The organism is Synechococcus sp. BS56D (genome assembly GCF_004332405.1).
GTDB lineage: Bacteria > Cyanobacteriota > Cyanobacteriia > PCC-6307 > Cyanobiaceae > Synechococcus_C.
This window is the reverse complement of the sequence record NZ_PHQU01000001.1, coordinates 215,257-265,990: the sequence shown is the minus strand read 5'-3', so window position 1 is coordinate 265,990 and position 50,734 is coordinate 215,257. Positions and strand designations below refer to the sequence as shown.

The following is a 50,734-nucleotide window of genomic DNA, read 5'->3' as shown; positions in this document are numbered from 1 at the left end:
GGTGGAGGACTACACGGGACACGGCGTTGGCCGCAATCTCCACGAAGAACCGTCCGTGTTCAATTTCCGCACCGATGAGTTGCCCAACGTGACCCTGCGGCCGGGGATGACGCTTGCGGTGGAGCCGATTCTCAATGCAGGCAGCAAGCGCTGTCGAACCTTGAAAGACCGTTGGACCGTCGTCACCCAGGACGGCAGCCTCTCCGCGCAGTGGGAGCACACGATCGTGGTCACGTCCGATGGCTGCGAGATCCTCACCGATCGGGGGGATTGCTGATCAGCCTGTTGTAAGCGGCCCGCCCCAGTTCGCTCAGGGGCATCAGTAGATAAGTCAGGGGGTTTGGGGTCACGATCACCAGAGGCAGTCCGAGCCCGGCCTGCAGGATCACTTGTCCCGCCACCCAATCGGCTGACATCACGCCAATGGGATTCAGTTCGGACCGGAACGGTCCTAGTACGAGCTTGCGTAGGCGCAAGGTTGGGATTGGGCTGCGCTGATGCTCACTCCAGCGGAGGCTCACCAGTTGTCCGAGCAGACGCTTGCTCAGTTCATAGGCGGGGCTTAAGGCGGGCTGGATCTCCGCCTCCGAGGTGTTCACCCAAACCTCCCGTGGCTCGGAGCCGGGAGGCAGCTCCGCGGCGATCCGCTCGTAGTGCTCCAGCAGTCGCCAGCTGCTCATGGCGTTCACCTCCAGGGCGCGATTGAGGGTGAGGCTGCGCTGGTCAGCCCCTGGATTGATCCCGTGGTTGAGCACCAGCAGATCCAGTTGGGCCAGAACAGGTGCGAGCTCCTGCTCGCGGCCGCAGTGCCACTGCACCCAGCTTTGACTTGCCGTGTTTGCGCTTGCCGCATCGCAGGGGGGCTCTCGGTGCGTCAGGCCCACCACGTGCGCGCCTTGGGCCTGAAATCGACGGCTCAGGGCCTGGCCCAGGGCTCCCTGGGCACCGGTGATGCCGATCCGGCGACCCTGCCAACGCTTGTGGTCGACGGCGGATGGGTGGGAGCTGCTCTGGGCCATTGCTCCAGCTTGGGGCATGCTTTGGGGGACTGGCGGGATTCGTGCCTACACCATCCCTCGATGCTCAGATGGCTTTGTTCGCTCCCTACTGCGGCGGTCGCAGTCGAGAGCAAGACCTGCTGCGGGTTCTGGCCTATTGGTCGGGGGGGGAGGTCCGCGGTGTGCGGAGTCTCATGGAGGCCTCTCCTCACCGGTTCGATCTGCGCTGGCAACCGGTCCGGGCACCGCTGGAAAGCACCGCTTGCATACTCAACATCGAGGCGGAGCCGCCGCTCGCCTACCGCTTCTCCGTTCCCGCCCATCAGCTGATGGTCTGGTTGATGGAAAGCGGTGATCGTTCTGATCGGCTGGAGCTCCCCGACCGCTTCTGGCAGTGGTTGCTGCTGGAAGCGGGAGCCGAAGACCTCTAAATTGCAACACCAAGAGCGCGCCGGGTCGGGTCATGGGCAACACCTTGCTGATCGGATCCTGTGAACCTTTCAGCGGGAAGTCCGCCTTAGTGCTGGGTTTAGCTAGAGCCCTCGCGAGTGGTGGCCGCCAGGTGCGGTTCGGCAAACCGCTGGCCACCAGCCTCGAGTGGAGTCCCTCCGCAGGGCCGCTCCCCGATCCGCTCATCGATGACGATGTGCGCTTCGTCGGCAGCACCCTTGGGCTTGGTGATGGTCAGCTGATCCCCTCATTGCATCTGCTGTCGCCGGTCACGGCGGATGCACGCCTCGCCCAGGGCCAGCTCGCCGCCGGTGATGGTTTCATTCAGCTGCGGAACGAGCTCTCTCAGCATCAGGACGGGGTCACCTTGCTGGAGGCAGCAGGCAGTCTTCACGAAGGCCTGCTTTATGGCCTCAGCCTTGTGCAGCTGGCCCAGGGCCTTCAGGCACCGGTGGTGCTCGTGCATCTTTGGCAGGACAGCCGCAGCGTTGATGCTCTGCTCGCGGCCCGTGACCAGCTCGGTGATCGCTTGATGGGCATCGTGCTGAATGCCGTCACCCCTGATGAAGTGGAGGAACTGCAGCGTCATGTGGTGCCCGCCCTCGAGGGGCTTGGCCTGCAGGTCTTTGGCGTGATGCCTCGTTCGCCCCTGCTGCGCAGCGTCACCGTCGGAGAACTTGTGCGTCGTCTCGATGCAAGGGTGATCTGCTGTGAGGAGCGGCTTGAACTCCTGGTGGAGACCCTGAGCATTGGCGCCATGAATGTGAACTCAGCCATGGAGTTCTTCCGTCGACGCCGCAACATGGCCGTGGTGACGGGCGCGGATCGTACCGACATTCAGCTGGCCGCTCTTGAGGCGTCCACCCAGTGTCTGATCTTGACCGGTGCCGGCGAGCCCCTGCCCCAGCTGATCACTCGCGCCGATGAATTGGAGGTGCCTCTCCTGAAGGTGGAGAGCGACACGCTCGCCACCGTTGAAGTGATTGAACAAGCCTTCGGGCATGTCCGTCTGCATGAGGCGGTGAAGGCCACGTATGCCTTCCGGCTCGTGGAGGAGCACTGTCAACTGGATCGCATTTTCTCCGCCCTCGACCAGTCGGCCTGACAATCCTTTTGGCACTGCTAGTTTCAATTTCAAATTGGCGGGATGTCCTTGAGCCGCTCCCTTGACCTTCCTGCCCTCGATCGGGTGGACACCCTGGCCCAAGAACTGGCCCTGCTTCAGGACAAGGGAAAACGGCGGATCGCAATTCTTGGTAGCCGCCATGTGCCAGTGGTGGCCATCCATCTGATCGAACTGATCGCCCGCTCTCTGGCCCAGGAGGGGCACTCCCTGATTACCTCAGGAGCCCAAGGGGTCAACGCAGCGGTCATCCGCGGTGTGCTCGAAGTCGACCCCGCGCGCCTCACGGTGCTCCTGCCCCAGAGCCTCGATCGGCAATCACCGGAGATCCGCGATCAGCTCGAACGGGTGCTGCATCTGATTGAGAAGCCCGAGCATGACGATCTGCCCCTGCCGATGGCCAGCAGTCTCTGCAATCAGGACATCATCAACCGCTGTGACCAGTTGATCTGTCTGGCTTTCCATGACAGCGAAACCCTGCTGAACAGCTGCCGCAGTGCGGAGGACATGGGCAAGGTTGTGAGTCTTCTGTTCTTCGACTGATGTTCAGGGCCGGAAACGGGCGATGACCTGCAGCTGGGTGCCGTCACGCCCCACGACGAGCACCTGGTCGCCGTTTCTGATTGCCTGGTCGAGATCCAAGGAGCTGGCGGCCCAGCTCTGACCATGCCAGCGCACCCGACCTGCGCCGCCCGGGGGGATAGCACTGATCACTTCAGCCAGATCCTCCCGTTGGCGCTCCTGGCCAGGACGTGGATTGCGGCGAGCCGACCAGCGGCTGAGCCAAACGGTGCCGACGACGGTCAGCACCAGGAACAACAGAATCTGCACCAGCAGCGGCAGAGGGGTCAGGGCCGTCAGCAGAGAGAGCAGCAGTGCTGCAAGGGCCGCGACCATCAAGCCGTCGAAGCTGGGTTGGGCCAATTCCAGGCTCAGAAGCCCCCCAGCGATCAGGAGCCAGATCAGTGGAATCCAGAACGGGGGCATCGGCTGGCGGTTTGTGGTTCTGAATCCCCACTCTGCAGTCCCCGGCCTTGATCGGCAGAGTGTTGCCGGCTCGAGGCACTGTCCGTAGGGTCCGGGAAGTGGGTGCTCAAGGGATGGAAGCCTTTCTCGGTCTGCCGGCGCTGGTCTTGATTGCCCTGCTGGGCAGCGGAAGCGTCAAGGTCACGAGCGGAGGCCGTTCTCGTCTGGTGGAGCGCCTTGGCAAATACGACCGTGAACTGCAGCCGGGCTTGTCCTTCGTGCTGCCGGTGGTGGAGAAAGTGGTGAGCCATGAATCGCTGAAGGAACGGGTGCTGGATATCCCCCCTCAGCTCTGCATCACCCGTGACAACGTGTCGATCGAAGTGGATGCCGTGGTGTATTGGCAGCTGCTCGAGCACTCCCGCGCTTATTACGCGGTCGACAATCTTCAGGCGGCGATGGTCAATCTGGTGCTCACCCAGATCCGGGCCGAGATGGGCAAGCTGGATCTCGATCAGACCTTCACCACCCGCAGTGAGGTGAATGAGTTGTTGCTGAAGGAACTGGATGAGGCCACGGACCCCTGGGGTGTGAAGGTGACCCGGGTGGAGATGCGCGACATCAATCCATCACCGGGTGTGAAGCAGGCGATGGAGGCGCAGATGACGGCGGAGCGGGAGAAGCGCGCGGCGATCCTGCGCTCCGAGGGCGAGAAGGAATCTCAGCTGAATGAGGCCCGCGGCCGTGCGGAGGCTTTGGTGCTAGATGCCCGTGCCCAGAAAGAAGCGCTGCTGCTCGATGCAGAAGCCCAGGTGAAGCAGCAGGAACTGCTTGCGAAAGCCAAGGCGGAGGCTGCCCTGGAGCTGGCCCGTGCCCTAGAAGCCAACCCGAAGGCCGCCGAAGCGATGCGGTTGATGTTGGCGAAGGATTGGATGGCGATGGGTGAACAGCTGGCCGAGGCCCCAGCCGGCAGTGTGCTGATGGTGGATCCCCAGTCGCCCGCCTCCTTGCTGGCAGCACTCAAGCAGTTTCAGCAGGGATAGAGAGCGGGCGGTGGTTGGTTGTTTGTGCTACGCACGCTTTAGAAAAAACCGCTAAAAAAGATTTCGAAACTCAGGCGCATCAGGCTGCTGCAAAGCAGTTGATTTTTTATGTTTCTCACCGTCTTTGGTCAGAAGGGAGGGGTCGCCAAAACCTGCACAAGTGTGCATTTATCTGCGGTCTGGGCAAGACGAGGATTCAATGTCTGCCTTGTTGATGCTGATCGCAATCGATCAGCGACGGCCTATGGAGCCAGGGGGTTGCTTGATTTCTCGGTGGTTCCCATCGAGGCGGCGGCCAAGGCGACCCGTGCTGCCGACATCGTTGTGACCGATGGTCAGGCCAGTAGTCAGGATGACGAGTTGAACAGGCTGTCTGAAGGGTCTGACCTGATTGTTCTGCCGACTACCCCACAGGCTCGATCGGTTGAACTCACGATTGAGCTGGCCTCAATGTTGCGAAGCAAGGAGGTTCCAGCTTGTGTGTTGATGGTGAAAGTTGACTCGCGTAAGCAGCGGTATGCCCACGAAGCCAAGGCAATCCTGGTGGATTTTGGTTTGCAAGTTCTCAGTGCTGAAATTCCTCTGCTGGCAGCCTTTGATAAGGCTGAGGTGCAGGGAAGCATCGTGATGGACGCGGTGGATGATCGTGGTCGAGCTGATCGTCGGCGCATGCTCGGTTGGACTGCCTACTGCGCGGCTGCTGCTGAGATTGAATCGATCCATCGGGCTGCCCAGGCCGAAGCCGGTGACTCCGGGCTGGATGGACTTGCGGCCTGATGGCTACCCGTTGAAGCTTCAGGCAGTGGCGAGCAGGGCGCGGAGGCCTTCGACATACAGCGTGCCTGTGCACAGCAAGGCGCTGGCCCAGCAGAGACCACGGAGGGGCGGCACATTGCCGACGTAGGCCCCGATGTAGAGGAGACGAAGGAGCGGCTGAAGCAAGGCCGCTGTGATTGCGGTGTTGGGAAGTACTCCGCTGTGCAGAGCTGCGATCACACAGAGCAGGGCAGCGGGAGCGTGGAGAGTGAAGGCTTCGAAGCTGTTCTGGTGGGCCCAGCTGGCCCGTCGTCCCCAAGTGGGCAGGCGTTCGAACATCGCCCGGGGCGCACCCATGTCGGCCATGGTGAAATCCGCCTGGGAGCGGGCGGCTCCGAGGGGCACGATGCTCAGGACGACAACGGCCCCTGAAAGCAACACCGACCAGGCGTAGGGTGCCGCGGCACTGGCGGTGAACAGGCTGGTCAAAGGCATCGGCGGCCGGTTGCAGTGCCCTTTTCTAAGCTGCGGGCAACCGGATGAATGCCATGGCCAGCACCTTTTCCTTTGATGTGGTCTCGGATTTCGACCGCCAGGAGCTGGTGAACACCCTCGATCAGGTCCGTCGGGATATCGGTACCCGCTACGACCTGAAGGACTCGGGAACGGAGATTGAGCTGGAGGAAACCGAGGTGGTGATCACCACCGCCAGCGATATGACTCTCCAGGCAGTGGAGGATGTGCTGCGAACCAAGGCCACGAAGCGCAATCTTTCCCTCAAGATCTTTGATTTCCAGACGCCGGAGGCCGTGGGTGGTAACCGGGTGAAGCAGGTGGTGAAATTGCGCAAAGGCCTCAGTCAGGAGATTGCTAAGAAACTGAGCAAGATTGTGCGCGATGAGCTCAAGAAGGTGACGGTGGCGATTCAGGGAGAGAGCCTGCGCATCACCGGAAAGAGCAAGGACGACTTGCAACAGGCGATTCAGTTGCTGAAAACGAAGGAGGAGGAGTTGGATGTTCCCCTGCAGTTTGAGAACTATCGCTGAGAGAGCCTGGTTTGAATTCAGTTGAATTGTGTGCCCACCTGCACGGAGAAGCTGTTGTTGACCTTCGGTAGCGTTAATGAGTTGTAGATTGTTTTCCCGGTTAGTGCAGTAAAGAGCTTTTTGCTTCCGTTAGGGAAAATCTTTAAGGTGCCGCTGAAGGTGTTGCTTGGGGAGATGCCATTGAGGTAGGCCCCGTTGAATTGATTGCTTACTAGCAGGTTGAAGTATTGATTCGGTGTCCAGTTCAAACTTGCCCGAGCACTGCCACCCGCCAGGTTGACTCCGCAGGTCGCCGAGGTGTCGCAGTTACTGCCACCCCAGATGCTCTGGAGTGATGGGCCCGCCGAGAGATTAATCGTGGTGGTTTTGGTCTTCACGACATCGATGCCAAGCCCAACGCTGTTCGTCAGGGTGTTGGAACCCACGTCATTGAGTGTGTCGTAATCAAAGACGCTGGCGGCGTAAGCATTCAAGCGGGGATTGAGCTGGCGGGTGTAGCGCAAGTTCGCATCACCCTGATTGGTGTCTGTTGTGTTTGTTGTCTCGCCGTTGTCTCGGGAGATTTCAAGCTGGGCCTGGGCGGAGAAGCTCAGCTCCTCGTTGTTGGTTTTGTAGCGCGTAGCGAGGCTGGCCGTCCCCCCTGCTGAGAAGTCATTGTCGGAATTGCTGCCATTCACACCGAGAGCCAAGCTGCCAGACCAAGGAGATCGTTTTGCGGTCGGTTTCAGGTCTGAGACCTGAATCTCCAGTCGCCCGAGGTTGGGGTGAAGAATCACCTTGACGGTTTCGTTGCTGTCTTCCGTGATCAGTGTTCCCGTCAGCTTGTCGCCGTTCTGAAGCAGCAGGGTCACGCTTTCAGCATGAGCTTCGGCTGTTGCCGCAGTGATCGCTAGGCCTGCTGTCAGCAAGCAATGAAGGAGGCAGGGGCGGCTGTCCAGGCAGATGAAAGACAGGGAACTCTCCGTAAACGGCCGCATCTTTGCATGAGCAGTGCTGCAGTCTGCCTCTCACGCTCAGCTCGCTCCGCTGGCTTCCATGAAGCCGACCTGTGACCTGGTCACAGGTTCAGATTGACCTGCACACCCCCAATCCAGCTTCCGGGAACAGTGCCACTGCCTGAGGGATTGATCAGCCACTGCATCAGTGGTTGCACCTGCACCACCTCAGAGATGTTGATGGAGTAGTTGAGTTCAATCACGCCTTCGTAGGTCAGTCCCGGGTTGAGTGTTGGGCTGAAGCTGTTGCGGGTGATACCCAGTGCAAGCACATCGTCCGGACGATTGGGCAGGACACCTTGAGAGAGCCAGCCCCCTGCGGCGAAGCTCGGCACAGGGTTCTTGGCGGGATCAAGGCCGAGATTGCCAGCCAGCCAGAGGCGGTTATCGATCCCGATCGGCAGGGTGACGGGCCAGGTGATCGTTCCATACACGATTCGGTTCAACCCTTCACCCAGCTCTGTGCCTGCGCTTCCTGGCCAGGCGGTGTTGGAGAGCATTCCGCCCAGCTGCAGCAGCGGTGCTGGCAGCTGTCTTGCCACCGTGGTGCCATCCTTGCCTTCGATCGGCGCCAACAGCTCCTTCCGATGGGCCAGAGGATTGAGACTCCACTCGAGCACCTGGACGCTGCCGCGCACATCAGGCTGCCCGGGATCCACACCGAGGCTGGCGGCAATGGCCGTTTCAGAATCCAGGTTGTAGTAGCCGTAGCGCAGATCCCCTAGGGAGCTGCTGTGGGCAGCCACGGTGATCCCGGGAGCCACGAAAGGGTTGATTGGAATCCCGGGGATCGCCACGTTCAGGGTGTTGTTGAGGGTGGCGTTGGTGTAGTTGTCCAGGGCTGGTGCCGTCAGGAACTGAGGGCCAATCGACATCAGACCCGCCTGGGCACTCCACCAGCCATCTCCTTGATTGCGGCTGACACTCGCCTGGGTGATCCAGGTGCCCACAGGATTCACCACCGTCTGAGGGTTGAAGAAGGAGCCCAGTTCAGTGGCGAGGTCAGGATCGCCGGCGGCGTTGGTGAGCTCCAGGTTCACCTGCCAGTGGTCGATTTCGCGCCAGATGCTTGTTTCTTTGCCCAGGCCACTGCCGATCGTCAGCCCCACGACCGTCTGTTGGAACCAGGTAGCGGCTGATGGGTTCTCACCCCCAAGCAGCCCCCCCATGGGTTCTGTTGTGTAGTCGACGCTGAATTCCACCCATTCAGGAAGCCCAAGCAGCGTCTGGATCGGACCTGCCTGCGCTGGACAGCAGAGATTGAGCAGCCCAATGGAAGAGGTCGCCAGAAGGCGCGTCAGAAGGCGCTGCATGAGTGGGGGACGATGGGCAGCGCCAGGATCTCAGCTCTCAGGCGATTTCGGCAAAACTCTCGCGGAAGGCCGCGAGGGTGGCATCGATGTCGGCATCGCTATGGGCCAGAGAGGTGAAGCCCGCCTCGAAGGCGCTCGGTGCGAGGTAGATCCCTCGCTCGAGCATGGCGCGATGCAGGCGGCCGAAGCGTTCGGTATCCGCTGCCTTGGCTTCTTCGAAATTGCGAACCGGACCCTCACAGAGGAAGAAGCCAAACATGGCGCTGACACTGCCGCCAGTGATCGGTAGTCCAGCTTCACGGCCCGCCTCGAGGATGCCCTGGATCAGGCGTTCGGTGCTGGCGGTGAGCTTCTCGTAGCTGCCGGGTTGCTTCAGCAGCTCAAGGGTCTTAATCCCGGCCGTCATCGCCAGGGGGTTGCCGCTCAGGGTGCCGGCCTGATACATCGGCCCCGCGGGAGCCACCATCTCCATGATCTCGCGGCGTCCGCCGTAGGCACCAACGGGCAGACCGCCACCAATCACCTTGCCCATGGTGGTGAGATCGGGCGTGACACCGAAGTGGGCTTGGGCGCCGCCGTAGCTGATGCGGAAGCCGGTCATCACTTCGTCAAAGACGAGAAGAGCGCCGTGTTCCTTGGTGATCTCCCGGAGCCCTTCCAGGAACCCGGGTTCTGGGGTGATGAAGCCAGCGTTGCCGACGATCGGCTCCAGGATCACTCCGGCGATGGCATCGGGGTTTTCAGCGAAAAGCTGCTTGACGGCCTCTAGGTCGTTGTAAGGGGCGGTGAGAGTGTTGGCCGTGGTGCTGCGGGGCACCCCCGGTGAGTCGGGCAGGCCAAGGGTGGCCACACCTGAACCGGCCTTGACCAGGAACATGTCCGCGTGGCCGTGGTAGCAGCCCTCGAACTTGATCACCTTGTCGCGACCAGTGAAGGCGCGGATCAGACGCAGCACCGCCATGCAAGCCTCGGTGCCGCTGTTCACGAAGCGCACCATCTCGACGCTGGGCACTGCTTCGATCACCATCTCGGCGAGGGTGTTCTCCAGGGCGCAGGGAGCGCCGAAGCTGGTGCCCTTCTCGATGGCTTCCTGCAGGGCGCTGATCACTTCGGGATGGGCATGGCCGCAGATGGCCGGTCCCCAGCTACCGATGTAATCGATGTATTTATTGCCATCCACATCCCAGGCGTAGGAGCCCTTCACCCGGTCGAACACGATCGGCTGGCCGCCCACCGACTTGAACGCGCGCACCGGAGAGCTCACGCCACCAGGCATCAGAGCCTGAGCGGCACTGAAGATGGCCTGGGAGCGGGAGGTGTTCAAGGTGGGAGCTGTCACGGGGACGGGAGCCAACGGGCTGATGCAAACCGTGGGCCATCCTGACCCAAAACGGTCAGATGCGTTTGATCTGTGACTCGAGGGGAGGCGTGCAGGGGCCATCAATGCCTAGGTTGACTGCGAAATCGGTGGATCCCTTGTCACACGACTGGGCAGCTCTAGACAGTGATCTCAGCCGTCTGCTGCCACCGGATGCCCTTGTTCGTCGTCGTCAGGAGCTGCTGGCTTACGACTGTGACGGACTCACGATCGATCGTCAGGCTCCTCCCCTGGCGGTGCTTCCTAGGACCAGAGAACAGGTGGCTTCGATCCTGCGTTGCTGCCATCAGCACCGGATCCCTTTCGTGGCCCGCGGCAGTGGGACCGGGCTCTCGGGTGGTGCGCTCGTTGAGAGGGAGGCCCTGCTGGTGGTCACCAGCCGTATGCGTCGGATCCTTGCGGTGGATCTGCCGAATCAAACGATCACGGTGGAGCCGGGAGTGATTAACAGCTGGGTCACCCGCGCCGTGGTCGGGGATGGCTTTTATTACGCCCCGGATCCTTCCAGTCAGGTGGTTTGCAGCATTGGCGGCAATGTTGCCGAGAACTCTGGTGGGGTGCACTGCCTGAAGTACGGCGTGACGAGCAATCATGTCCTCGCGCTCGAGGTGGTGCTTCCCGATGGCACGGTCACACGGTTGGGTAGTGGATTGCGAGATGCCGCTGAACTGGATCTGCGTGGTGCCTTTATTGGCAGTGAGGGCACCTTGGGCATCGCCACGGCGATCACCCTGCGCTTACTGAGGGCTCCGGAGACCGTCTCGGTGCTTCTGGCCGATTTCCCCACCATGGAGTCAGCCGGCGAGGCGGTGCGACGGGTCACGGCCGCTGGGGTGCTGCCAGCGGGGATGGAGATCATGGATAACTTCATGATCAACGCCGTCAATGACCTGTTTGGGCATGACGAGTACCCCCGTGATGCAGCGGCGGTGTTGTTGATCGAGCTGGATGGTCAGGCTGAGGAGGTGGCAGTGGCTGCTGAACAGTCCGATGCCCTCTGCCGGGAGGCAGGGGCCCGGGGGGTGCGACGTGCCGATGATGCTGCCGATCGGGCCCAGCTCTGGAAGGGGCGGAAGTCGGCTTTTGCGGCCGTGGGTCAGATTTCGCCCACCTATTACGTGCAGGACGGTGTCGTGCCGCGAAGCAGCCTGCCGAGCGTGCTGGCAGCGATTGAGGCGCTCAGCAAGGAGCATGGGCTGCCCGTTGCCAACGTCTTTCACGCCGGAGATGGCAATCTCCATCCCCTCATCCTCTATCGGCGGGATGAACCCGGCGTGGATGCCAAAGTCAAGGCGCTGGGGGCAGCGATTTTGGAGGCCTGTCTTGCGGTGGGCGGCAGCATCACCGGCGAGCACGGTGTTGGTGCTGACAAGCGCTGTTACCTCGATTGGATGTTCTCTCCGGAGGATCTCGCCACGATGCGTCGACTGCGGCTTGCCTTCGATCCCAGTGGCCTGGCCAATCCAGGCAAAATCTTCCCGACTCCCAGCAGCTGCGCGGAGTCCGCTCGCCGGCGCGTCACGCTTTCAGCCCCTGCCCAGGGGGAGGGGGTGGAGCTGATCGCCTACTAGCTATTCCAGCCGTTGTCGTCCTCCTCATCGTCCTCCGGAGGCCAGCAAAGATCCACCATGACGGGTGCATGGTCGCTCGGTTGCTCACGACCGCGCTCCTGCTTGTGAATGCCGCAGCCTCTGGCGAGGGCGAGCAGCTCCGGGCTGAGATAAATGTGATCGATTCGCCAGCCGCTGTCGCGATCCCAGGCGCCGCTTCGGTAGTCCCACCAGCTCCAGTGGCCGGCCTCTGGTTCGAAGACGCGGAACACATCCTGGAGGTTGTCGCCTAATGCGCTCCGTAAGGCTGTTCGCTCCGGCTCACTCGCCATGATCCCGCCGGTGAGCCGATCCGGATCGTGGATGTCCCGCGCTTCGAGGGCGATGTTGAAGTCCCCAACGACGCACAGTGGTTCATCTCGCGCCTGAATGGCCGCCAGATAGCGCTGCAGGCAAGCCAACCAGCGAAGTTTGTAGGGGTATTTCTCCGACTTCAGCCCCGAGCCGTTGGGCACATAGAGGTTCACCACGCGCACACCATCGAGCATTCCACTGATCACCCGCTTCTGCTCCCCCAGTTCCAGAGCCTCCGCGTCCTCCTTCAGTTCGGCGCTGAAACCACAGCGCACATCGTCGAGCCCGGTGCGGCTCACCAAGGCCACGCCGTTGTAGGCCTTCTGGCCGTGGATCTCCACGTGGTAGCCCTTGGCTGTGAAGGCCTCCAGGGGAAACTGAGGGTCATCGACCTTGGTTTCCTGAAGGCAGAGCAGATCGGGCTGGGCCTGATCCAGCCAGTGCAGCACATGCTCCAGGCGGGTACGCACCGAATTCACATTCCAGCTGGCGATCTGCATGGGCATTCCGACGCGGTTGGAGACCCTTAGCATTGCCGCACCGTCGCAGGTCAATGATGTTGCGAGTACTGCAGGCTCTGCAAACCGCCGTTGCGGTAGTTGCCTTCATACCAGTTGTGTTCCTGGGGGGTGCAGCCCAAGCGCAGAGTCCTCTCGGTGGGTATCAGACCCAGCAGGAAAAGGAGATCTACAACACGGTTCCCGGCAACCGCGATAGCGGATCGCCTATTGACGCAACCAATCCAATGGATCTGATGAATCGCCTGCGGCAGGCCACCTCCATGAACGACGCGACTGATCCGGCTGATGCGATTGATGCCGCACTCAAGGGGTATGCAACGGAGAATCCTGCTGTTGGTCCTTCGATGCGTCCTTGATTGACGCATCCTTGATCGTTACCGGCATGGCGATGCGCGCTGGGGTGGTGCTGCGAGCTGACTCCAAGGCCCAGCGCGTGGCCAACCCCTGAAGCGGTCGTTGGCTCGATTCTTGAGCTGTCTGACGCTTGCTTGCCTGATGAAGCAGCTCCTGGGCTTCGGCTGATTTCCCCTGTTCTTGTCTCAGCAGCGCCAGGGCCAGTAGAGGACGCGCATCGTCTGGGGCGTCCTGGGCCAGGGTCAGGTAGGTGCCTGATGCATCCGTGAGCGAACCGGTCTGGCGCTGGAGATCAGCCAACAGCAATCCGAGGGGCACCCGCTCCTGTTTCGGGAGGCTTTGCACTCGGACCTTGATCAGCTCGATGGCCTCTTTGCCTTTGCCCTGGTTGAGGTCTGTCAGCGCTTTCATCTTGAGCACGTCAGGCTCGTTGGGCTGAAGCCGCAGCAGCAAGTTCAGCTGCTCGTCGGCCGCTCGCCGCTGGCCTGCCCGCAGCAGCAGCTGGCTGTAGAGCAGTCGCCAGCGCCAGTGTTTCGGTTGCTTTTCCAGCTGCTGACGCACCAGGGTGATCGCTTCGCGATGTCGGCCGAGGGCGATCAAGCGTTCAAGAAGTCTTCGCTCCTCAACACCATCAAGGCGGCCCTTACGCCGGCGGATCAGTAGCTCCTGGACCTCACGGTCGATCTGGGCTCTGGTGGCGGAGTGCAACGGGGGCGGTTGCAGCATCTGGGTGAGCATCCAGCCGCAGCCAGCCACCAGAACCAGCCCGACACCCCATGCCCATGGAAACCATCGTTGTCGACTGTGTTGCCGGGCTGCCACGTCGCTTGGCTGGGTGGATGGAAGCGGTTTCAGTCTGGGGGGCTTCTCCTGTGCTGGCTACAGTTGTGACGGGCTTATGGATGCCCTTTTTTCTGATGCGCGACCATCCGATCCCCCCGGTCACCGAACCGCTCCAATACCGGGCCATCGGTCTCGTCCGCGCCACCTATCGGCCGGAGGATGACGATCAGTTCACCCGGGGCCTGCTGGTGGATGACCAGGGCCAGGGGCTTGAAGCCGTTGTGCTCGGACGGATGCTGACGCTGATGCGCCGTCATCTGGCTATGGATGTGCCTCACCTCTGGGTGGTGTATCCCCGGTCCCGAGAAGCGGGTCATCTGCACCTTCAGATTGCTGGGATCTGGGAACCAAGCACCCTCCAATCTGGCGATTCTGGCCAGGAAGCTCCTGAAGACTCCGCTGCTGCTGATCAACTTCCGGAGGGAGATGATTACTTTTCAATTCGCGGTGAATTGATCTTCACCAAACCGGAGACGGGAGATTTGGTGGTGAAAGTGCGTCAGCAGCCGCGTGCTGACGGAAGTCGCCCTCTTCCCTTCAAACTGCAGCTCAAGGGGGAGATCCCTCTGGATGTGCTGCGTCACTTCGTCAGCCTGCAGGTGCGCCGTCAGGGGCAGGCTCTGCATGTGGAGTCCCATGAGGTGATCGCCCCAATGCCGACCAGAGGTGGCAAAGGACGGGGCGGAGCGGCTCGGAAGGGTGGAGGACGGAGCCGCCCACCGGCCCGCGCCTGATGGCGTCATCGCCCGTTTCCGCCAGCAGTGCCGGAGTGGCCGTGGCCGGGGCCACCGGTCTTGCTGTCTTTGGTCCGCTGCTCGGGCTTTCCCCCGCCTGGATCGCCCTCGGTCTTGGTGCTGGTCTGCTGGGGCTCACCCTTGATGCCTATCAGTGGCAAGGGCTGGGCGGCCATCTGCTGGCGGAATCCCTTCCAGGTGGTCGGGCTCGGTTGCGCCGAATCGCCAGCCACGAGGCGGGCCATTTGCTGGTGGCGCAGGCGGAGGCCCTGCCCGTGCTTCGGGTGCTGGTGGGGACCCGCGCCTGTCTGCAAGCCGGGCTCCGGAGCAATGGAGCCACGGAATTCGCCTTGCCTGAGTCGGTGCGTATGCCCTTGGAGGATCTGCGGCGTTGGAGTCGCGTCCTGCAGGCTGGAATCGCGGCGGAGACCTTGCTCTACGGCAAGGCCCGCGGTGGAGCCGATGATCGGGCCTTGCTTGGACGGCTCTGGGGGCTGTCTGGACACGATGTCGACACAGCGCAACGGGAACAACGCCGCGCCCGACGGGAGGTGGATCAGCAGCTGAGGCGAGAGCAGCCTCAGCTCGAGCAGCTGCGCGATCAGCTGCTCGCAGGACCCGTCAGCCTCCAGGCCACGGATGAGATCAGTGGCGATGGCTGAGCTTCTGGTCGACTGCCCCACGGGTCTGGCGGGGGACATGCTCCTGGCGGCTTGCCTGGATCTGGGCGTGCCCAGGGCTGTGGTGATGGAACCCTTGGCCGTGCTCGGTCTTACCGATGCCTTTGAGCTCCGGGTTGAAGAGGCCAACAGCGGTGGTTTGCGAGGTCTGCGCCTAGCGGTGGACCTCACCTCTGAACCGCAGCCCCATCGCCGCTGGGGGGATCTGCGCCAGTTGATCGAGGGAGCCTCTCTGGCGATGCCACTTAAAGATCGGGTGCTGGCGGTGTTTGCGGCCCTGGCCGCGGCCGAGGCCAAAGTTCACGGCGTGAGCGAGGACCAGGTGCACTTCCACGAGGTGGGAGCGATCGACAGCCTTGTGGATGTGGTGGGGGTCTGTGCCGCTCTGTTGCATCTGGCTCCGGAGCGCCTGCTTTGTAAGCCGCCGCCGGCCGGCCGTGGTTCGGTGGCCACCGCCCATGGGCGTTTGCCGGTACCGGTGCCGGCGGTGTTGGAGTTGGCCCGTTGCCATCACCTACCGCTCCGGGGCGGTGAGGAGTGCCCTGAAGGAGAGCTCACCACCCCCACTGGCCTGGCGTTGATGGCGGTGCTGGCTGATGCCTTTCAGGAGCCTCGCGCGTTCACCGTGGAGGCGGTGGGGGTGGGGCTGGGCCAGCGCCGTCTTGACCGTCCGAACCTGTTGCGCCTGATTCGCTGCTCCACCCATTCAGCCGCCGCACCGGAGGCCCACTGGCAGGACCTGATTCAGCAGGAGGCCTGGTTGGATGATCAGACACCAGAAGACCTGGCGGTGCTGGCTGAGCGGCTGCGTCAGGCGGGCGCCCTGGAGGTCACCACCACTCCGGTACAGATGCAGAAGGGTCGCCAGGGAATGGCAGTCACCGCCTTGGTGCATCCCTCCCAGGCTCCGTTGCTGCGACGGTTGTGGCTCAGCGACAGCCCAACTCTGGGATTGAGGGAGCGTCCTCAGGGACGCTGGGTGCTCGCCCGCCGGTCTGGTCATTGCCCCTCCCCCTGGGGGGCCGTGCGGGTCAAGCAGGTGCGGCGGCCTGGTGGTGATTGCACCATCAAGGTGGAGCATGACGAACTCAGACGGCTCAGTCTTCAGTCGGGTCAGACCCTTGATGCAGTTCGGCAGGTGGTTTTGTCAGCGGCGGACTGCTTCGAGCCCGAGGAGGACTGGCAATGGTGAAACGTTGGCTCGATCAGGCCAAGCGGGTGTTTCAGACCAAGCGGGGGCTGCCCGGAGGTCTGCGGCTCTGGGTCACCCTGGCAAGCCTGGCCTTCATTGTTTGGGCGCTTGCGGGTCACATCCAAGGCCTCAGGGAGCTCAGTCTTAGTGACCGCGGTTGGTGGTGGCTGGTGTTGGGGCTGGGCCTGAGTTGGCTGAGTTTGGTGGTCAATGGCTTGGCGTGGCGCACCTTGATCGACTGGCTTGGCCACAGGCCCGGCGACCTTGCCCTGGTGCCTCTCTACCTCCGCAGCAATCTGCTCAAGTACTTGCCTGGCGGCATCTTCCATTTCCTCGATCGTGTGCGGGCGCTTCAGCCCAAGCTCGGCACTAACCGGGCCCTGGTGTCGGTGCTGATGGAACCGATGCTGATGGCCGTGGCTGCCCTGCTGTGGGTGCCCTTCGGTGGCTGGCAGGGGGGGCTCGCCCTGCTGACACCCCTGCCGGCCCTGCTCTTGCTGCCCCGTTGGCGGGAACCACTGCTGCAGCGTCTGGAGCGGGCGAAGTGGAAGCAGCTGCAGCGGGCCGCTCCGGAGCTCGGGGGTGCAGCCCCTGGTGTTCTGGGCAGTGGCCGTCGTGGGTATCCCTGGGGGCCGCTGGCCATGGAGCTGCTGTTCGTGCTCTGCCGTTTCGGTGGTTTCTGGTGCTGCGTGAAGGCCTTTGCGCTGGCGGATGGGCATCCGATCGGGGTCTGGCTGGCTGGCTTCGCGCTGGCTTGGACCGTGGGGCTGGTGGTACCCGCTGCCCCGGGGGGGCTCGGGGTGTTTGAGGCCGTGCTGATTCTGCGCCTGGGGGCCATCGTGCCGGAGGCGCCGCTGCTTGCTGTGGCGCTGTCCTATCGATTGATCGTCACCCTTGCCGACGCACTGGCGGCAGGAGCGGTTGTGCTCGATGAGCGCCGACCCTTAACCAGGGGTTTGCTTCGGGTTGGCGATCGCTGAGCAGCATGCAGCGGTGGTCTTGCGCTTCTCGTGAAACACAAGCACTCCGTTCAGGCATACATCGAGGATGTTCCCGTCTGGGACGACGGGTCGCCGCTGGCTGGCCCACCGCTCTCTTCGATGCAGTGGCTGGTCTGGTCCCTGGCCACGGCGGGCAAGTTTTTCGAGGGGATGATCGTGTTCATGCAGGGGGTGGGATTACCCCTGATCACCAGGCAGTTCAGCCTTACCGATTTCGACAAGGGTCTGGTGACGGCGGCCACCTTGGCCGGAATCCTCGTGGGTGCGCTGCTGCTGGGGGGGCTGGCTGATCGGCTTGGGCGCAAACCCGTCTTCATCGGTGAGATGGTGCTGTTGCTGATCGCGCTCTTGGTGGCTTCAGCGGCGCCCTCGAAGGGCGTGTTGATCGCCAGTTTGTTTGTGATTGGGCTGTCGCTTGGGGCTGACTATCCCACGGCTCATCTGGTGATTTCGGAGAGCATCCCTGCCTCGATCAGGGGCCGGCTGGTGCTCGGCGCTTTTAGCTTCCAGGCCATCGGTGCCGTGCTCGGGACGGCGATCGCATCGATTGTGCTCGGCTCGATGGCGTCATCGCCCGATGCCCTGGATGCCTGGCGGGTGTTCTTCCTGGTGCCAGTGGTGCCCGTGGCTGCTGTGATTTGGGGGCGTCTGTTTCTGCCTGAGAGCAGTCATTGGCTGGTCAGCCGTGGTCTGCCCGAGAAGGCCGAGAAGCAGCTGCGCAAACTGCTGAATCGTCAAAACCTCACCCTTGCCGGTGTGGACCGCCTTGAGGAGATCGACGCCCAGCAGCGCAGCCATGACTGGACCAAGTTGTTTCGGGGCAAATATCTGCGTTCGACGATCCTCACCTCGGTGCCCTGGTTCCTGCAGGATCTCTCGACTTACGGGATCGGCATCTTCACGCCGGTGATCATCGCCACGGCTTTTGGGGCCCAGAGCCATGAGCACACTGTTTCGGCTCTGATCCACAACGACGTGATCGGTGCCCGGGGCACGGCGTTGATCGATGTGGGATTCCTGGTGGGCATCGCTGTGGCGATCCTGCTGGCGGATCGCTGGGGGCGTATCCCGCTTCAGGTGACGGGGTTTGTCGGTTGTGCGGCTGGTCTCTTCATTGCTGGCCTGGGCGGCAGCGGCTCCACCATCAACCTGCCGCTGGTGATCGCAGGGTTCCTGTTGTTCCAGTTCATGACCAACTTCGGCCCCAATGCCACCACCTATCTGTTGGCAGGCGAGGTGTTCCCCACCAAGATTCGTGGCCTCGGGGCTGGTTTCGCTGCGGCCAGCGGCAAGGTTGGTGCCGTGTTGACGGCGTTCTTTTTTCCCACTCTGCTTCAGGTGTGGGGCACGGAAAAGCTGCTGATGGTGTTGGTGGTGACCTCCCTGCTCGGTGCTGTGGTCACCTGGATTTACCGGATCGAGCCCAAGGGCCGCGATATGGAGAGCATCTGAGGCGCAGTTGTTGCGTTCAGAGCTTTTTCATCAACGGCCTTTTCACTCATCAACAGCCTTCTCTTGCACACGGACTTGCCGGGCTTTCGATCTGGATCGTGCAATGGTCGATTCCGAGGTCGGCCAAGGCATGGTTGGCCTCCTGGAGTAGGCGGTCGTCGTTCCAGGCGTGATCCGCCGGACGGACCAGATGAACGGTGAGGGCCACCCGGGAGCCTCCCATCGACCAGATGTGCAGGTGATGGAGTGCTTCCACGGCGCCGAGGCTTCGCAGCGTTGCGCGCACGGCATCGGCATCGATGCGGTTCGGCACCGCATCCAGGCTTTCGGCCAGCGAATCTCGCAGCAGCCGCACCCCCAGCCAGGCCACACTCAGCCCAACCCCAAGGCCGGTGAGCGGATCCAGCCAGGTCCAGCCCGTGGCTCCCGCTAGCAGGGCGCTCAACAGCACGGCCGCCGAGACCGCCGCATCACTGAGCAGGTGCAGGACGGCGGCACGACGGTTGAGGTCATGCTGATGGTGATGGCCAAACAGCCGCGCTGAAACGAGATTCACCACCAGCCCTGCTGAGGCTGCCCAGGCCACCGGGCCTGCCACCAGCGGTTCCGGTCGGCCGATGCGCTGAATGGCTTCCACGCACACCACCGCTGACGCCATCAGGATCAACACCGCATTGCTGACTGCCGCCAGTTGGGTGGATCGTCCGAATCCGTAGCTGAACCGTTCGGTGGGTGGGCGACGGCTCAGGTGCTCAGCCCCCCAGCCCAGCAGCAAGCCAGCCACATCGCCGAGGTTGTGGAGGGCATCGCCGATCAGCGCGATGGATCCGAAGGCGATCCCCACCACGATCTGCAGACCGCTCAGCGCGCCATTGAGGAGCACTGTGAGCTTGAAGGCATCGCGACGGCCACCCGAGCCGTGATCATGGTGGTGATGATGGGCCACGCATCCCGTGCCGCTTTCCCTGATCCTGCCCTGTCCGCCCGAGGCCGGCTGGGAATTAATCCGCAGGCAGGAGTTGCCGCGTTCTGCGGATGATGGCTTGCCCCTCGGTGGGTTCTCAGCGATTGCCTACCAGCCGGAAGCCGATCGTTTCTGGCTGCTCAGTGATGCCCCCCAGGGACATCTGGTGCCCTTTGGTGGTGTGGCCCGCTGGATCCGCTCCGGCACGCCCCTGCAGCTGGGGACGCGTCTGCTCCTTCGTGATGGTGGCGGTGAGCCCCTGCCCAGGCGTTTCGATGGGGAGGGCCTTGTCTTGCGGGGCGATCAGGCTTGGATCGTGAGCGAGGGCAGGCGCAGCAAGCGTTGGCAGGGCCAGCGTCCTCCTCAGTTGCTGCGCTTTTCGATGGCTGATGGTCGTCTGCAGCAGGAGGTAGCCCTGCCGGTGGCCTGGCGCTTCGCCCCCGGCCGGGGCCTGGAGTCGAACAAGGGGCCGGAGGCGCTCAGCAGCGACCCTGATGGCGGTTTGCTCCTGGGGGCTGAGGCTCCTCTGAGACAGGACAGGACACAGGGAGATGTCGACGTTGTGCGGCTTGCCCGCCGCGCACCCGATGGGCAGATGCAGGAGCTCGGCCGGTTGTCGATCGGTCCTGCCGGAAGCGCCAGCTTGCGCTCTCAGGGGCTCACCGAACTGCTCACCCTGAAACAGCCGCGTGGCCTCCTGGCCTTGCTGCGCAGCTATGTTCCGCCCTCCGCCTGGACGGCTCAGCTGCAGTGGTTGCCTTGGCCGGATGGACCGGCTGCACCACCGCTTCGCCCAGTGGCGGGCTGGGATCTTCTGGCCTCAGGTCTGCCGCCGGACAACTGGGAGGGCATGACCTGGGGGCCGCGGCTGGCGGATGGTCGTCGGGCTCTTGTGCTGGTGAGCGACGACAACTTCAATCCTGCTCAGCGAAGCTGGGTTGCGGTGCTGGCGCCGCGGCGTACTGCAGCTTGCAGCGCTGTGGCCCTGCCGCCTGTTCCCTCCTTCTGATTCGCTTCTCTCCCCATGCGCCGTCGCTCTGTGCTCAGCCTGCTCGGCCTCGCTGGGGCCGGACTGTTGGCCAGTCGCACCGAAGCCCAAAGCGTTGGTGCGCCGAAACCTCTGGCGAAAACTCTTGGGAAAACCAAAACAGTGCAGGCCGGGACCTGGCCGTTTCAGCCTGTGCCGACGCCCCTGCCGGTGAGCAGCGATGGTCTGGCGGCGCCTCAGCAGCAGCAGCATTACCGGCAGCTGGCGATCGAGGATCGTCTGGTGGTGCCGGAGGGGTTTCGCAGCGATCTGCTCGCCGCCTGGGGGGATCCCCTGGCGCAGGGTCGCTTTGGCTTCAACAACGACTACCTGGGCTTTGTGCCGCGTGGGGAGAACGAGGCGCTTCTGGTCGTGAACTTCGAATACATCAGCCCGCTTCCTTGGGTCGATGGTTTTGCAGAGGTGGTGGATCAGCCCCTGCCCTGGCAGGCACTGGTGTCGGCCCTGGCAGCTCGTGATGGTCTGATCGATGCCAGCCGCCTCCCCGCCGATGACCCTCTGCTGGGCCAGATCCGCGCGGTGACCGACCAGGCGATGGCAGACCTGGGTGTGGGGGTGATCCACCTGCAGCGCGATGGTCAGGGGATCTGGCGACGGAGCGTTGACCGCCGGGAACGACGGGTGGATGGGCTGGCCGGCTGGCAAGATCCCGCCCAGTGCCTGCAGGCCACAGGGCCGGCCACGGCGGTGTTCGCAGCGCCCCAGCGTCTGGGTTACGACGATGGCTTAGGGGTGGCGGTGGTCGGTACCTTCGCCAACTGCGCCGGGGGCACCACCCCTTGGGGCACAGTGCTGAGTGCAGAGGAGAACTTCCAGTCGCAGGTGCCGGAGGCTGTGTACGCCGATGGCAGCGCCTCGGAACCCGGGGCCATGCCCCTGGTCTGCCGGGCCGGCGCCCTGGCAGGCCTTGGTAATCCCTACGGGCTGGCTGGCAACAAGTACGGCTGGATGGTGGAGCTCGATCCGGCGGATCCCGGCTCGACTGTGCGAAAGCACACGGCCCTGGGTCGCTTCCGCCATGAGGCGGTAGCGATGCGGGCCAGGGCCGGTGAGCCACTGGTGGTCTATTCCGGTTGTGACCGCAGGGGTGGCCACCTTTACCGCTTCGTGAGTGAGGGGCGCGTGACGCGCCCGGAGGATCCTGCTAACTCCCGCCTGCTGGAGGCGGGGGAGCTCCAGGTGGCCCGTTTTGCTGCTGATGGCACCGGCGAATGGTTGCCCTTGCTGCCGCAGACATCGGTGCAGCCGTTTGCGCCAGGGCGGTTTCAGGCGGCTGGCCTCAGCTGTCCAGTGGAACTGCCCCATTCCGACCGTGCTCGCGCCGGTGCCGAGCTGTTCCGTGACGATGCGGCGGTGGCTGCCTATGCCCGGCGGTTCCCCACCCTGGCGGACCTCTATCGCGGCGATGGTGAGGCCTTGCAGGGCGCGATCTTGATTGATGCCCATCTGGCTGCCTCCGCCATCGGTGGAACCCCCACGGCCCGTCCGGAAGATACGGAGATCGATCCGATCACAGGGGATCTGCTGGTGGCTTTCACCTCTGGTGCTCCTGGCAGTAGCGGCGGTGCCGACCCGGCGATCTTCAGCGGTCCCAGGGGTGAGGCCAGTTGGGGCCATGGCTGGGTCATGCGCCTGAGTGATGAATCCTCCCGATTCCGTTGGCGCATGGCCGTGACCGGAGGGGAGCCCTGGGCCGGTGGACTTGGTTTCACGAACCCCGACAACCTGGCGATTGATCGCGGGGGCAACCTTTGGATCGTGACGGACCGCTCCACGAAGTCCGCCGCCAGTGATCAATTCGGCAATAACAGCTGCTGGTTCATCCCCCGTTTGGGGGATGGGGAGTCAGCGGCTTGCTTTGCGATCGGTCCGATGGAATCTGAGCTCACCGGACTCTGCCTCGATCGACAGGAGCGGGCCCTGTTCCTGGCGGTGCAGCACCCCGGTGAGGTGAACGGGCGCCGTCTGGCCGGTGCTGAGGAGTATCAGGCCCACCGTCTTCAAGACCGAGATGGCGGCACGATCGAGCAGCTTCGCCGGGTGCCTCTGGGTTCCAATTGGCCTTCGCAGGCCCCGGGGCGCCCTCCCCGTCCAGGGGTGGTGGTGGTGCAGCGCCTCGACGGTCAGCCTCTGCTGGGTGCTTGATCCCGCTGCTGCCGTTCTAGGCCTGGGATCAAGGCCAGGGAGGCAACAAGACCCAGAAGCAGGATCATCAGAGCTGGCCAGAGGGCTGCGGCCAACCGCTCATCGCTGGCGTACTGAAACACCCGCACAGACAGGGTGTCGAAATCGAAGGGGCGCAGGGCGAAGGTGAGGGGTAGCTCCTTCACCGTGTCGACGAACACCAGGAGTGCTCCGACCGCCATGGGGCCACGCAGCAGGGGGAGATGCACCCGCTGGAGAACATCTGGCCAGCGGCAGCCCAGGCCTGTGGCCGCTTCATCAAGGCTGGGGGAGAGGCGCTCCAGGGCAGCGTCCAGTCCGCCTTTGGCGACGGCCAGAAAGCGGTCGCAGTAGCCCCAGAGCAACAACAGCAGAGGAGCGAGACGCCAGGGCCCGCCTAGGAGCAGCAGGGCGAGGGCGAGCACAGCCCCAGGAACGGCATAGCCCATGCCAGCGAGAAAGGTCAGGCTGCGCAGCCATGGAGCGCTGCTCCAGCGTTTGGCGATGGCCAGCACCAGGGCCGCCGAGAGGGCTAGCCCAGCTGCCGCGAGGGCAAGGCCGAGGCTGCGACCAGCCAGCAGCAACAGTTCAGCACTGAGCCCTGACTTCAGCTGATCAACGTTGATAGCAGCCCAGAGCAGCGGGATTCCCAGGCTGAGCAGTGGGGGGACCAGGGCCAGGGCCTGGGCTGCAAAGGCGCGCTGACCCTGCAGGGGCCAGGCGGGTGATTCACCACCGGCCACCCCATCCGACCAGCGACGACTGCGTCGTCGCAACCGCCGTTCACCCACCAGCAACACCATCACGATCGCCAGGGTGATCAGGGCAAGACCCACGGCACCGGTGGGATTTCCCTCCGCTTGCCAGGCCTGGAGGATTCCGGCCGAGAGGCTGGGGATGCCGAGCAGCTGCACAGCGCCAAGTTCGTTCACCACCTCCATGCCCATCAAGGCAATGCCGGCACCGATGGCTGGGAGGGCCATGGGAAGGGCGATCCTTCGGAAGCTGTTCCAGGGGCCGACCCCCAGGCAGCGGCAGGCCTCCAGTTGGCGACGCCCGCAGATCGTGAAGCTCTCGGTGCTGAGCAGAAAAACGTAGGGGTAGGTGCTGAGGGCCATCACAAGAACCCCCCACCCCAGTCCATGGATGCGCAGACCCTGGCGGCTTCCGAGGTCGATCAGGGTGGCGGCAAGCAGATAGGAGGGGCTGGCCAGGGGGAGGAGCTGGGCGATCCGTAACAGTCGTCGACCTGGAAAACGGCAGTTCGCCAGGAGCCAGCCATTGGCTGTCCCCAGCAGCCCTCCCAGGAGCGCTGTTCCCAGGAGCAGCAGGGTGGTTCCTCGCAACTGCAGGCTCCCGTCAGCTCCCAGCCGGGCGGAACCGTTGGACAGCCCCTGCAGGCCCTCGCGCAGCAGCCCGGCCACAGGCCACAGTGCCAGCAGGGCGAGCAGCAGGGCGCCCGCGCTCAGCAGACGCCGACCAGGCCGCCAAGGCCCCCCTTGGGTCGCTGCCAGCCTTGAGCTGCTCATTGCCAGCCGTTGGCCGTCATCAGTTCGAGCGCCTTGCCATTGAGTTCACCGAGACGGGCGGCGGAAACATCAGCTTGCCGGAACGGACCCCAGGCCTTCAGCACTGGGTCATCGCCGAAGCCTTTGATCGGATATTCATGGTTGGCGGCTGCGTAGCCCCCTTGGGCCTGACTGGAGGCAAGAAATTCAAGGAAGCGACGGGCTGCCGCTGGTTGCCGGCTGCCGCGGGTGACGCCGGCCCCGGTGATGTTGACGTGCACCGGGTCGGGCCAGACCACCTTGACCTTGGTGGAGAGGCTGCGATCTGTCTCCCCTGAGTCGCCTGCCTGCAGTCGTCCCAGGTAGTAGCTGTTGGCCAGGGCGACACCGCAACGCCCCTGGGCCACGGCCCTGATCATGGGGGTGTCACTGCTGAAGACCGGCTGCGCCAGATTGGCCACCATGCCGCGGATCCAGGCGGCTGTGGCTGCTTCCCCTTGGCGATCGAGCACGAAGGCCACCAAGGACTGGTTGTAGACGCTGCGGCGATTGCGCAGGCAGAGGCGGCCCTTGAGGGCGGGCTGGGCCAGTTTCTCGTAGCTGTCGACCTCGGAGGGCTGCAGAGCCGCCGGGTTGATCATTGGGGCACGCAGGCGGCGGGTGAGGCCAAACCAGCGGTTCGCTGGATCCCGCAGATCGGCCGGGATCGCCGCTTTGAGCGTTTCTGAATCCACGGCTTGGAACAGGTCAAGGTCGGCCGCACGATCCAGGCGCGCTGCATCGGCAAGGATCAGCACGTCTGCCGGCGATTCCGATCCCTCGGAGCGAAGCCGCTGAATCAGGGCATCGTCCTTTGCTTCCAGCAATTTCACCTTGATGCCGGTTTCGGCGGTGAAGCGGTCGTAGAGCGCCTGATCGGTGTTGTAGTGGCGACCGGAGTACACGCCGATTTCCTGTTCGCTTCGGTTGCTGCAGGAGGCCAGGAGGCCTGAGCTGATCAGCAGCAAGGCAAAGGCTGAGAGGCGACCCATCCGGGCTTTATTGAGACTGATCCGCATTTGCGAATGCTAACTGGTTGCGAATGATACTCAATAGCCGTCACCGGCGGCGGGCAAAAAAAATCCCCGCCTTGGCGGGGAGGTGAGGTGGGGTTCTCAGGGCTCAGCGGCGCTGCTGACGAACCGGAATCGGAACCAGGGCGGGCTCCATCAGGCCGCCTCCACTGTTGTCATCGTCGGAATCCACCAGAAGCCAGAAGGCAACACCTAGGGCGATGAGCAGGGTGCCTGCAGTGAGAAGTTCAACCATTCCCTCTCCCGGTAGAAGGCCACACTAATCATCCTCGAGGGATTCCGCCTGTGATCAATGCTGCGGTTTACAGCCCTGCTGCGCTTTACAGCCCTGCTGCGGTGTTCAGCCGAAGCCCTGACCGGCATCCTTGGCCACGCAGGCCTGCAGCTGTTTGCGCAGCAGGGCGTGATCGAGATCGCGACCGATCAGGACCAGCTGGTTCTTGCGCTCGCCGGGCCAGTCGCTGTCATCGATGGAGAAGCGTTTGCCAGCTAGGTGGAAGACGTGGCGGCGATCGCTTTCGTTGAACCAGAGAATCCCCTTGGCGCGGAACACCGAAGCCGGCAGTTGATTGTCGAGGAAGTTCTGGAACTTGCGCAGGGCGAAGGGGCCATCGCTGCTGAAGGAGAGGGAGGTGTAACCCTCGATCGCTAGATGATCGGCGTTGCCCTGACCGTGGTGATCGTGATCCTGGTGATCGTGATGGCTGTGGTGATGGTGATGCCCGTGGTCATGCCCATGGCTGTGGTTATGACCATGGCTGTGGTTATGACCATGGCTGTGGTCATGCTCATGGTCATGACTGCAATGGCCATGGTCGTGATCGCAGTCGCTGTGATCGAGGCTCGGGTCGCTGGAGGCGCTGACCACGCGGTCTGATTCGAACAGCCCCACGCTCAGCAGCAGCGGCAGTGGAACCTCACCCTTGACCGAGCGCAGGATCCGGGCATCTTTCTTCACCTCCTTGAGGCTTTTCTCGAGGGCCTGCAGACGCTCCTCCTCTACGAGATCGGTCTTGTTCAGCAGAAGGATGTCGCCGTAGATCACCTGGGAGCGCCCCACCTCGGTGTCGAGAACCTCGGGGCCGAAGTTCTCAGCATCAATCAAGGTGATGATCGAATCCAGTCGGGTTTGGTCGCGCAGCTCGCTACCCAGAAAGGTCATCGCCACAGGCAGCGGGTCGGCCAGGCCAGTGGTTTCGACGACCAGATAGTCCACCGGGTCAGGTCGTTCCAGGATCCGATCCACCGCCTCCAGCAGTTCGCCATTGATCGAGCAGCAGATGCAGCCGTTGCTGAGCTCCACCATGTCTTCGCCGGTGCTCACCACCAGATCGTTATCGATGCCGATCTCGCCGAATTCGTTCACGAGGACGGCGGTCTTGACGCCGTCTTGATTGCTGAGGATGTGGTTGAGCAGCGTGGTCTTTCCAGCCCCCAGAAAGCCGGTGAGGATCGTCACCGGCACGCCACTGGCCTGAATCGCTGTGCTGGTTGGGGTGGCTGTCATGGTCGCTGCGGGGGAAGCCGACGAAGTCCAGCCCACCATGCTGGCAGGCCTCAGGCAGGAGTGATGCGATCGATCGCTTCGGCCAGGGCTCGGTCGAGACTGGAGAGTCCCCCGAGGTCGTGGGTGTGCAGCTGAATGGTCACCGTTGCGTAGACGTTGCTCCAGTTGGGGTGATGGTTCATGGCCTCCGCTAGGAGGGCGACCCGGCTCATGAAGCCCCAGGCCTCACTGAAATTGGCGAAGGTCCATTGGCGGGTCAGCTTTCCATCGACGATCGCCCAAAGAGGCAGCTGATGGCTGAGTGCTGCGCATGCATCTGGGCTGAGCAGGGTGGCGGCCATCGCGGTGACGCACGGAGGATCAGACCTAGTCTTGCGCTCAGAACCCGCCGTCAGCTCTGATGCGCCGGACTGTCCTGACGCTTGCTTTGTTCGGTGCGGCCTTTGCCTGGCTTCCCTGCCGGGCGCATGCCCAGCGTGTGGTGCCCAAAATCGCCGATCTGTGCCCCATGGGCTACGTCGATACGTTCAACGGCAAGTGCAGCACCTTGGGTCTGGTGACCTACACGGTGAAGCCAACCAATGGCAAGCCTTGCCCCTCCGGCTGGATGAATGTGGGCGGCGGCTACTGCCGTCGGAAGTGAAGCGTTCGGCTCAGATGGCATAGAGCCTCGCTTGCTCCAGGGCGGCTCGCACGATCAGCGCATGCCGCTCCACGAGAGGTTCAAGGGAGTCATAGCCGCCGCCAATCACTGTGGCGACGGGAATCGAGCGTCGCAGGCAGGCATCCAGAACCAGCCGGTCTCGTTGCAGGAGACCCTGATCCGTCAGAGCCAGCCTGCCCAGGCGGTCGTCCCGGTGGGGGTCGACGCCGGCGTTGTAGAGCACAAGGTCTGGTCGGATGGCATCAAGCTGTTCTGGCAGGCGGTCTCCAATGGCCTGTTGATAGAGCTCGTCATCGGTGCCATCCGACAGTGGAATGTCGAGATCGCTTTCACCCTTCCGCAGGGGGAAGTTGCTTTGGGCGTGTGCTGAAAGGGTGAACACGCGTGGATCAGCGGCAAAGCAGGCGGCGGTGCCATCCCCCTGGTGCACATCAAGATCGATCACCATCAGCTGCCGCACCACGCCATCCGCCAGAAGAGCAGCAGCGGCGACAGCGCAGTCATTGAAGATGCAGAAGCCGCTTCCGTAGCCGGGGTGGGCGTGATGGGTGCCACCCGCCAGATGGCAGGCGATGCCGTGGCGCAGGGCCAGCCTTGCCGTGAGCAAGGTGCCCCCGACGGCAAGCCAGGTGCGTTGCACCAGCTCCCGGCTTGCGGGCAGACCGATTCGCCGCAGGGCGCTGCGGTCGAGCTGATTGCGACTGAAGGCCTGGTGGTAATGGCGCCCGTGGACGCGCTCGATGTCCCTCCGGCAGATGCTCAGCGGAGTGTGCACCTGTTCTGGTCGGATCCAGCGTCGCTGCAGCAGCAGAGCATGGAGCAGACGGAATTTGGCCATCGGGAAGCGATGGCTGCTGGGCAGAGGGGCCGAGTACCGGGGGTGGTAGACGATCGGCAGGGGCACTTCGAGAGCTGCAGGGGTGCTGCGAGGGGAATGGGCCAAACTGCCCGGATTCCCTTCTAATCGCGATGGCGGAGACGCCTGATTTCAACAGTTCCGCCGAGCGGCGGGCCCGGTTCGGCAAGGTGTTTGCGCCGCGGGTGGAGAAGCTGATCGAGGATTTGCAGGCCGTTGCCAAGACCGCCAACCTCGAGATCTATGACTTCGATGAGGCGCTTGTGAAGAAGCTCTTTATCGAGTTGGCTCGGCGCTTTCGGGCGACGGCCCATCGATTCGGCATCGATTTCGAGATTTCCGTGGAAGGCGAAAGCGTGGAGTAGGGCTTGCAGGTCGGTCTCACCGTGAGCCAGTCTTAAGACAATCTGTAGGCGTTGCTGTGAAGGCTGGACCCTCCTGTCCGATCCATCTGGGAACCCTGGACTCCCCTGACTATTGGACCGATAACGCCCTGGTGGCAGCGGTTCAGCCCGCCAGTGAGGTGGAGTGGCGTCGCTGGGCCACGTGGACAAGCGAGCAGCAGGCACGGCGTCGCACCCGTGACCTGCGGCGCTAAGTCGCGGCCTGTTTGAGAGGGTGGTGAGACATTGGTGTTGATCGGAGTGAGCGGTCGTAGCAGCGCTTGGCAGCGCCTGGGCTCCCATCTGAGGGAGACCAACCTGCTTGGTTCGATCCAGAGCACGCTCTACTGGGATCAGAACACGCGCATGCCCAGCGGAGGGGCTGCCTGGCGTGGCGAGCAGCTGGCCTTGCTGGCGCGGCAGCTCCATGCCCGTCAGAGCGCTGCGTCCTATGCGGACCTGATCGCCGAAGCCCGACAGGACTGGCACGTTGCCGTTGCTGCATCAGGAGCTGCAAGCAACAACGAACTGCAGGCCCGCGGGCGCAATCTGGATCTGCTGGAGCAGGACTTACGTCGTCAGCAAGCCCTGGATCCTGATCTGGTCAGCGCCCTGGCCACCGCCAAGGCGGAGGGCTACGACCGATGGCAACAGGCAAAGGTCAGGTCTGATTTCAGCCTGTTTGCGCCGGCCTTGACCCGCATGGTGTCCCTGCGTCAGGAGCAGGCCCGCCAGCTGGCGGAACCGCGCAGCTGCTGGGAGACCCTTGCCCAGCCCTTTGAGCCCGATCTCAGCCTGGAGCGACTTCAGCAGTTGTTTGCGCCCTTGCGCCAGCGGTTGCCGGAACTGCTGGATCAGCTGCGCAGCGGCCCGAGGCCCACGTCCCTCAGTTGGGATCTGCCTGCGGCGACTCAGCAGCAGCTCTGTGATCAGCTCCTGGAGGACTGGGGCCGGGATCCGGCGATCACCTGCGTGGCCGCATCCCCGCATCCGTTCTCGATCACCCTTGGCCCCCGCGACTTCCGAATCACCACCCGGGTGGTGGCTGGTCAGCCGCTCTCCTGTTTCCTGGCGACGGCGCATGAATGGGGGCATTCGCTCTATGAACAGGGGCTGCCCACCGCGAGCCACCAGTGGTTTGCCTGGCCCCTAGGGCAGGCCACGTCGATGGCCGTGCATGAAAGCCAGTCGCTGTTCTGGGAAAACCGGGTGGCCCGTAGCCTCCCCTTCGCTGAGCGCTGGTGGGAACGGTTCGCCGCGGCGGGTGCCCCGCTTGGGTCGGCCAGGGAGTTCTGGGGGGCGATGAATCCGATGGCGCCAGGCTGCAATCGCGTGGAAGCAGATGAACTCAGCTACGGACTACACATCCTGATCCGCACGGATCTGGAGCTGGCGCTGCTGGAGCAGGGGCTGGCAGTGGACGATCTGCCGCAGGAATGGAACCGTCGCTACGGGGACCTGCTTGGGGTCAAGCCTGCCGACGATGCTGAGGGGTGTTTGCAGGATGTGCACTGGAGCGAGGGATTGTTCGGTTACTTCCCCTCCTATCTGCTGGGTCATCTGATCAGTGCCCAGCTCAGCGAGGCGATGACCGCGGCGATCGGTGCCCCGGAAGACCACGTCGCCCGTGGCGATCTCGGCGGCATGCTCGCCTGGCTGCGTGAGCATGTGCATCCGATCGGCCGTGCCCTCAATGCGGAGCAGCTGGTGGAGCAGGTGAGTGGCCGTGCCCTGTCGGCCGAGCCGTTTCTCGCTTATCTCGAGGCGAAAATCGGCCGGCTGTCTCCGGCGCTGTCAGGGAGCACCTGATCAGAAGAAAAAGCGATGTGTCGCTGCTTACACGCGCCAGGTGTCTAGCGGTGGGGAGTCCCATCGCTGGCATGACCATGTCGATGAAACAACTGGAGACGTTCCTCTCCAAGGCTCAGAGCAACGACACGATTCGTCGTGAGGTGGAGAGCTGCGGCAGCGACAACACCTGCGTCGCCAAGGTGGCGCTTCGTCACGGTCACAAATTCTCCCCGGCCAACCTCAGCCGTTGGCAGCGGGAGCATCAGTGATCCAGATGGCTTTGGACCGTTTTGTGTCTGAGCCGCAACGGCAGCCACGACAGTGGCTGCCAGCCCTCTACAACGGATGAGTCCCGCCTGAGACCTGGCATGCCGCGATCCTTCAGCTGCGAGCTGGCCCAGGCCTTGGCCGTGATGCTGCTTGAGCTCGATGCGGAGCTCAGGGAATTTGCCCATCAACTGGATCGCTTGGACGAGTCGCCTTGCTCTGCGGTTGTGACAGGCGAGAGAGAGTTGTTGCCCCCCCGCTGATGCAGGCTCCGGAGTCTTTGCTGATTCGCCTACGGCAGACGGCTGATTGCCAGACGGGCCGCCGTTTGGTGTTGTTGCTCAGCCAGCTCGGTGACTTTGATTCGATGGAGTACGCCCAGGCCCTGGTGCCAGTGCTACCCAGGCTCAGGGATGCCGGCATCAGCCTTCTGGCGATCGCCATCGGAGATGAGGCGGGCGCCGAGAGGTTCTGTGCGTTCACTGGCTTCCCGTCCACGGCGCTGGAGGTGGTGCCTGATGCCCAGCTGCATCGTTCCCTGGGGCTGTATGCAGGTCTCAGGACGCCGGGTGGACCGTGGCCAGGGCTTTTGCTGATGTGTGCCGGCCTCGGGTCACCAGGCACTCTGGCTGAGGTGCTGCGGGGTTACGTCGGTGATCGTCGTGCGGCCCAGCGTTTCACCGACGACGCCGTGATCGATACGGGGGTGCTTCCTGCTTTCCCGGCGTCTTTGTTTCAGCGCGCTGGAGGCAGCGGTTTTCAGCGCCCCTTTGAACTGGCCACCCTGCGGTTGCGCAACATGAATGAGGTGCTGCGCCACTGGCGCACCTATGTGCCGGATGACGCCTTCATCACCCAGCGGGGCGGCACCTTCCTGATTGATTCCGACGACAGCCTGCTCTACTGCCATCGCGATCGCGGCATCCTCGGCTTCTCGGAGACCATGCATGAACCGTTGGCGTTTCTCGAACCTTGGCTCTCGCAGGCGTGAGCGTCGTATCGCAACGCAGTGATGCGCCAGTGACTGGTGGGCCGCCTCCCTGGAGACCGTTGTTGCGCGCTGCCCGCGAGCGGGAGGGGCGTGCCCCCGGGGGCGGATGGCTGCAGCTGGCCACATTGGCCAGTGATGGCACCCCCCGGGTGCGCACCCTGGTGTTCCGGGGGTGGTCGGCCCCTGCCCAGCTCGATTTGCTCACGGATGCCCGCAGCGAGAAGCCGCAGGATCTGATTCAGCAGCCACGGGTGGAGCTCTGTTGGCTCTTTCGCAAGGCTCGGGAGCAGTTCCGACTGCGGGGGACTGCCCGGGTCATCGGGGCCGCAGAAGCGATCGAAGCCCTCGAGCAGCACTGGCAGGGGATGTCGCCCCAGGGGAGGGCGGTGTGGGGCTGGCCCGCTCCCGGGGCCTCGTTCGTGCCGGAGGGACCCTGGCCCGAGCAACTGCCTGATGGCAGCCCACTGCCGGAGGCGTTTCGATTGCTGCAGGTGGTGATCGATCGCGTCGAGCAGCTGGATCTCAAGCCACATCCTCACCTGCGCCGCTGCTGGGAGCAGGGGCAGGGTTGGCGGGAGCAGCGGCTCAATCCCTGAGCGTCCAGAGAGCAAGTCCGCCGCCGCGTCCCCTTGCCGTCAGTGAACCGTTGCGGTCGCGATGAATCAGGGCGAAGAAAGGCTCCTTCTGGGCTGTCGGGGCGGGCAGGTGCCGCTCGATCAGGACCTGCTTTCCCAGGGAGAGGCAGAGGGTCGTGAAGTGGAAGCGCAGCAAAGGACGAGCCCCGATCAGTTGCCCGGGGCCTCGGAAGCGCAGTTCCAGGGCGCCCAGATTCACCGCATTGCTGAGGCTTAATTGGCCATCGGTATCGATGGCGATCTCCAGGCGAGCTTGAAGCTGTCGAAGCAGCCAACCGCTCATGCCGTTGGCCTCACCGGTTGTGCGGGGCCAGACGGTTTGAAGCTGCCAGCAGCCCACGAGTTCCGTGGTCGTGATGCCGCTTCCATGGCGGCGTGCCCCCTGCTCGAGTTCCAGGAGTTCCTTTCGATCCGGGGCGTGCATGGGTCAGCCGAGATTGAGATACCAGCGCAGGGCTGCCAGCACCTGACCGGCGGGGCCAACGCCACTGAGTCGCTCGCCAATCAAAGCCGCAACGAAGCCCAGCATCGCCACGCGCCCGTTGAGGCGTTCAACGCCCACGAGGGCCTGAGTGTTCCAGGGGCGCCGCGTCGTGAGGCTCTCCCCGAAGGCCTCCAGGGGTTCGTAGCGGTAGTCGGAATCGTCCGGCATGGGGGTCAGCAGAGGGTGGCTGAGCTTATTCAGCCTTACCTGCACTGGAGTCGGCCTGGCTGAACTTCCAGAAACTGATGCTGGCCAGGGCGCCGCCGATGCTTAGGACGATGACAAGAAAGGATTCCGTGCTCATGTCAAGAAAACGTTTCGTTTCTTGATGCATCCTGGCGCGCCGGAGTGTCGGTTGTGGTGCCGCCTGCTGCCTAAGTACTTCTGCTCAATCGTCCGCGAGCACCACCCGGCGTCCACGGCAGGCGTGGACGCCTCCTTACGTTTTGTAAACCTGCTTGTTTTCTTGTGTTGCGCACTCTGCTGACGCGCCCGTTTCTTGCCGACTTCGGCCTGTTGGTGCTGAGGGTTTTCACCGGCTCACTGCTGATCCATCACGGCTACGAAAAGCTGGCCAATATCGACAACTTTGCTGACGCCTTTGTGCGGCCGCTTCACCTCCCTTTCCCGATCACCCTCTCTTATCTGGCGGCGTTCTCCGAGATCGCCGGAAGCTGGCTTCTGATCACGGGATTCCTCACCCGTTTCGGGGCGCTGGCGATTCTGGGCACGATCAGTGTTGCGATCTACCACGCGATCGTGATCAACGGTTTCAACATCTATTTGCTGGAGCTGCTCGGCCTCTATTTCGCCAGTGCCGCTGCTGTGCTGGCCGTGGGCCCCGGACGCTTCGCTGTCGATGAACTGATCGTGCGGCGATTGGCTCCTGAACTCAGCCAACAGCAGACCCGCTTGGAGGCCTCCTTTGCTGCCAGCTCTCAACCCGATGTGGAAACCGTGGGGTCTGCCAGCTGAGCTGGGTCTCCTTGAATGAGGAGGCCTTTGGCTGCCGGGAGCTGGCTTGATGTGTGGTCGCTATGCCTTGAGCACAGCCCTGCCCAACTTGCCGGTTCCCTTGCTGGAGCGTCTTGATGGGGACCATCGCCGTCATTACGCCCCAAGGGATCTGATCCGCCCGGGTGAACCGCTGCTGGCCCTGCGCCGCGAGGAGGGCAAGGACCAAGCCGCCCTGATGCTCTGGGGGTTGATCCCCTCCTGGGTCAAGGACCCATCCACCGGCCCAAGGCCGTTCAATGCCCGAGCCGAAACCGTTGCCGAAAAGGCCAGCTTCCGTGGGGCCTGGCGACACCGGCGCTGCCTGTTGCCGGCCAGCTGCTTTTTTGAGAAGGGCCAGCAGATCGCCCGGGATGACGGTCAGCCCTTCTGGATCGCGGGCCTTTGGGAGCGCTGGCTCGGTGCGGATGGCAGTGAGGTGGACACCTGCACCGTGCTCACCACCGAGGCCAACGCCTTGATCCGCCCCCTCCACGACCGGATGCCGGTGCTCATTCCCGCAGGACTGGAGGAGGCCTGGATGGCTCCGAGCGATGGTGCCGAGCTGCGTGCCCTCGAGCCCTTGCTGCTGGGGTGGGATCCAGTCGGCTGGCAGGTCCGACCGCTCACACCGTTGCGCGCTCCCGCTGAGGCGCCGGTCCAGGGCTCATTGTTCTGAGCTGGGGCCGCTTCCGTTGAACAGATCCCGCCAGCGCAGCTCCTGATCCTGGGCCTCTGGAGTCCCCTCGAGCGGGAACATCGGCAGGAAGTCCTTGTCGGCAGTGGGGGTATAGGGGCCTTGCTTGAGTTCGAACATCACCGTGTCGGGTTCCAGGGCCACCAGGGTGTGGAACTGGTTCTCCGCCAGCTCCACACCCCGTAGGGAGCCCTTGGCGCTCAGCCGTTCCTGCCTCAACACATGGCCCTGAGCATCCAAGACCAGTAGGCCGAGCGCCCCCTGAAGCACCAGGAAGCATTCGAACCCGGTGCCCGCTTCGGCTCGTACGTGGCGGTGGGGGCGCACGTAGGTGCCAGGCTGGAGTGCATTGAGAAACCTCTGCACCAGGTCGCTCTCCCGGTGAAGGTTGTGGTTGAGTCGCAGGCGTTCGCGCTGGCGCGCTTCGGTGGCAACCGCATCGAGCAGGTGCTGGTCGATGCGTTTCAGCTGCACCTGCCAGCGCTGCAGCAACTGCTCCACCCGCCCCTGCAGCTGGACGATCGGGTCGGCATCAGCCTCCCCCTCGCCCAGGTCCTTCACGCTCCAGAACGTGATCTGTTCCTCCCAGTCAGGGCACTGGGCCTGCACCATGGGGCGGTGGGCTTCGGCATCCACGGCGATGACGCAGCTGGCCTGCTCGAGTTCCTGGCGGCTCACCTGATGCGGCAGGGCCAGATCCGCTGGATCCAGCTCCAATCCGCGCTCCCGCAGGGCCGCCAGAGCCTCCTTGGCCATCGGTCCGACGTTGCCGCTGTCAGGCCTCACCCCCAGGCCGGCTGAGCAGGCCTGGACTTGGTCATCAAGTCCGAGCTGACGTGCCCTGTGGTTGAACCACTGCTCCGCAAAGCGACTGCGGAAGTAGTTGCCCGTGCAGAGAAACAGAACGAGGTCCATCGAGGAGTCAGAGGGGGCCGGGGTCGGGTTGGCTGCTGATCACGCCCTGCTCCAAGGGCAGCAGCTCTTCGTCGTCGCCGGCACGGCTGCGCACCGGAGCACTGAAGCCGCGCGCGCGGGCGTTCTTCACTTCAAAGGGGCCTGGGGTGCCGGTGGGCACGGCCAGACGCAAGGCGAAGGGATGGGAACCAGGTTCCACATCGCCGATGGACCCCACCCGTGTGCGGTTCTGCAGGACCGGCTCGCCGCTGCTGTCGAGGATGCGCGCGTAGACGTCGGTATCGACCACGGGACGGCGGCCGGGGTTCTCAACGGTGCCCGTGAGCACGTAGCAGCTCGCTCCCTCCGGGCTGCTGATGCTGCCGCGGTTGCTGGCGCTTGTCGCTCCCGGCTGGGCTCCGGGATCGGCGGCGTCGCAGGGGGCAAGCTCCACGGCGCTGAGTTTCAGGTCGGCGGCCCAGGCCGTTGAAGGGCCCAGAAGCAATGCCGTGACCAGGAGAAGGGCGAAAAACAGACGCGAAACCATGGGAGCCAACTCAGGCAGGCGCAAGGCCCTGAAGAAGGACGTATTCATACGCGGCGACCCCGGCCAGTGCCAGCAGGATGGTCACCACCAGCAACTTGCCGTTCATCGTGAAGCGCGCCTGACGAATACCCCACCGATGATGGACGGGATCGTCCTGCCCTGCAGAGTCATGCCATACGGACCACGACCATCACGGGGAGTGACTTGAAGCCAAGGGTGCGCACCGGACTTCTGATTGTTTTGGCGCTGGGGTTGTTCACCCACTGCGCATCGAGAACGCGGGTGCGCGTCCGTTATCGATTGATTCCTGTGCAGCCGCAGCCGCAGCCGCAGCCTGAGCTCAAGCAGAGATCTCCGCGCCAACCGCTGCCACTGCCCTCCCGGGGCAGCCGTCTGATCTGAGCGGATCAGCTGAGCTCAGGCTCGATCCGGATCCAGAGGTAGGCCCTGCAGACCGAGAGCGAGTTGCCGGGCGGCGAGAAGGCCTGGATAGAGCAGGTTGGCGCGGCGGCTGTCGCGGAAGAGTCCGTGCAGCAACTGAAGCAGTGGGTCAGTCGGCGTCAGCTGGCGGCAGAGCACAGCGATCGCTTCACTGCCATGCCAGACCCGTGCACCATCCATCAGCACGGCGCCTTTGTTGAGGTCGTGGCCCTGCTCGCGGAGCTGCCGTCGCAGCCCGTGATCAGCGCGGCCATCGCGGATCACCAGATCGGGGATGCCGCCGAGCAGTTCACTGCGCAGGGCGAAATGACGGCAGAACGGGCAGCCGCCGTCATACACAAGGGTGAGAGGCATCGGATCATTCTCGCTGCTTCCGAGGCTGATTCGCAGCCGGGTAGGTTGATGCGATTGATTGTTGTGAAGGGATGTCTGACAAGGCCCTGCTGAAGGAAGTGGCTCAGGAGCTCTGGGCCAGCGTGAAAAAGCTTCGCCCCGGCTTGCCCCGTGATTCCCGCTTGGAGCTCACCCTCAAGGCGCTGATGACCATCGGTGATCTCGCCGATCAGATTCAGGCTGCGGTGATTGTGGGTCTGGTGGCGGAGATGGAACCTCCCGAAGATGAGCCGAAGGGCGAGGACGTGACCACTACCCCCGGGGGTGACGCGACCGTGGAGCAGACCCCGGATGGGCGCCGGGTGGTGCGTCGCCGCTCCAGTACGGCCGGCTGACGCCCCTCAGCCGGATTGCCCCTCCAGCAGCGCCATGCCGCGTCGGTGAATCTCCTTGGCGTAGTCGGTCCAGGTGCCCTGCCCCCAGTAACGGAAGCAGCTGGTTTCCAGCAGCAGCAGATGCAGGAGGGCCTCCTGGTAGTCGGCGCGTCGGCTGATTGTTGGATCCTGATCGCGCAGTGGATCGAAGCGGGCGTGAAAGCGGGCGCTGAGTTCCTGCATCGGCTCCAGAACGTTGTCGTATCCCTGCACCCAGCTGAGATCGTTGGTCCATGAGGATCCCTCCATCGCAAAGGAGGGATCGGCCTGCTGCAGTCGCTCGATCGCAGCCTGCACAGCTGCCGGCGTCGGGGCCGATCCCACCGCCTCCCAGAGCCGGCTCTGACCTACGGCCTGAATGGTTGGGAATGCACTGGTGTCGATTCCGGCGGCATCCAGCTGCGCCAGATACTCCGTGCCGTTGAGGGCGATGCAGCCGTTTCCGTTCTCACGGAGACGGCGATGGGCCTGCCGGAAGGCTTCGGGAAACTCGTTCATCATCACGCCCCCGTTCTCACCATCGGCAATCTGTGTCACCAGGGCGGGCACCGTTTTGGTGCCGAGGGGGAGGCGATCAAGCCCCAGTGCCTCGTAGCAGGGCTGCATCTGACCCACGAGCTTGGTGTCGGAGCCCTGGGTCTTGATCAGCGCTGTGATCGCAATCTCCTCGCCGCAAGCATTGCGGGCCACCAGGCGATTGGGCAGCAGGCACTGCTCCCTGCTCAGGGGGGAACCGCTGAGGGTTTCCACGCTGTGCTCCTGAACCAGCAGCCACTGATAACCGCTCTCCCGGAGAGCGGTGATGAAGCTGAACAGGGTGTCGGGATGGTTGGGCAGATGCATTTCCGGTGGCGAGAAACCCCGGACCCTCTGCAGCGCCTCATCACCGAACATCGCCGCAAACTGATGCTGCCAGGCGCTGATCTGCAGCTTCAGATCCGGGATCGGCGTGGAGGGGGCCACTGCATGGCTCCAGAAGCTCCCGAGAAACTCAACATGGCGCTGCATCTGCGGGTCGCAGGCCAGGAATCGGAGCGCGCCCGTGATGTCCTCACGCCCCATCTGGGTGGCACCCCAGAGCAGGTTGCCGGAGTAATCGAGCATGATCCGCGGCTCGCAGCCCTCACCGATCAGCTCGGGAATCAGCTCGGCCATTCGCCGGTAGCAATGGGCAAACGGCTCGGCGTTGTGGTTATCCCCCTCGCCGGGGTGATCCAACATGTATTGCAGGTGGGAGATCAGTGCTCCATCGGGCCCGGCAGGGATCGTGGGCTGATGCATGTGCAGCGCACAGGCAAAGGCGGAGCTACTCGACGCCAGCGGTCGCTCTGAGGAGGTGAGTGGTCTGAGCGCGGGCTGTTCCATCAGGGCCCGGAGCTCGTCTTCGCGGCCGGCGATCGGCGGTGGAGCACTGGTGGTGATCAAGGTGGCAGCTGCTCCGTTTGTTCAAAGCATGGTCCAGGCTGGCTGCGATGACCATTCACGAAGGAGGCCGCCCCTCCCGGATGGAAGAGACGGCCTACGTCGCTCGTTTGTTCATCAGTTTCCTGTCATCGACTGAACTGAACGCGAATCAGAAAGAAACTCCGTTGCGAAGGACAGTGTGTGAAGCGAAAGGAAACAGGAAGCGTCTGGCTGGTGGCGCCTGGGGCCATGGTTCCAGGTGAGGGGCTTTTGACTCCGAAGGGCACCTGTGGCGGTGCGGTGTGGAGGGTCGTTCAGGCGTTGATGACCTGATGAGGTGACGAGCCCTTCTTTGGGTGTGAAAACTGTTGGAGCAGGGGCCAGAAAGTCAGCTTGCTTCTAGGAGTTGCTCAGGTGGAGTGTCTGCCGTCATCCGGTTCCTCCGATCTCGATGCACTCAGTCTTGGTTGCCTGGAACACATCGGCAATCGGTGTAAAGGCGCATTGCCTCACGACTGGCGCTGACCGAGATTGAATCTGGCGTGCCCGCGGCAGAGTGAGGGCAAAAGCGCTGCTGCCATGAAGCAACTTCCTGGGCGAAGCCGGCCGCGATGGCTGCGGCGACTGAGTGCCATGCTCGCCTGGATTGTGGCTGCGACCGTGGCTGCGATCTGGCTGGTCACCTTGCTGCCGGTCCTCCTGGTGGTGGGACTCGTTGCAGCGCTTCTTTTGATCCCCGTGTTGCGTGAGCTGCGTGCGGAGTTGGAGCGGATGGAACGGGTCCAGCAAGGGCCTCCGCCTCCCTTGCAGGACGTCACCCCATGGCATCGAAAGGCCTGGAATCGCTGGCGAGAGCGCTGACTCCTCAGGCCACCTCCGGTGCCCAACCCGCCTGTTGCTGCCAGGTGGGGGCCCAGAACGAACAGGTGCGGGTGAGATGGTCTCCCTGGGGCAATAGACGCTGGCGAAGTCCGCAGGCGAGCAGCGTTCGGCAGTGCTGATCGCAGCTGTAGCGAAAGTGTTGGCAGGTGATGCAGACGCTGGCGCAGCGGCTGATGCGCAGCTCGCCCTGCTCAATGAAGCCCCAGTCCTCCATGGTCCTCGGAATCAGTACGCATGTACTAAGTCTGGGAGTTGGTGTTGTGCAAGGGAGAAAGGGTTAAGGCTGATCGCTGCCTGTAGGGTCTGCCTCGACTGCATGGAAGGCCTCTGAATCCGCTCGAGCAGTTTCTTCAGCGGCTGGCGCGCGATCCGCAGTTGCGGCGGCAGGTGCAGGAGGCGATCACTGCGGATCAGGTGGCCATGCTCGCCCAGGAGTTGGGTTATGCCGTTTCGGGGAGCGACCTTCTGCGCCTTTCAGGGCGATCCGTGGCCGGCGTGCGGGTGACGCGGGTGGACCATCCCGGGGAGTATCCAGGGCGTTACTACTGACCGCAGTGCGGAGACCCTGTGGCCTCCCTGCTTCACAGCAAGGTCAAGAAATCGCACGGTTCTCGTCAGCGGAGGGAGAACCGCTCGAAGCTGCATCCATGGGATTGATGCACTGCCCTCTCTGCCTCGGCCTCGCGATCGTTTCGGCGCTTCGCTTCTCGGCTCATGTCGTCCTGCTGCTGCAATTGGAATTGCTGCGCACGGATGGGGTGGATCATCCGGCCAGCCTGTTGGGCACGGTGTTTGAGCTGTAAGGGTGTTTGAGCTGTAAGGGCGTTTGAGCTCTAGTCCGGTTTGTCGCGCTCCTGAACGCGCTTCTGAAACTGCTGCACGTGGCGACGTTGGCGGGCGATGGGGACGCCGATCAACAGCGCGACGAGGCCGAGTAACAGGAGGGTGAACAGCAGTTGTCCGAGCGATGCCTGAGGAAACACTGCGTTCGAGAGTTGCTCCACCGCATGGCCGATCGGATTCGGCGTCGCTCCCCCTGCACTTGCCATCGATCCCGTGCTGCCGAACGTCATTGCCTTGATACCGCAGCCTGAGTTGCAGCTGGTCACAACCCTCCCCCATTTGGGGGAGATCTTCGGGCTCTGTGCCATCGACAGTGAGGGCCCAAGCGAAGACCGATGCCTCGTCTGCCGTTGATGACCGCTGCAGCGGCCCTGCTTCAGGTGCTAATCGGCCTGGAGGGTGCAGCGATGGCGGAGATGGTTGCCGTGCCGGTGCCAAGCCCCTACAGCTACGACGATGCCTCCGTGCGACCGATTGTGCTCAGCGGTCGTCGTGATCGATATCTGGAATTCGTCGGCCACACGGTGATCGAGTGGCCAGCCATCCCCGCTCGACTGAATCAAGGCAACCCCGGCACGGTGCGCTGCGAGCGCAACCGGTGTTGGCGTGATGGCTATGTGGCTCCGAGCCTCACGGGTGGGATGCCCGCGGGGTCGACCCGCTCCTTTTTCACCTATCACCTCGACTGTCAGGACCGCACCTTTGACCGCCTCGGTGATGTGCGCATCCCCCGCTCAGTTCCGAAGGGTTGGCAGCCCGTGACCAACGACCCCACGGCCCTGGCAGTGGCCAACCGCTTTTGTCCAGGGCATGCTGGCTGGCATTGAGGCTCAGGGCACGCGTGGACCCACCATCCATTCCGCCCTTACCGCCTGTGGAGATTCGCCGGCAGAGCCCTCAGCAATCCGGGATACCCATCGAGGAGTTCTCTCTGCAGATTGACGGCCGCAGCATGGACTGCGGCGTCGCAGAGCTGGGTTCCGGCAACCGGGCGCCCTATGCCTACAACCCCATGAATGGCAGTTCTTCTGGTGAGCTTCAGATGCATGCCGCCCGCTGTCGCCTGAGTTTCTAGGGCCAGCACGGCGGGTTCGGCCTCAGGGACACCACTCCTGATGCACCACATCCAGTTGCTGGGGGCTGAGGGTGAGCAGCTGAATGTGGAAGGACTCGATCAGAGGTTGTTGCTCGTCCGCTGCGTCGGCCACGTCCGCGGCCACCCGACCGGCATAGGCCTCGAGGATCTCCTGGATCATGTGGTGTTCCGGGAAGGCCATGGTGCCGCCGGACATGGGCGGTTGGGATCGGGCGCCCCATCGTCACCTCAAACGGCCATGGGGTGTGTGTCGGCGTTGAGTTCCTGACGGTTCATTGTCCGAGGAGCTCCCTAGCCTTTCTGGGTTGAATCCAGCGAGGGTCATGCGTCGCTCCACTGGTCACGCCCTGCTGAGCGCGGCCCTGATCGCCGGGGTTGGCAGCGCCATCGCCTACCAGGCGAGTGGCTATGTGATCGGGCTGATCTATGGCGGGGCGATGCGCGCCTATCGGCTTGGTGCTGAATCCAACAAACAGCCCGTCACCGATCAGGCTTCAGGGGAGCCGGATAAGCCCAAAGACTGGGCTCGCGACAACTTTTATCTGGGTCGCTGGAAGGCCAACAGCACGGCCGGACGCGCCGTCGTGGATGTGCTGTCGGTGGAGCCGAATCGGATCCGCTGGGGGACGCCAGCGAATGGAATCTGCGAAAGCGACTACAGCGTGAAGATTCTGCCCTGGGGCCGCAACGGCGCTTTCCCGGATCAGTTGGTGCCCCCCAATGAGCCCAGCGACCTGGTGTTTGGCGTTGCGCGCCTCATCCTGTTTCCGAAACCCTGTCCAACCGGTGACGCCGTGGTGCAGTTGGCGGTTCCTCTGGATGGCAGCAATCGGCTGGCGATGAACACCTACGACAGCAACGGAAAGCTCACGGATCAGTATCCCGATCTCACGCTTTTGCGCTGAATCTTCTTGCGCTCAATCTTCTTGCGCCGAACCCTCAGCTCAGGGGCGGCAGGGTGAGCCAGCACAGCACCACGCTCACGGTTGTGAATCCCACCACGCTGAGCGGCCAGAGTTCATCGAGGGTGTGCAGGCGGTGGGCAAGCGCCTGTCGCTGTGGCCCCTCGGGCATGGCCTCGAGTTCGTTGTAGCGGCGTCCGATCCAGATCACGAGCACGAAGGCCAGCAGGGTGACCACGTAGGCCACCACATACACCTGATCGAGGAAGGTGAGAAAGGGCAGTTGGGGCAGTTCATCCCGGTAGGTCTGCTGCAGGAACACCAGGGTGAGCAGCACGGTCACGGGAATACCGGCGCGTGCATCCTGCTCATCAGCACGCACCTTGAACACCAGCAGCACCATCGCCATCACCACGAGCAGCGGCAGGATCAGGCGCCAGAACGCCGACCAGGAGGAGGTGCCGAAGGCGATGTCGTACACCAGGGTGCTGTAGGCCGCTGCTGGTCCGCCGAGGCCGAAGTTGGTGGCGTATTGATGGCGATATTCCGCAATGGACCAGCCCCGTTTCAGCCAGCCGATGATTCCTGAGAACAGGCCGACACCGCTGTTCTTCACATCCGGCACAAAGCGCAGATTGGCGTACTCGAACACCCCGTCAACGTCATCGGCCTCCAGCACCAGCGGCAGGCTCACAGTGGTGAAGGGAAAACGTCGGAAACTGGCGCGATCGATGTAGAAGCGTCCGAGGTAGGAGAAGAGCTGGTAATAACTGCCATCGTCGAGACGTTCTGGGTCGCCGATCGGTTTGAGTCCCGGATCGGCATCGGAGAGCAGCTGATTGAGCAGGATCACGCGATCCTCAAGTCCAAGCTGCTGCTGCTCGAGGTAGCGCTGCAGCGGCTCCTGCCAGCGCAGCCAGATGTAGCCGTTTGACGCGAAGCTGGGAACGCTCAGGTCGAGGTCGTAGGTATTGGTGGCGTAGACCCCGACCGTGACGCGATAGGTCGCGGCAGCGGCGTTCTCCGCATCCTGCTGCAACTCCCGTTCTGACATTCGATCGCTACGCAGGGAGCTCCAGCCGTCGCGCCGCTGCTGCTCCAAGCGGATGCTGCTGCGGTGGGGCAGGGCGCTGAGCTGCAGGCGATCGGCGTCGGCATCGCGCTGAAGATCAAGCTGGCTGATCCCCGAGACCGCCAGCATCGCCGCCAGCAGCAGGGCCACAGCGGCCATCAGATTCCAGCGCTTGGTTCGGCGCAGCGGCATGGCGTTGATCGAATGTCTCCATGATGGCCACCCCTGCAAAGCCCATAAACTGAGCGCCCTAAAAGGGTTCTGATGGTGGTGTTAGGGCGCCGGGCCATTCTCGAGGCGATGGATCACGGCCAGATCACGATCTCCCCGTTCACGGCCGAGCATGTGGGACCGGCCTCTGTGGATCTCACCCTGGCCAGCACCTTCCGGGTGTTCCGCAAGGTGCATGAAGTGATTGAGGTGCGCGAACACACCGATTACCGCAGCTTTACCGACAAGCTGGAGGTCCCTGAGGGGCAGCATTTCCTGATCATGCCGGGCGAGACGGTGCTGGGTATCACGCGCGAGCGTCTCAAGCTCGGCCCGGGGCTTTGCGGTTGGCTGGAGGGGCGGAGTCGGTTTGCACGCCTCGGATTGATGGTGCACATCAGTGCACCGTTCATGGGGCCAGGCATCGACAGCCACCAGGTGCTGGAGATGAGTAATTTCGGGCCGGCGCCCTTGGCGGTCACCCCGGGCACGCCCATCTGTCAGTTCATCTTCCAGCGCATGGAGGGCGATGAACACTATGCGGGGCGTTTCGCTGGCCAGAGCGAGCAGAGCTTTTAGGAGCTGGGCCGCGGCTTCAGTCGGACCGCTGCTCCTGCTGCCGGAGGGTTTCATAGGCCTTCCAGAGCCCATCCACTTCGGCGCAGTGCGACTGGCGATCGCAGACCCGGTAGCGGCCGTTTCCGACGGCATCAATGGTGGACCCGCGGGAGGTGGCACAAATGCGGCTGATGAACGCCATTGGAATCGTGCGGATGGATTCGGTTTAGGCCTGCCTGTGATCCTTCCGTCAGGGGAATTTCATTTCGACATCTCTCCGGCGGGATGAAATTCGCCTGTGCCACAACAACGGATGAGGGTGCGCTCCGGAGGCGTGATGCGTGGGTCCTATGAGGTTTGCCTGTTGTCGGCGGCTGGTGAACAGAGAGTGCGGGTGCGGGCTTCCAGCCGCAGTGATGCCTGCCGGGTTACGGCGGCCGATCATCCCGGTCGCAGCTTCGTGGTGATTGGACTGATCAGAGATGGGGCGATCCCCCAGGATGGGAGTGGCAAGCCAGTGTTTTGAGGGTGGATGGCAGCGTGTCTGGTTACAGGTGCCAACCGGGGCATTGGTCTGGAGTATTGCCGGCAGTTACAGGCACGAGGTGATCAGGTGATTGCGGTCTGCCGCGAGCCCTCTCCGGAGCTGGAGGCCCTGGGGGTGCGAATTGAAGCGGGGCTGGATCTGGCCGAGTCTGGGACCCCCGCTGAACTGGTTGCTCGCCTGCAGGGACAGCGTCTCGATGTGGTGATTCTCAATGCCGGCATCCTGCAGTCGATGGGGCTGGAGGATCTCGATCCGGAGGGGATCCGCCGTCAGTTCGAGCTGAATGCCCTGGCGCCGTTGCTCCTGGCGCAGGCGCTGCTGGATCAGATGCCGCGGGGGGCCAAGCTGGCGTTGATGACCAGTCGTATGGGTTCGATCGCCGATAACAGCTCCGGGGGCTCCTACGGCTACCGGATGTCGAAGGTGGCCTTGAACATTGCCGGCAAATCGCTGGCGATTGACCTCCAACCCCGCGGTATTGCAGTCGCGATCCTGCATCCTGGCCTCGTACGCACCCGCATGATCAACTTCAATCCCAATGGCATAGCCCCGGAGCAGGCGGTCGAGGGGTTGCTGGCGCGCATCGATGCGCTCACCCTGGAAACCAGCGGCAGCTTCTGGCACTCCAATGGTGAGCTGCTGCCCTGGTGAGCGCACCCCATGGGATTTGATCCGCGCCAGTGGTCGACCTCTCGATCGCGCGCTCAGGACCAGGGGGCTGATCCCCGTGTCACCGTCAATCTCACGGCACTGCTCGCGGAGAATGAGGCCCTGCGCCGGGAGGTGCGACGGCTGCAGCGGGAGCTTGAGCGGCAGAGGCGTCAGCAGTGGGTGCAGTCCCCGCGATGGCAGGAGCCTTCCGCCAGTCCGCCGCCGCGGGTGAGTGCTGACCAGGTGCGTCGCTGGGGCGAGGCCATGGCCCAGCAAGCGGGCTGGACTGACCTGCGTCAGAGCGGCCTGGAGGCTCTGGTGGATCGACTCAACCGCAGCAGCTTCCACCCGCAGCTCAGTCTCCAGCAGCGCCTTGACCGGCTGGTGAGCGGCCTGGGCACCGATCTGCTGTCGGCGGTGGGGCGCAGGGCCACCAAAAAGGGCATGGCCGTGCTGGCCGCCTTCGCGCTCTATGGCGTGCGGGCCAGTGAGTGGCTGGATGAGGATCCGGCCCGGGTGGTGGCGGAGCTACGGCAGCGGCTGCGTCCGAACAGCAGCCGGCGCACCCGCACGGATCAACGAAGTACGGATCAACGCAGCACGGATCAACGCAGCAGTGATCGCCGGCAGAGCAGCGCCCAGGCCTGGACCTCCAGTTCGGATGCTCTGGCGGTGCTCGGCCTCCAGGACGGTGCGTCTCAGGAGGCGATCAAGCAGGCGTTTCGGCGCCTGGTGAAACAGCACCATCCGGATATGGGTGGCTCGGCAGAGGCCTTCCGGCGCATCAGCGAGGCCTACCAATCACTGATGACGTAGCGGCCTGGACCTGGCCGGCAAATCAGCTGAGAATCTGCTGTCTCATCACTGGAATCCTTGGCGGTGCCAGCTTGAAACCATGAGCATGTCTCTTCAGTTGGTGGTTGCCCGAGGTACGGCCCGGAGTTTCCTCAGTGGAAACGCTGCCGCTGGCTACGGCGATGTGATTCTGTTGAGACGCTTGCTGCTCGCTGAGGGGGATCAACTGCTGGCTGCCGACCTGCTGTTGATGGCAATCGCGATGAATCCGACACCGGCAGAGATCGCCGCCTTTGGACAGGCCCTCTGAGCAAACTTGCCGTTAGGCGAATCAGAACATCGCCATCGCAATCACCTTGGTTGGTTTTCAAGCGCAAAGACGTGGCGTAATTGGTACTGTGTTGGTCTGTGGAAGAGTGCTCTGAAGTTGACATGATGATATGGAAATTGTGCTGCGATTGGCTCAGGGTATGGTTGCATTGGTTCAGTCGCTTTTATGCGAACTAGTTGAATGCTTCTTCTGGGTGCTCGCATTGGGAGTGCTGTAATTCTGTGTTTGGATTTTTATCGTTATTTCTCATTGTCTCTAGCTTTCCAGTATTCTCATTCTAATCCACTCTCAATCCACCCATTGTAAAGCGGCAACGAGCATTGCTGAAGGCTTGAGCACTCCATTGGTTTCCTGTGCAAGGTCTAAGCAATTGTTGACGATCATGAAAGCCTCTCCTCCTGCTGGTCCTAAAGCGTATGCAGCGGGAATCCAAACCCCAGCAGAATTGGCAGCAGCAAGAAGGAGTCTGCTGACGCTGGGAACTGCTGTTGGCTGTACATAGACAAGAGCCTGTGCCTCTCCTTGCGCATTCACGCTGCGGTAGAAGCTTTCTCCAAGGCCCTCAACCGGTTCCAGAGTGTTTAAAAACGAGTCGGAACCGTAGGCAGCACAATTCGGTCCGTCATCTGCGCAGCTCTGGGTTCGCCCATCGGTCCGCACTGCAATTTCTGCGCGTTTCCATCGTGCTGGTAGGCGGGTGGGCGCCTTGGCGAGCCGCTTTTCCAGCTCCGTTGGCTTGAGGCGGTTGAGTGCCTGGCTTTCGGCTTGATCAATCAGGATGGTGAGGGTTTGTTGTGCTGTGAGAAAAGCTTGAGCATTTTCAGTGGGATCAGGAACCTTGAAGTGCCCCTTGGCATCACGGAATGATGGCAACAAATTGGCGATTCCGTTCTTGTTGCTTAGTTGTTGCTCCAGGCCTGTCGATGCGAGAGCAGAGGCCGGTAGGCAGGCTGAAAAAAGGATCAGAAAGGTGAGGCCTAGTGCGTAAAATTTTTGGAGTATTTTGAACCAGTAGGATTGTCTTGATTCTTGTTGGAGTCTGCAGGTATTCATTGGACTAGTTTTCCTCGTTTTGCGTGTCATCATACTTGAAGGATTCACAGTGACTCCGTTTGTTGCGCAACCTCCGATACCTGTTTGAGCGCGTTTCGTTATTGAATCTCTTGTTTGTGCTGGGTGCCGTTCCCGGGCCAGTTATGGCTCAGGTTGTTCCGCCAACGAGTAATCCTGCAGCTTCTCAGACCGCTCCGGGAACGGGTGAATTGGGGCGATTGCTGGGGCTACCTGCAGATGGAGCGCTTCGGATTAGTGGTGTTTGGGTGGGGAACGCCTCGGGGCAGTGGTCAGGAGGACTCTCCAGATCCACCGATGAAGCACAGGAACTGCTGGTGGAGGCAAGCCTGGATCTGGGCAAGGCAATTGGTCTGGAGAACACCTGGATCTGGGTTCAGGGACTGCAGGTGAATGCCACGTCCAACGCCGGAAAGGCCAGTGGCAGTGTTCAGGGCAGCAATAGCCTTGTGGCTGCGCCACCCCTGGACCGCACCGAGCTGTTCGAGTACGCCATCCGCAAGGACTTTTTTGAGGGGCGCCTGCGGGTTGTTGCCGGCAAGCAGTCGGCCAGCACTGTGTTCGCCAATATCAATCGCCCCGACGCCACCGACGATCCCCGCTACGAAGTCTCCAGCCTCACCAGTCTGGCCTTCACACCGGTGTATTCCATGCCGACGCTTCTGGGTCGGCTGCCCGGCTACACCAATTCAGCGCTTGGCCTGAGGTTCACCCTTCAGCCGGGATGGTTTGACAACCGCTCGTACTTGAGTGCCGGTGTGTTTGATGGACGGGGAGGACTTGGTGCTGCCTCCGTGCAGACGGGGTTGACGTCCCCGTCGCTCAGCGGTCCACTGTTCAACATCATGGAGGTGGGAAGCGGCTGGGTCGTTGGCGATGCCCGTAAGCCCGGCTCCTTCGGCGTGGGTGTGTGGTCTCAGGGGGGTGAGTCGTTGCTGTGCAATCCTCTTGACCCTCAGCAGTGCATCAGCGACTTGGGCGCCTGGGGACTGTATGTGCTATTGGATCAGCGTCTCTCCAGTTTTCGAGCGGACCAAGACAGCAGCGGCATCAATGCATTCTTCAGCGCTGGTTGGTCGCCATCCATCACGAATCAGATGAATGCGTCGATCACCGGAGGATTCACGTTGCAGGGCCCTCTTGAGGCGCGTCCGAACGACAGCCTTGGCGTGGGTCTTTCATGGGCTCGCCTCAACACCCGCGGCTTTCTCTCCGAGGCTTTTAACTCTCATGAATTGATGCTGCAGGGATATGCCCAGATCGCTCTGGCCGAGGCCCTCTTCCTTCAGCCCACCATCACGCTGTTGCCCCGTGTGGGGCTCAAAGATGCAGGGGATGACTCCTTGAGTGGACTGCTGCAGCTCACCATGTTGTTTTGACAGCCACGTTGTTTTGACAGCAACCGTGAGGGGCTTGCTATCGAGAGGTTGGCGGTACTGAAGGGATCGCTCGATGGAGCTTCACCAGGGTGAGACGGCCTATGAAGATGCGTTGGCCGCAGTGTTCAACGGTGATGCCGCTGGCTACGGCGATGTGATCCTGTTGAGACGCTTGCTGCTCGCTGAGGGGGATCATCTGCTGGCGGCCGACCTGCTGTTGATGGCTTTGGACAGGCCCTCTGAGCAAACCTGCCGTTAGGCGAATCAGAACATCGCCATCGCAATCACCTTGCTCAGCTTGGACTGCTCGAGCCCGTTGAGATCTTCAAGGCTAATCAGATTGTGCTTGAGCATGTCTGCGAGATGGAAAAGGATGGTGCTGAATTCAAAATCTGAACGTCCTTCATATTGATACCTCGCGCTGCTCAGGAAATCATGCAATCTCCAGATCGATTCTGCGGTGTCTAGTTGGGATGACTCGCGCTGAAGAGTGTTGATTAGGCTTGTGATCAAGCGTTGTTTGCCAAGCTCAAAAGCTTGACTGGCAATGTATTGGTCAGTGAGAGTCCAGTCTGAAGCCGACATGATTGTGTGGGAGGGATCTTGAGCTCAGTGCTGGGTGCTGCTGGATTGGACCGAGTTGCTGGCCCGCAGTTCTGCTAATTGATGCCATGGTGTATGGGGTGATTGATGGTGCTCAAAGTGGTAGCCGAAGTGATAACAGGCCGCGAGAGATAATGCCGGATGAAGATTGAGACTGCGGGCTCCATGTTTGTCGGTTGTGTCATCTCCGGGTCGATGGGGAAGCCAGATGCCGACGATAAATAGCTGCCAGGAGCTGAGGATCAGCGGGATCACGCAAAACAGAATCAGTGAGGCCATTGCCTGCTGGTGATGGTTCACCATGAGGAGGTAAAGGCTGAACCAGAGCAGTGTCAGTTTGAGGAATTGTTTGGGCTCAAGGTAGTGGGAGAGGAAGTGTGCGTACCATTCGAGGATGGCGTCTTTGTCAGGTTCGCAGTAGTCGGGATCGTCGCTCGATTCCGGTTGAAGGTGGTGTTGCATATGGTTGAGGCGGCAGGATTCAAAATGAAGGCCTGCATAGGCCAGCAAGCAGTAGTTGCCGATCCGTCTGTTGAGGCTTGGTTGGCCGGGTGTCAGGCTGCCGTGCATGGCGTCATGGGCCAGGATGAATAAACCGGTTTGTAGGAATGTTCTTAAGAGCACAAAGACCGTTGTGATCACGGGATTGAAGTGATCCGCTGTTAGGAAAACCGCCATGATGAGAGATAGGAGCCAGGCGGATCCAATCAGTAGGGTCCATCGCAATCCAGGACCTGGTCTTGTGATTGGATTACTTGTCACCGAGTTTGTGTAGTTCTTCCGGTGATTCGAGTAAATCGATGGCAGCAAAGTAGATTTTGTTGTTCTGATCTAGAAGGAAGCGCCAGGCCACATTCAAGCCAACCTCCTTGCCAAACCAAGGGGTTTCAACCTTTCCGGTCACCTTGATCTGATTGAAGCCTCCCTCCGCTGGTTCGCTGAATCCTCCCCTGGGTAGTAGCTTCAGG

70 protein-coding genes (2 of these 70 running past the window's edge) are annotated in these 50,734 nt (G+C 62.7%); 40 read left to right on the top strand and 30 right to left on the bottom strand.

The window, feature by feature from the left end; all coding sequences use genetic code 11:
• Positions 1 to 277: the end of a type I methionyl aminopeptidase gene (gene map, locus CWE17_RS01515; RefSeq protein WP_131454586.1), read on the top strand. Its footprint begins 566 nt before the window's first position; the window shows 277 of its 843 coding nt (coding positions 567–843); its start codon lies off the left edge, out of view; it ends in the stop codon at positions 275 to 277.
• Here the strand turns inward: map and CWE17_RS01510 are convergent.
• Entirely contained in the window at positions 255 to 1,037 is a 783-nt protein-coding gene (locus CWE17_RS01510) for an SDR family oxidoreductase (RefSeq protein WP_131454585.1), read from the bottom strand. The two genes, map and CWE17_RS01510, sit on opposite strands and share 23 nt — an antisense overlap.
• Before the next feature lie 23 nt (positions 1,038 to 1,060).
• Here CWE17_RS01510 and ebsA point away from each other — a divergent pair, with 23 nt between their 5' ends.
• The 3 genes from ebsA to CWE17_RS01495 are packed head-to-tail and all read left to right on the top strand — an operon-like array spanning position 1,061 to position 3,114.
• The gene (gene ebsA / locus CWE17_RS01505) at positions 1,061 to 1,429 is read left to right on the top strand and encodes a type IV pilus biogenesis protein EbsA (protein ID WP_240789192.1); all 369 of its coding nucleotides are present in this window, start codon (positions 1,061 to 1,063) and stop codon (positions 1,427 to 1,429) included.
• Positions 1,430 to 1,461: 32 nt separating this feature from the next.
• On the top strand, positions 1,462 to 2,553 hold the full coding sequence (locus CWE17_RS01500; protein ID WP_131454584.1) for a phosphotransacetylase family protein: 1,092 nt from the start codon (positions 1,462 to 1,464) through the stop codon (positions 2,551 to 2,553).
• A 42-nt stretch (positions 2,554 to 2,595) separates the two neighbouring features.
• Positions 2,596 to 3,114, top strand: a complete 519-nt coding sequence (locus CWE17_RS01495) for a DNA recombination-mediator protein A (protein ID WP_131454583.1) — start codon at positions 2,596 to 2,598, stop codon at positions 3,112 to 3,114.
• Positions 3,115 to 3,117: 3 nt separating this feature from the next.
• Here CWE17_RS01495 and CWE17_RS01490 read toward each other — a convergent pair whose 3' ends face one another.
• Complete coding sequence (locus CWE17_RS01490) at positions 3,118 to 3,558, bottom strand: NfeD family protein (protein WP_131454582.1); 441 nt, start codon at positions 3,556 to 3,558, stop codon at positions 3,118 to 3,120.
• Positions 3,559 to 3,671: 113 nt separating this feature from the next.
• Between CWE17_RS01490 and CWE17_RS01485 the strand changes: the two genes are divergently transcribed.
• Together CWE17_RS01485 and CWE17_RS01480 are read left to right on the top strand one after the other, a co-directional pair.
• On the top strand, positions 3,672 to 4,580 hold the full coding sequence (locus tag CWE17_RS01485) for an SPFH domain-containing protein (protein ID WP_131454581.1): 909 nt from the start codon (positions 3,672 to 3,674) through the stop codon (positions 4,578 to 4,580).
• A gap of 108 nt (positions 4,581 to 4,688) precedes the next feature.
• Complete coding sequence (locus tag CWE17_RS01480; protein ID WP_131454580.1) at positions 4,689 to 5,357, top strand: ParA family protein; 669 nt, start codon at positions 4,689 to 4,691, stop codon at positions 5,355 to 5,357.
• Positions 5,358 to 5,375: 18 nt separating this feature from the next.
• On the opposite strand, the gene CWE17_RS01475 is transcribed toward CWE17_RS01480, so the two are convergent.
• Complete coding sequence (locus CWE17_RS01475) at positions 5,376 to 5,831, bottom strand: MAPEG family protein (protein ID WP_131454579.1); 456 nt, start codon at positions 5,829 to 5,831, stop codon at positions 5,376 to 5,378.
• 53 nt (positions 5,832 to 5,884) lie between these two features.
• Between CWE17_RS01475 and CWE17_RS01470 the strand changes: the two genes are divergently transcribed.
• Complete coding sequence (locus CWE17_RS01470) at positions 5,885 to 6,382, top strand: YajQ family cyclic di-GMP-binding protein (RefSeq protein WP_131454578.1); 498 nt, start codon at positions 5,885 to 5,887, stop codon at positions 6,380 to 6,382.
• A 17-nt stretch (positions 6,383 to 6,399) separates the two neighbouring features.
• On the opposite strand, the gene CWE17_RS01465 is transcribed toward CWE17_RS01470, so the two are convergent.
• The 3 genes from CWE17_RS01465 to hemL all read right to left on the bottom strand — a co-directional run bounded on the left by CWE17_RS01465 (position 6,400) and on the right by hemL (position 10,029).
• The gene (locus tag CWE17_RS01465) at positions 6,400 to 7,233 is read right to left on the bottom strand and encodes a DUF481 domain-containing protein (RefSeq protein WP_240789191.1); all 834 of its coding nucleotides are present in this window, start codon (positions 7,231 to 7,233) and stop codon (positions 6,400 to 6,402) included.
• 206 nt (positions 7,234 to 7,439) lie between these two features.
• Positions 7,440 to 8,690: a carbohydrate porin gene (locus CWE17_RS01460; RefSeq protein WP_131454576.1), complete on the bottom strand. Its 1,251-nt coding sequence runs from the start codon at positions 8,688 to 8,690 to the stop codon at positions 7,440 to 7,442.
• A 37-nt stretch (positions 8,691 to 8,727) separates the two neighbouring features.
• Positions 8,728 to 10,029, bottom strand: coding sequence for a glutamate-1-semialdehyde 2,1-aminomutase (gene hemL, locus CWE17_RS01455; RefSeq protein ID WP_131454575.1), 1,302 nt, complete (start codon positions 10,027 to 10,029; stop codon positions 8,728 to 8,730).
• 137 nt (positions 10,030 to 10,166) lie between these two features.
• Here hemL and CWE17_RS01450 point away from each other — a divergent pair, with 137 nt between their 5' ends.
• Positions 10,167 to 11,639, top strand: coding sequence for an FAD-linked oxidase C-terminal domain-containing protein (locus CWE17_RS01450; RefSeq protein WP_131454574.1), 1,473 nt, complete (start codon positions 10,167 to 10,169; stop codon positions 11,637 to 11,639).
• Here CWE17_RS01450 and xth read toward each other — a convergent pair.
• On the bottom strand, positions 11,636 to 12,472 hold the full coding sequence (gene xth, locus CWE17_RS01445) for an exodeoxyribonuclease III (protein ID WP_131454573.1): 837 nt from the start codon (positions 12,470 to 12,472) through the stop codon (positions 11,636 to 11,638). The genes CWE17_RS01450 and xth overlap by 4 nt on opposite strands.
• A 56-nt stretch (positions 12,473 to 12,528) precedes the next feature.
• Here xth and CWE17_RS01440 point away from each other — a divergent pair, with 56 nt between their 5' ends.
• A complete protein-coding gene (locus CWE17_RS01440; RefSeq protein ID WP_240789190.1) occupies positions 12,529 to 12,849 on the top strand; it encodes a hypothetical protein in 321 nt (106 codons plus the stop codon).
• On the opposite strand, the gene CWE17_RS01435 is transcribed toward CWE17_RS01440, so the two are convergent.
• Positions 12,797 to 13,603: a tetratricopeptide repeat protein gene (locus CWE17_RS01435; RefSeq protein WP_161971403.1), complete on the bottom strand. Its 807-nt coding sequence runs from the start codon at positions 13,601 to 13,603 to the stop codon at positions 12,797 to 12,799. The genes CWE17_RS01440 and CWE17_RS01435 overlap by 53 nt on opposite strands.
• A gap of 161 nt (positions 13,604 to 13,764) precedes the next feature.
• On the opposite strand from CWE17_RS01435, the gene CWE17_RS01430 reads away from it, so the two are divergent.
• Genes CWE17_RS01430 through CWE17_RS01410 form a run of 5 tightly spaced genes read left to right on the top strand, consistent with a single transcriptional unit; the run spans position 13,765 to position 18,749 of the window.
• Positions 13,765 to 14,424 (top strand): hypothetical protein, encoded by a 660-nt coding sequence (locus CWE17_RS01430; protein WP_131454812.1) that lies wholly within the window; start codon positions 13,765 to 13,767, stop codon positions 14,422 to 14,424.
• Positions 14,424 to 15,086: a hypothetical protein gene (locus CWE17_RS01425; protein WP_131454571.1), complete on the top strand. Its 663-nt coding sequence runs from the start codon at positions 14,424 to 14,426 to the stop codon at positions 15,084 to 15,086. The genes CWE17_RS01430 and CWE17_RS01425 overlap by 1 nt, the downstream gene beginning before the upstream one ends.
• Complete coding sequence (locus CWE17_RS01420; protein ID WP_131454570.1) at positions 15,079 to 16,296, top strand: LarC family nickel insertion protein; 1,218 nt, start codon at positions 15,079 to 15,081, stop codon at positions 16,294 to 16,296. Before CWE17_RS01425 ends, CWE17_RS01420 begins: the two co-directional genes overlap by 8 nt.
• The gene (locus CWE17_RS01415) at positions 16,290 to 17,276 is read left to right on the top strand and encodes a lysylphosphatidylglycerol synthase domain-containing protein (RefSeq protein ID WP_131454569.1); all 987 of its coding nucleotides are present in this window, start codon (positions 16,290 to 16,292) and stop codon (positions 17,274 to 17,276) included. The genes CWE17_RS01420 and CWE17_RS01415 overlap by 7 nt, the downstream gene beginning before the upstream one ends.
• A 30-nt stretch (positions 17,277 to 17,306) precedes the next feature.
• Entirely contained in the window at positions 17,307 to 18,749 is a 1,443-nt protein-coding gene (locus CWE17_RS01410; RefSeq protein WP_131454568.1) for an MFS transporter, read from the top strand.
• A gap of 49 nt (positions 18,750 to 18,798) precedes the next feature.
• On the opposite strand, the gene CWE17_RS01405 is transcribed toward CWE17_RS01410, so the two are convergent.
• Positions 18,799 to 19,695, bottom strand: a complete 897-nt coding sequence (locus tag CWE17_RS01405) for a cation diffusion facilitator family transporter (RefSeq protein ID WP_131454567.1) — start codon at positions 19,693 to 19,695, stop codon at positions 18,799 to 18,801.
• Positions 19,696 to 19,702: 7 nt separating this feature from the next.
• Between CWE17_RS01405 and CWE17_RS01400 the strand changes: the two genes are divergently transcribed.
• Together CWE17_RS01400 and CWE17_RS01395 are read left to right on the top strand one after the other, a co-directional pair.
• The gene (locus tag CWE17_RS01400; protein ID WP_240789189.1) at positions 19,703 to 20,722 is read left to right on the top strand and encodes an esterase-like activity of phytase family protein; all 1,020 of its coding nucleotides are present in this window, start codon (positions 19,703 to 19,705) and stop codon (positions 20,720 to 20,722) included.
• A 15-nt stretch (positions 20,723 to 20,737) separates the two neighbouring features.
• The gene (locus CWE17_RS01395) at positions 20,738 to 22,906 is read left to right on the top strand and encodes a PhoX family phosphatase (protein ID WP_131454566.1); all 2,169 of its coding nucleotides are present in this window, start codon (positions 20,738 to 20,740) and stop codon (positions 22,904 to 22,906) included.
• Here the strand turns inward: CWE17_RS01395 and CWE17_RS01390 are convergent.
• The 5 genes from CWE17_RS01390 to CWE17_RS01375 all read right to left on the bottom strand — a co-directional run bounded on the left by CWE17_RS01390 (position 22,885) and on the right by CWE17_RS01375 (position 27,353).
• On the bottom strand, positions 22,885 to 24,453 hold the full coding sequence (locus CWE17_RS01390) for an iron ABC transporter permease (RefSeq protein WP_131454565.1): 1,569 nt from the start codon (positions 24,451 to 24,453) through the stop codon (positions 22,885 to 22,887). The genes CWE17_RS01395 and CWE17_RS01390 overlap by 22 nt on opposite strands.
• A complete protein-coding gene (locus tag CWE17_RS01385) occupies positions 24,450 to 25,490 on the bottom strand; it encodes an extracellular solute-binding protein (RefSeq protein WP_131454564.1) in 1,041 nt (346 codons plus the stop codon). Before CWE17_RS01385 ends, CWE17_RS01390 begins: the two co-directional genes overlap by 4 nt.
• Positions 25,491 to 25,593: 103 nt before the next feature.
• Complete coding sequence (locus CWE17_RS12180; protein ID WP_164498731.1) at positions 25,594 to 25,740, bottom strand: hypothetical protein; 147 nt, start codon at positions 25,738 to 25,740, stop codon at positions 25,594 to 25,596.
• Positions 25,741 to 25,845: 105 nt separating this feature from the next.
• Positions 25,846 to 27,012 (bottom strand): GTP-binding protein, encoded by a 1,167-nt coding sequence (locus CWE17_RS01380; RefSeq protein WP_131454563.1) that lies wholly within the window; start codon positions 27,010 to 27,012, stop codon positions 25,846 to 25,848.
• 50 nt (positions 27,013 to 27,062) lie between these two features.
• A complete protein-coding gene (locus tag CWE17_RS01375; protein WP_131454562.1) occupies positions 27,063 to 27,353 on the bottom strand; it encodes a 4a-hydroxytetrahydrobiopterin dehydratase in 291 nt (96 codons plus the stop codon).
• Positions 27,354 to 27,412: 59 nt separating this feature from the next.
• Here CWE17_RS01375 and CWE17_RS01370 point away from each other — a divergent pair, with 59 nt between their 5' ends.
• On the top strand, positions 27,413 to 27,655 hold the full coding sequence (locus tag CWE17_RS01370; protein ID WP_131454561.1) for a hypothetical protein: 243 nt from the start codon (positions 27,413 to 27,415) through the stop codon (positions 27,653 to 27,655).
• Positions 27,656 to 27,665: 10 nt separating this feature from the next.
• Here CWE17_RS01370 and CWE17_RS01365 read toward each other — a convergent pair whose 3' ends face one another.
• Positions 27,666 to 28,580: a histone deacetylase gene (locus CWE17_RS01365; protein ID WP_131454810.1), complete on the bottom strand. Its 915-nt coding sequence runs from the start codon at positions 28,578 to 28,580 to the stop codon at positions 27,666 to 27,668.
• Between the two features lie 65 nt (positions 28,581 to 28,645).
• Between CWE17_RS01365 and CWE17_RS01360 the strand changes: the two genes are divergently transcribed.
• The 7 genes from CWE17_RS01360 to CWE17_RS01340 all read left to right on the top strand — a co-directional run bounded on the left by CWE17_RS01360 (position 28,646) and on the right by CWE17_RS01340 (position 32,560).
• Positions 28,646 to 28,897: a hypothetical protein gene (locus tag CWE17_RS01360; protein WP_131454560.1), complete on the top strand. Its 252-nt coding sequence runs from the start codon at positions 28,646 to 28,648 to the stop codon at positions 28,895 to 28,897.
• A gap of 56 nt (positions 28,898 to 28,953) precedes the next feature.
• A complete protein-coding gene (locus tag CWE17_RS12055) occupies positions 28,954 to 29,130 on the top strand; it encodes a hypothetical protein (RefSeq protein WP_161567576.1) in 177 nt (58 codons plus the stop codon).
• Positions 29,131 to 29,164: 34 nt separating this feature from the next.
• Positions 29,165 to 30,724, top strand: coding sequence for a carboxypeptidase M32 (locus tag CWE17_RS01355; protein ID WP_370318260.1), 1,560 nt, complete (start codon positions 29,165 to 29,167; stop codon positions 30,722 to 30,724).
• A gap of 77 nt (positions 30,725 to 30,801) precedes the next feature.
• Complete coding sequence (locus CWE17_RS01350; RefSeq protein ID WP_131454559.1) at positions 30,802 to 30,975, top strand: Nif11 family protein; 174 nt, start codon at positions 30,802 to 30,804, stop codon at positions 30,973 to 30,975.
• 99 nt (positions 30,976 to 31,074) lie between these two features.
• Positions 31,075 to 31,236 (top strand): hypothetical protein, encoded by a 162-nt coding sequence (locus tag CWE17_RS12175; protein ID WP_164498730.1) that lies wholly within the window; start codon positions 31,075 to 31,077, stop codon positions 31,234 to 31,236.
• Positions 31,236 to 31,964, top strand: coding sequence for a peroxiredoxin-like family protein (locus tag CWE17_RS01345; protein WP_131454558.1), 729 nt, complete (start codon positions 31,236 to 31,238; stop codon positions 31,962 to 31,964). Before CWE17_RS12175 ends, CWE17_RS01345 begins: the two co-directional genes overlap by 1 nt.
• On the top strand, positions 31,946 to 32,560 hold the full coding sequence (locus CWE17_RS01340; RefSeq protein WP_370318259.1) for a pyridoxamine 5'-phosphate oxidase family protein: 615 nt from the start codon (positions 31,946 to 31,948) through the stop codon (positions 32,558 to 32,560). The genes CWE17_RS01345 and CWE17_RS01340 overlap by 19 nt, the downstream gene beginning before the upstream one ends.
• Here CWE17_RS01340 and CWE17_RS01335 read toward each other — a convergent pair.
• A complete protein-coding gene (locus CWE17_RS01335; RefSeq protein ID WP_131454557.1) occupies positions 32,550 to 33,023 on the bottom strand; it encodes a hypothetical protein in 474 nt (157 codons plus the stop codon). The two genes, CWE17_RS01340 and CWE17_RS01335, sit on opposite strands and share 11 nt — an antisense overlap.
• Before the next feature lie 3 nt (positions 33,024 to 33,026).
• Positions 33,027 to 33,251, bottom strand: coding sequence for a chlorophyll a/b-binding protein (locus CWE17_RS01330; RefSeq protein WP_131454556.1), 225 nt, complete (start codon positions 33,249 to 33,251; stop codon positions 33,027 to 33,029).
• Between the two features lie 300 nt (positions 33,252 to 33,551).
• Between CWE17_RS01330 and CWE17_RS01325 the strand changes: the two genes are divergently transcribed.
• Both CWE17_RS01325 and CWE17_RS01320 read left to right on the top strand, forming a co-directional pair.
• Positions 33,552 to 34,058 (top strand): DoxX family protein, encoded by a 507-nt coding sequence (locus CWE17_RS01325; RefSeq protein ID WP_131454555.1) that lies wholly within the window; start codon positions 33,552 to 33,554, stop codon positions 34,056 to 34,058.
• Positions 34,059 to 34,107: 49 nt separating this feature from the next.
• Positions 34,108 to 34,755, top strand: coding sequence for an SOS response-associated peptidase (locus CWE17_RS01320; protein ID WP_131454554.1), 648 nt, complete (start codon positions 34,108 to 34,110; stop codon positions 34,753 to 34,755).
• Here CWE17_RS01320 and CWE17_RS12475 read toward each other — a convergent pair.
• The 3 genes from CWE17_RS12475 to CWE17_RS01295 form a co-directional block, all read right to left on the bottom strand.
• Positions 34,744 to 35,688 (bottom strand): WbuC family cupin fold metalloprotein, encoded by a 945-nt coding sequence (locus CWE17_RS12475; protein WP_370318258.1) that lies wholly within the window; start codon positions 35,686 to 35,688, stop codon positions 34,744 to 34,746. The genes CWE17_RS01320 and CWE17_RS12475 overlap by 12 nt on opposite strands.
• 7 nt (positions 35,689 to 35,695) lie before the next feature.
• Complete coding sequence (locus tag CWE17_RS01305; RefSeq protein ID WP_131454553.1) at positions 35,696 to 36,214, bottom strand: hypothetical protein; 519 nt, start codon at positions 36,212 to 36,214, stop codon at positions 35,696 to 35,698.
• 417 nt (positions 36,215 to 36,631) lie between these two features.
• Positions 36,632 to 37,009 carry a DCC1-like thiol-disulfide oxidoreductase family protein gene (locus CWE17_RS01295; RefSeq protein ID WP_131454551.1) on the bottom strand — a complete coding sequence of 126 codons (378 nt, stop codon included), beginning with the start codon at positions 37,007 to 37,009 and terminating at the stop codon, positions 36,632 to 36,634.
• A gap of 71 nt (positions 37,010 to 37,080) precedes the next feature.
• Between CWE17_RS01295 and CWE17_RS01290 the strand changes: the two genes are divergently transcribed.
• Positions 37,081 to 37,383 carry a TIGR03894 family protein gene (locus CWE17_RS01290; RefSeq protein ID WP_131454550.1) on the top strand — a complete coding sequence of 101 codons (303 nt, stop codon included), beginning with the start codon at positions 37,081 to 37,083 and terminating at the stop codon, positions 37,381 to 37,383.
• 6 nt (positions 37,384 to 37,389) lie between these two features.
• On the opposite strand, the gene CWE17_RS01285 is transcribed toward CWE17_RS01290, so the two are convergent.
• On the bottom strand, positions 37,390 to 38,787 hold the full coding sequence (locus tag CWE17_RS01285; RefSeq protein ID WP_240789212.1) for a glycosyl hydrolase family 57: 1,398 nt from the start codon (positions 38,785 to 38,787) through the stop codon (positions 37,390 to 37,392).
• 618 nt (positions 38,788 to 39,405) lie between these two features.
• Between CWE17_RS01285 and CWE17_RS01280 the strand changes: the two genes are divergently transcribed.
• Complete coding sequence (locus tag CWE17_RS01280; RefSeq protein WP_131454549.1) at positions 39,406 to 39,687, top strand: hypothetical protein; 282 nt, start codon at positions 39,406 to 39,408, stop codon at positions 39,685 to 39,687.
• A 4-nt stretch (positions 39,688 to 39,691) separates the two neighbouring features.
• Here the strand turns inward: CWE17_RS01280 and CWE17_RS01275 are convergent, their stop codons facing one another.
• Positions 39,692 to 39,922 carry a hypothetical protein gene (locus tag CWE17_RS01275; protein WP_131454548.1) on the bottom strand — a complete coding sequence of 77 codons (231 nt, stop codon included), beginning with the start codon at positions 39,920 to 39,922 and terminating at the stop codon, positions 39,692 to 39,694.
• Positions 39,923 to 40,011: 89 nt separating this feature from the next.
• On the opposite strand from CWE17_RS01275, the gene CWE17_RS01270 reads away from it, so the two are divergent.
• Both CWE17_RS01270 and CWE17_RS12115 read left to right on the top strand, forming a co-directional pair.
• Complete coding sequence (locus CWE17_RS01270; RefSeq protein WP_370318262.1) at positions 40,012 to 40,257, top strand: Nif11-like leader peptide family natural product precursor; 246 nt, start codon at positions 40,012 to 40,014, stop codon at positions 40,255 to 40,257.
• A 98-nt stretch (positions 40,258 to 40,355) separates the two neighbouring features.
• Complete coding sequence (locus CWE17_RS12115; protein WP_161567578.1) at positions 40,356 to 40,511, top strand: hypothetical protein; 156 nt, start codon at positions 40,356 to 40,358, stop codon at positions 40,509 to 40,511.
• Positions 40,512 to 40,541: 30 nt separating this feature from the next.
• Here CWE17_RS12115 and CWE17_RS01265 read toward each other — a convergent pair whose 3' ends face one another.
• Positions 40,542 to 40,817 (bottom strand): hypothetical protein, encoded by a 276-nt coding sequence (locus CWE17_RS01265; RefSeq protein ID WP_240789188.1) that lies wholly within the window; start codon positions 40,815 to 40,817, stop codon positions 40,542 to 40,544.
• A 69-nt stretch (positions 40,818 to 40,886) separates the two neighbouring features.
• Here CWE17_RS01265 and CWE17_RS01260 point away from each other — a divergent pair, with 69 nt between their 5' ends.
• The gene (locus tag CWE17_RS01260; protein WP_131454547.1) at positions 40,887 to 41,378 is read left to right on the top strand and encodes a hypothetical protein; all 492 of its coding nucleotides are present in this window, start codon (positions 40,887 to 40,889) and stop codon (positions 41,376 to 41,378) included.
• Between the two features lie 14 nt (positions 41,379 to 41,392).
• Complete coding sequence (locus CWE17_RS01255; RefSeq protein WP_131454546.1) at positions 41,393 to 41,626, top strand: hypothetical protein; 234 nt, start codon at positions 41,393 to 41,395, stop codon at positions 41,624 to 41,626.
• Positions 41,627 to 41,648: 22 nt separating this feature from the next.
• Here CWE17_RS01255 and CWE17_RS01250 read toward each other — a convergent pair whose 3' ends face one another.
• Positions 41,649 to 41,843 (bottom strand): hypothetical protein, encoded by a 195-nt coding sequence (locus CWE17_RS01250; protein WP_131454545.1) that lies wholly within the window; start codon positions 41,841 to 41,843, stop codon positions 41,649 to 41,651.
• A 127-nt stretch (positions 41,844 to 41,970) separates the two neighbouring features.
• On the opposite strand from CWE17_RS01250, the gene CWE17_RS01245 reads away from it, so the two are divergent.
• Positions 41,971 to 42,552, top strand: coding sequence for a hypothetical protein (locus CWE17_RS01245; protein WP_131454544.1), 582 nt, complete (start codon positions 41,971 to 41,973; stop codon positions 42,550 to 42,552).
• Between the two features lie 34 nt (positions 42,553 to 42,586).
• Here the strand turns inward: CWE17_RS01245 and CWE17_RS01240 are convergent, their stop codons facing one another.
• Positions 42,587 to 43,813, bottom strand: coding sequence for a hypothetical protein (locus CWE17_RS01240; RefSeq protein ID WP_240789187.1), 1,227 nt, complete (start codon positions 43,811 to 43,813; stop codon positions 42,587 to 42,589).
• A gap of 72 nt (positions 43,814 to 43,885) precedes the next feature.
• On the opposite strand from CWE17_RS01240, the gene dcd reads away from it, so the two are divergent.
• Complete coding sequence (dcd, locus tag CWE17_RS01235) at positions 43,886 to 44,410, top strand: dCTP deaminase (protein ID WP_131454543.1); 525 nt, start codon at positions 43,886 to 43,888, stop codon at positions 44,408 to 44,410.
• Positions 44,411 to 44,426: 16 nt separating this feature from the next.
• Here the strand turns inward: dcd and CWE17_RS12170 are convergent, their stop codons facing one another.
• Positions 44,427 to 44,591, bottom strand: coding sequence for a hypothetical protein (locus CWE17_RS12170; RefSeq protein ID WP_164498729.1), 165 nt, complete (start codon positions 44,589 to 44,591; stop codon positions 44,427 to 44,429).
• 111 nt (positions 44,592 to 44,702) lie between these two features.
• Between CWE17_RS12170 and CWE17_RS01230 the strand changes: the two genes are divergently transcribed.
• The 4 genes from CWE17_RS01230 to CWE17_RS01215 all read left to right on the top strand — a co-directional run bounded on the left by CWE17_RS01230 (position 44,703) and on the right by CWE17_RS01215 (position 46,692).
• Positions 44,703 to 44,915 (top strand): hypothetical protein, encoded by a 213-nt coding sequence (locus tag CWE17_RS01230; protein ID WP_131454542.1) that lies wholly within the window; start codon positions 44,703 to 44,705, stop codon positions 44,913 to 44,915.
• A 6-nt stretch (positions 44,916 to 44,921) separates the two neighbouring features.
• Positions 44,922 to 45,587, top strand: a complete 666-nt coding sequence (locus CWE17_RS01225; RefSeq protein WP_131454541.1) for an SDR family oxidoreductase — start codon at positions 44,922 to 44,924, stop codon at positions 45,585 to 45,587.
• 9 nt (positions 45,588 to 45,596) lie between these two features.
• Positions 45,597 to 46,403: a J domain-containing protein gene (locus CWE17_RS01220; RefSeq protein ID WP_131454540.1), complete on the top strand. Its 807-nt coding sequence runs from the start codon at positions 45,597 to 45,599 to the stop codon at positions 46,401 to 46,403.
• Positions 46,404 to 46,482: 79 nt separating this feature from the next.
• Complete coding sequence (locus tag CWE17_RS01215; protein ID WP_164498728.1) at positions 46,483 to 46,692, top strand: hypothetical protein; 210 nt, start codon at positions 46,483 to 46,485, stop codon at positions 46,690 to 46,692.
• Between the two features lie 309 nt (positions 46,693 to 47,001).
• Here CWE17_RS01215 and CWE17_RS01210 read toward each other — a convergent pair whose 3' ends face one another.
• Positions 47,002 to 47,766 (bottom strand): hypothetical protein, encoded by a 765-nt coding sequence (locus CWE17_RS01210; RefSeq protein WP_240789186.1) that lies wholly within the window; start codon positions 47,764 to 47,766, stop codon positions 47,002 to 47,004.
• A gap of 266 nt (positions 47,767 to 48,032) precedes the next feature.
• On the opposite strand from CWE17_RS01210, the gene CWE17_RS01205 reads away from it, so the two are divergent.
• Both CWE17_RS01205 and CWE17_RS12110 read left to right on the top strand, forming a co-directional pair.
• Positions 48,033 to 49,163: a carbohydrate porin gene (locus CWE17_RS01205; protein WP_240789185.1), complete on the top strand. Its 1,131-nt coding sequence runs from the start codon at positions 48,033 to 48,035 to the stop codon at positions 49,161 to 49,163.
• 73 nt (positions 49,164 to 49,236) lie between these two features.
• A complete protein-coding gene (locus tag CWE17_RS12110) occupies positions 49,237 to 49,422 on the top strand; it encodes a hypothetical protein (RefSeq protein ID WP_131454537.1) in 186 nt (61 codons plus the stop codon).
• 5 nt (positions 49,423 to 49,427) lie between these two features.
• On the opposite strand, the gene CWE17_RS01195 is transcribed toward CWE17_RS12110, so the two are convergent.
• The 3 genes from CWE17_RS01195 to CWE17_RS01185 all read right to left on the bottom strand — a co-directional run.
• The gene (locus CWE17_RS01195) at positions 49,428 to 49,748 is read right to left on the bottom strand and encodes a hypothetical protein (protein WP_131454536.1); all 321 of its coding nucleotides are present in this window, start codon (positions 49,746 to 49,748) and stop codon (positions 49,428 to 49,430) included.
• Positions 49,749 to 49,772: 24 nt separating this feature from the next.
• Positions 49,773 to 50,444 (bottom strand): fatty acid desaturase, encoded by a 672-nt coding sequence (locus CWE17_RS01190; RefSeq protein WP_131454535.1) that lies wholly within the window; start codon positions 50,442 to 50,444, stop codon positions 49,773 to 49,775.
• A 73-nt stretch (positions 50,445 to 50,517) separates the two neighbouring features.
• On the bottom strand, positions 50,518 to 50,734 hold the final stretch of the coding sequence (locus CWE17_RS01185) for an orange carotenoid-binding protein (protein ID WP_131454534.1). 740 nt of this gene lie beyond the right edge of the window; the window shows 217 of its 957 coding nt (coding positions 741–957); its start codon lies off the right edge, out of view; it ends in the stop codon at positions 50,518 to 50,520.

Bases quoted from the DNA above. Each gene is read 5' to 3' on its own strand.
- CWE17_RS01510 (WP_131454585.1), bottom strand. From the start codon at position 1,037: ATGCCCCAAGCTGGAGCAATGGCCCAGAGCAGCTCCCACCCATCCGCC.
- CWE17_RS01500 (WP_131454584.1), top strand. From the start codon at position 1,462: ATGGGCAACACCTTGCTGATCGGATCCTGTGAACCTTTCAGCGGGAAG.
- CWE17_RS01495 (WP_131454583.1), top strand. From the start codon at position 2,596: ATGTCCTTGAGCCGCTCCCTTGACCTTCCTGCCCTCGATCGGGTGGAC.
- CWE17_RS01490 (WP_131454582.1), bottom strand. From the start codon at position 3,558: ATGCCCCCGTTCTGGATTCCACTGATCTGGCTCCTGATCGCTGGGGGG.
- CWE17_RS01485 (WP_131454581.1), top strand. From the start codon at position 3,672: ATGGAAGCCTTTCTCGGTCTGCCGGCGCTGGTCTTGATTGCCCTGCTG.
- CWE17_RS01480 (WP_131454580.1), top strand. From the start codon at position 4,689: ATGTTTCTCACCGTCTTTGGTCAGAAGGGAGGGGTCGCCAAAACCTGC.
- CWE17_RS01475 (WP_131454579.1), bottom strand. From the start codon at position 5,831: ATGCCTTTGACCAGCCTGTTCACCGCCAGTGCCGCGGCACCCTACGCC.
- CWE17_RS01470 (WP_131454578.1), top strand. From the start codon at position 5,885: ATGGCCAGCACCTTTTCCTTTGATGTGGTCTCGGATTTCGACCGCCAG.
- CWE17_RS01460 (WP_131454576.1), bottom strand. From the start codon at position 8,690: ATGCAGCGCCTTCTGACGCGCCTTCTGGCGACCTCTTCCATTGGGCTG.
- xth (WP_131454573.1), bottom strand. From the start codon at position 12,472: ATGCAGATCGCCAGCTGGAATGTGAATTCGGTGCGTACCCGCCTGGAG.
- CWE17_RS01440 (WP_240789190.1), top strand. From the start codon at position 12,529: ATGTTGCGAGTACTGCAGGCTCTGCAAACCGCCGTTGCGGTAGTTGCC.
- CWE17_RS01430 (WP_131454812.1), top strand. From the start codon at position 13,765: ATGCGCGACCATCCGATCCCCCCGGTCACCGAACCGCTCCAATACCGG.
- CWE17_RS01425 (WP_131454571.1), top strand. From the start codon at position 14,424: ATGGCGTCATCGCCCGTTTCCGCCAGCAGTGCCGGAGTGGCCGTGGCC.
- CWE17_RS01420 (WP_131454570.1), top strand. From the start codon at position 15,079: ATGGCTGAGCTTCTGGTCGACTGCCCCACGGGTCTGGCGGGGGACATG.
- CWE17_RS01415 (WP_131454569.1), top strand. From the start codon at position 16,290: ATGGTGAAACGTTGGCTCGATCAGGCCAAGCGGGTGTTTCAGACCAAG.
- CWE17_RS01395 (WP_131454566.1), top strand. From the start codon at position 20,738: ATGCGCCGTCGCTCTGTGCTCAGCCTGCTCGGCCTCGCTGGGGCCGGA.
- CWE17_RS01390 (WP_131454565.1), bottom strand. From the start codon at position 24,453: ATGAGCAGCTCAAGGCTGGCAGCGACCCAAGGGGGGCCTTGGCGGCCT.
- CWE17_RS01385 (WP_131454564.1), bottom strand. From the start codon at position 25,490: ATGCGGATCAGTCTCAATAAAGCCCGGATGGGTCGCCTCTCAGCCTTT.
- CWE17_RS12180 (WP_164498731.1), bottom strand. From the start codon at position 25,740: ATGGTTGAACTTCTCACTGCAGGCACCCTGCTCATCGCCCTAGGTGTT.
- CWE17_RS01380 (WP_131454563.1), bottom strand. From the start codon at position 27,012: ATGACAGCCACCCCAACCAGCACAGCGATTCAGGCCAGTGGCGTGCCG.
- CWE17_RS01375 (WP_131454562.1), bottom strand. From the start codon at position 27,353: ATGGCCGCCACCCTGCTCAGCCCAGATGCATGCGCAGCACTCAGCCAT.
- CWE17_RS01370 (WP_131454561.1), top strand. From the start codon at position 27,413: ATGCGCCGGACTGTCCTGACGCTTGCTTTGTTCGGTGCGGCCTTTGCC.
- CWE17_RS01360 (WP_131454560.1), top strand. From the start codon at position 28,646: ATGGCGGAGACGCCTGATTTCAACAGTTCCGCCGAGCGGCGGGCCCGG.
- CWE17_RS01350 (WP_131454559.1), top strand. From the start codon at position 30,802: ATGTCGATGAAACAACTGGAGACGTTCCTCTCCAAGGCTCAGAGCAAC.
- CWE17_RS12175 (WP_164498730.1), top strand. From the start codon at position 31,075: ATGCCGCGATCCTTCAGCTGCGAGCTGGCCCAGGCCTTGGCCGTGATG.
- CWE17_RS01345 (WP_131454558.1), top strand. From the start codon at position 31,236: ATGCAGGCTCCGGAGTCTTTGCTGATTCGCCTACGGCAGACGGCTGAT.
- CWE17_RS01335 (WP_131454557.1), bottom strand. From the start codon at position 33,023: ATGCACGCCCCGGATCGAAAGGAACTCCTGGAACTCGAGCAGGGGGCA.
- CWE17_RS01330 (WP_131454556.1), bottom strand. From the start codon at position 33,251: ATGCCGGACGATTCCGACTACCGCTACGAACCCCTGGAGGCCTTCGGG.
- CWE17_RS01320 (WP_131454554.1), top strand. From the start codon at position 34,108: ATGTGTGGTCGCTATGCCTTGAGCACAGCCCTGCCCAACTTGCCGGTT.
- CWE17_RS12475 (WP_370318258.1), bottom strand. From the start codon at position 35,688: ATGGACCTCGTTCTGTTTCTCTGCACGGGCAACTACTTCCGCAGTCGC.
- CWE17_RS01305 (WP_131454553.1), bottom strand. From the start codon at position 36,214: ATGGTTTCGCGTCTGTTTTTCGCCCTTCTCCTGGTCACGGCATTGCTT.
- CWE17_RS01295 (WP_131454551.1), bottom strand. From the start codon at position 37,009: ATGCCTCTCACCCTTGTGTATGACGGCGGCTGCCCGTTCTGCCGTCAT.
- CWE17_RS01290 (WP_131454550.1), top strand. From the start codon at position 37,081: ATGTCTGACAAGGCCCTGCTGAAGGAAGTGGCTCAGGAGCTCTGGGCC.
- CWE17_RS01285 (WP_240789212.1), bottom strand. From the start codon at position 38,787: ATGGAACAGCCCGCGCTCAGACCACTCACCTCCTCAGAGCGACCGCTG.
- CWE17_RS01280 (WP_131454549.1), top strand. From the start codon at position 39,406: ATGAAGCAACTTCCTGGGCGAAGCCGGCCGCGATGGCTGCGGCGACTG.
- CWE17_RS01275 (WP_131454548.1), bottom strand. From the start codon at position 39,922: ATGGAGGACTGGGGCTTCATTGAGCAGGGCGAGCTGCGCATCAGCCGC.
- CWE17_RS12115 (WP_161567578.1), top strand. From the start codon at position 40,356: ATGGGATTGATGCACTGCCCTCTCTGCCTCGGCCTCGCGATCGTTTCG.
- CWE17_RS01260 (WP_131454547.1), top strand. From the start codon at position 40,887: ATGCCTCGTCTGCCGTTGATGACCGCTGCAGCGGCCCTGCTTCAGGTG.
- CWE17_RS01250 (WP_131454545.1), bottom strand. From the start codon at position 41,843: ATGTCCGGCGGCACCATGGCCTTCCCGGAACACCACATGATCCAGGAG.
- CWE17_RS01245 (WP_131454544.1), top strand. From the start codon at position 41,971: ATGCGTCGCTCCACTGGTCACGCCCTGCTGAGCGCGGCCCTGATCGCC.
- CWE17_RS01240 (WP_240789187.1), bottom strand. From the start codon at position 43,813: ATGCCGCTGCGCCGAACCAAGCGCTGGAATCTGATGGCCGCTGTGGCC.
- dcd (WP_131454543.1), top strand. From the start codon at position 43,886: ATGGTGGTGTTAGGGCGCCGGGCCATTCTCGAGGCGATGGATCACGGC.
- CWE17_RS12170 (WP_164498729.1), bottom strand. From the start codon at position 44,591: ATGGCGTTCATCAGCCGCATTTGTGCCACCTCCCGCGGGTCCACCATT.
- CWE17_RS01230 (WP_131454542.1), top strand. From the start codon at position 44,703: ATGAGGGTGCGCTCCGGAGGCGTGATGCGTGGGTCCTATGAGGTTTGC.
- CWE17_RS01225 (WP_131454541.1), top strand. From the start codon at position 44,922: ATGGCAGCGTGTCTGGTTACAGGTGCCAACCGGGGCATTGGTCTGGAG.
- CWE17_RS01220 (WP_131454540.1), top strand. From the start codon at position 45,597: ATGGGATTTGATCCGCGCCAGTGGTCGACCTCTCGATCGCGCGCTCAG.
- CWE17_RS01215 (WP_164498728.1), top strand. From the start codon at position 46,483: ATGAGCATGTCTCTTCAGTTGGTGGTTGCCCGAGGTACGGCCCGGAGT.
- CWE17_RS01210 (WP_240789186.1), bottom strand. From the start codon at position 47,766: ATGAATACCTGCAGACTCCAACAAGAATCAAGACAATCCTACTGGTTC.
- CWE17_RS12110 (WP_131454537.1), top strand. From the start codon at position 49,237: ATGGAGCTTCACCAGGGTGAGACGGCCTATGAAGATGCGTTGGCCGCA.
- CWE17_RS01195 (WP_131454536.1), bottom strand. From the start codon at position 49,748: ATGTCGGCTTCAGACTGGACTCTCACTGACCAATACATTGCCAGTCAA.
- CWE17_RS01190 (WP_131454535.1), bottom strand. From the start codon at position 50,444: ATGGCGGTTTTCCTAACAGCGGATCACTTCAATCCCGTGATCACAACG.